48 protein-coding genes, 1 pseudogene and 3 riboswitches (2 of these 52 cut by a window edge) are annotated in these 57,671 nt (G+C 46.8%); of the genes and pseudogenes, 9 read left to right on the top strand and 40 right to left on the bottom strand.

Annotated elements, in window-relative coordinates:
• The 6 genes from ACXAD6_RS02070 to ACXAD6_RS02045 form a co-directional block, all read right to left on the bottom strand.
• Positions 1 to 1,665 carry the 5' end (the start) of an SEC-C metal-binding domain-containing protein gene (locus ACXAD6_RS02070; protein WP_474967423.1) on the bottom strand. It extends 1,992 nt beyond the left edge of the window, so the window shows 1,665 of its 3,657 coding nt (coding positions 1–1,665); it begins with the start codon at positions 1,663 to 1,665; the stop codon falls past the left edge of the window.
• A 331-nt stretch (positions 1,666 to 1,996) separates the two neighbouring features.
• Positions 1,997 to 2,371 carry a hypothetical protein gene (locus ACXAD6_RS02065; protein WP_474967422.1) on the bottom strand — a complete coding sequence of 125 codons (375 nt, stop codon included), beginning with the start codon at positions 2,369 to 2,371 and terminating at the stop codon, positions 1,997 to 1,999.
• A 172-nt stretch (positions 2,372 to 2,543) separates the two neighbouring features.
• A complete protein-coding gene (locus tag ACXAD6_RS02060) occupies positions 2,544 to 3,935 on the bottom strand; it encodes a nucleotide-binding domain-containing protein (RefSeq protein ID WP_474967421.1) in 1,392 nt (463 codons plus the stop codon).
• A gap of 1 nt (position 3,936) precedes the next feature.
• Positions 3,937 to 5,055 carry an SAVED domain-containing protein gene (locus tag ACXAD6_RS02055; protein ID WP_474970343.1) on the bottom strand — a complete coding sequence of 373 codons (1,119 nt, stop codon included), beginning with the start codon at positions 5,053 to 5,055 and terminating at the stop codon, positions 3,937 to 3,939.
• A 366-nt stretch (positions 5,056 to 5,421) separates the two neighbouring features.
• On the bottom strand, positions 5,422 to 6,516 hold the full coding sequence (locus ACXAD6_RS02050) for a DNA sulfur modification protein DndB (protein WP_474967420.1): 1,095 nt from the start codon (positions 6,514 to 6,516) through the stop codon (positions 5,422 to 5,424).
• Positions 6,516 to 7,589 (bottom strand): DNA sulfur modification protein DndB, encoded by a 1,074-nt coding sequence (locus ACXAD6_RS02045; protein WP_474967419.1) that lies wholly within the window; start codon positions 7,587 to 7,589, stop codon positions 6,516 to 6,518. Before ACXAD6_RS02045 ends, ACXAD6_RS02050 begins: the two co-directional genes overlap by 1 nt.
• An 838-nt stretch (positions 7,590 to 8,427) precedes the next feature.
• On the opposite strand from ACXAD6_RS02045, the gene ACXAD6_RS02040 reads away from it, so the two are divergent.
• From ACXAD6_RS02040 to ACXAD6_RS02020, 5 genes are all read left to right on the top strand, one after another.
• Positions 8,428 to 9,852, top strand: coding sequence for a recombinase family protein (locus ACXAD6_RS02040; protein ID WP_474967418.1), 1,425 nt, complete (start codon positions 8,428 to 8,430; stop codon positions 9,850 to 9,852).
• A complete protein-coding gene (locus ACXAD6_RS02035; protein ID WP_474967417.1) occupies positions 9,843 to 11,327 on the top strand; it encodes a recombinase family protein in 1,485 nt (494 codons plus the stop codon). Before ACXAD6_RS02040 ends, ACXAD6_RS02035 begins: the two co-directional genes overlap by 10 nt.
• Positions 11,328 to 11,545: 218 nt before the next feature.
• A complete protein-coding gene (locus tag ACXAD6_RS02030) occupies positions 11,546 to 11,707 on the top strand; it encodes a hypothetical protein (RefSeq protein WP_474967416.1) in 162 nt (53 codons plus the stop codon).
• A complete protein-coding gene (locus ACXAD6_RS02025; protein ID WP_474967415.1) occupies positions 11,704 to 12,864 on the top strand; it encodes a recombinase family protein in 1,161 nt (386 codons plus the stop codon). The genes ACXAD6_RS02030 and ACXAD6_RS02025 overlap by 4 nt, the downstream gene beginning before the upstream one ends.
• Complete coding sequence (locus ACXAD6_RS02020; protein WP_474967414.1) at positions 12,864 to 13,187, top strand: hypothetical protein; 324 nt, start codon at positions 12,864 to 12,866, stop codon at positions 13,185 to 13,187. The genes ACXAD6_RS02025 and ACXAD6_RS02020 overlap by 1 nt, the downstream gene beginning before the upstream one ends.
• Positions 13,188 to 13,208: 21 nt before the next feature.
• On the opposite strand, the gene rlmD is transcribed toward ACXAD6_RS02020, so the two are convergent.
• The 7 genes from rlmD to pruA form a co-directional block, all read right to left on the bottom strand.
• Positions 13,209 to 14,594 carry a 23S rRNA (uracil(1939)-C(5))-methyltransferase RlmD gene (rlmD, locus tag ACXAD6_RS02015; RefSeq protein ID WP_474967413.1) on the bottom strand — a complete coding sequence of 462 codons (1,386 nt, stop codon included), beginning with the start codon at positions 14,592 to 14,594 and terminating at the stop codon, positions 13,209 to 13,211.
• 372 nt (positions 14,595 to 14,966) lie between these two features.
• Complete coding sequence (locus ACXAD6_RS02010; RefSeq protein WP_474967412.1) at positions 14,967 to 15,872, bottom strand: diacylglycerol kinase; 906 nt, start codon at positions 15,870 to 15,872, stop codon at positions 14,967 to 14,969.
• A 162-nt stretch (positions 15,873 to 16,034) separates the two neighbouring features.
• Positions 16,035 to 17,465 (bottom strand): Asp-tRNA(Asn)/Glu-tRNA(Gln) amidotransferase subunit GatB, encoded by a 1,431-nt coding sequence (gene gatB, locus ACXAD6_RS02005; protein ID WP_027955740.1) that lies wholly within the window; start codon positions 17,463 to 17,465, stop codon positions 16,035 to 16,037.
• Positions 17,462 to 18,934, bottom strand: a complete 1,473-nt coding sequence (gene gatA / locus ACXAD6_RS02000) for an Asp-tRNA(Asn)/Glu-tRNA(Gln) amidotransferase subunit GatA (RefSeq protein WP_474967411.1) — start codon at positions 18,932 to 18,934, stop codon at positions 17,462 to 17,464. The genes gatB and gatA overlap by 4 nt, the downstream gene beginning before the upstream one ends.
• A gap of 12 nt (positions 18,935 to 18,946) precedes the next feature.
• On the bottom strand, positions 18,947 to 19,237 hold the full coding sequence (gene gatC, locus ACXAD6_RS01995; protein WP_160839217.1) for an Asp-tRNA(Asn)/Glu-tRNA(Gln) amidotransferase subunit GatC: 291 nt from the start codon (positions 19,235 to 19,237) through the stop codon (positions 18,947 to 18,949).
• Positions 19,238 to 19,486: 249 nt separating this feature from the next.
• On the bottom strand, positions 19,487 to 20,998 hold the full coding sequence (gene putP, locus ACXAD6_RS01990; protein WP_474967410.1) for a sodium/proline symporter PutP: 1,512 nt from the start codon (positions 20,996 to 20,998) through the stop codon (positions 19,487 to 19,489).
• A gap of 496 nt (positions 20,999 to 21,494) precedes the next feature.
• Positions 21,495 to 23,045: an L-glutamate gamma-semialdehyde dehydrogenase gene (gene pruA, locus ACXAD6_RS01985; RefSeq protein ID WP_474967409.1), complete on the bottom strand. Its 1,551-nt coding sequence runs from the start codon at positions 23,043 to 23,045 to the stop codon at positions 21,495 to 21,497.
• Positions 23,046 to 23,533: 488 nt separating this feature from the next.
• Between pruA and ACXAD6_RS01980 the strand changes: the two are divergent.
• Positions 23,534 to 23,698 (top strand): annotated as a pseudogene (locus ACXAD6_RS01980) (IS5/IS1182 family transposase); the annotation flags it as partial.
• Positions 23,699 to 23,964: 266 nt separating this feature from the next.
• Here the strand turns inward: ACXAD6_RS01980 and ACXAD6_RS01975 are convergent.
• The 9 genes from ACXAD6_RS01975 to ACXAD6_RS01935 all read right to left on the bottom strand — a co-directional run bounded on the left by ACXAD6_RS01975 (position 23,965) and on the right by ACXAD6_RS01935 (position 36,537).
• Positions 23,965 to 25,539, bottom strand: coding sequence for a glycoside hydrolase family 32 protein (locus tag ACXAD6_RS01975; RefSeq protein WP_474967408.1), 1,575 nt, complete (start codon positions 25,537 to 25,539; stop codon positions 23,965 to 23,967).
• A 449-nt stretch (positions 25,540 to 25,988) separates the two neighbouring features.
• On the bottom strand, positions 25,989 to 27,137 hold the full coding sequence (locus ACXAD6_RS01970; RefSeq protein ID WP_474967407.1) for a CamS family sex pheromone protein: 1,149 nt from the start codon (positions 27,135 to 27,137) through the stop codon (positions 25,989 to 25,991).
• A gap of 12 nt (positions 27,138 to 27,149) precedes the next feature.
• The gene (ligA, locus tag ACXAD6_RS01965) at positions 27,150 to 29,153 is read right to left on the bottom strand and encodes an NAD-dependent DNA ligase LigA (protein WP_474967406.1); all 2,004 of its coding nucleotides are present in this window, start codon (positions 29,151 to 29,153) and stop codon (positions 27,150 to 27,152) included.
• A gap of 14 nt (positions 29,154 to 29,167) precedes the next feature.
• Positions 29,168 to 31,402, bottom strand: a complete 2,235-nt coding sequence (gene pcrA, locus ACXAD6_RS01960) for a DNA helicase PcrA (RefSeq protein WP_474967405.1) — start codon at positions 31,400 to 31,402, stop codon at positions 29,168 to 29,170.
• Positions 31,399 to 32,109 carry a heptaprenylglyceryl phosphate synthase gene (gene pcrB / locus ACXAD6_RS01955; protein WP_474967404.1) on the bottom strand — a complete coding sequence of 237 codons (711 nt, stop codon included), beginning with the start codon at positions 32,107 to 32,109 and terminating at the stop codon, positions 31,399 to 31,401. Before pcrB ends, pcrA begins: the two co-directional genes overlap by 4 nt.
• Positions 32,110 to 32,275: 166 nt before the next feature.
• Positions 32,276 to 32,866: a YitT family protein gene (locus ACXAD6_RS01950; RefSeq protein WP_474970342.1), complete on the bottom strand. Its 591-nt coding sequence runs from the start codon at positions 32,864 to 32,866 to the stop codon at positions 32,276 to 32,278.
• Between the two features lie 595 nt (positions 32,867 to 33,461).
• Positions 33,462 to 33,764 (bottom strand): YerC/YecD family TrpR-related protein, encoded by a 303-nt coding sequence (locus tag ACXAD6_RS01945; RefSeq protein ID WP_027955730.1) that lies wholly within the window; start codon positions 33,762 to 33,764, stop codon positions 33,462 to 33,464.
• A 12-nt stretch (positions 33,765 to 33,776) separates the two neighbouring features.
• Positions 33,777 to 34,757 carry a DUF3048 domain-containing protein gene (locus ACXAD6_RS01940; RefSeq protein WP_474967403.1) on the bottom strand — a complete coding sequence of 327 codons (981 nt, stop codon included), beginning with the start codon at positions 34,755 to 34,757 and terminating at the stop codon, positions 33,777 to 33,779.
• Between the two features lie 34 nt (positions 34,758 to 34,791).
• Entirely contained in the window at positions 34,792 to 36,537 is a 1,746-nt protein-coding gene (locus ACXAD6_RS01935; protein ID WP_474967402.1) for an adenine deaminase C-terminal domain-containing protein, read from the bottom strand.
• A gap of 74 nt (positions 36,538 to 36,611) precedes the next feature.
• On the opposite strand from ACXAD6_RS01935, the gene ACXAD6_RS01930 reads away from it, so the two are divergent.
• Positions 36,612 to 36,866, top strand: a complete 255-nt coding sequence (locus ACXAD6_RS01930) for a YgaP family membrane protein (RefSeq protein WP_474967401.1) — start codon at positions 36,612 to 36,614, stop codon at positions 36,864 to 36,866.
• A 142-nt stretch (positions 36,867 to 37,008) separates the two neighbouring features.
• A complete protein-coding gene (locus ACXAD6_RS01925) occupies positions 37,009 to 37,125 on the top strand; it encodes an EYxxD motif small membrane protein (protein WP_156896492.1) in 117 nt (38 codons plus the stop codon).
• On the opposite strand, the gene purD is transcribed toward ACXAD6_RS01925, so the two are convergent.
• The 14 genes from purD to ACXAD6_RS01855 form a co-directional block, all read right to left on the bottom strand.
• Complete coding sequence (gene purD / locus ACXAD6_RS01920) at positions 37,084 to 38,367, bottom strand: phosphoribosylamine--glycine ligase (protein WP_474967400.1); 1,284 nt, start codon at positions 38,365 to 38,367, stop codon at positions 37,084 to 37,086. The two genes, ACXAD6_RS01925 and purD, sit on opposite strands and share 42 nt — an antisense overlap.
• 21 nt (positions 38,368 to 38,388) lie before the next feature.
• Positions 38,389 to 39,921: a bifunctional phosphoribosylaminoimidazolecarboxamide formyltransferase/IMP cyclohydrolase gene (gene purH / locus ACXAD6_RS01915; protein WP_474967399.1), complete on the bottom strand. Its 1,533-nt coding sequence runs from the start codon at positions 39,919 to 39,921 to the stop codon at positions 38,389 to 38,391.
• Positions 39,918 to 40,496 (bottom strand): phosphoribosylglycinamide formyltransferase, encoded by a 579-nt coding sequence (gene purN, locus ACXAD6_RS01910; protein WP_474967398.1) that lies wholly within the window; start codon positions 40,494 to 40,496, stop codon positions 39,918 to 39,920. The genes purH and purN overlap by 4 nt, the downstream gene beginning before the upstream one ends.
• Positions 40,493 to 41,497, bottom strand: a complete 1,005-nt coding sequence (purM, locus tag ACXAD6_RS01905; RefSeq protein ID WP_474967397.1) for a phosphoribosylformylglycinamidine cyclo-ligase — start codon at positions 41,495 to 41,497, stop codon at positions 40,493 to 40,495. Before purM ends, purN begins: the two co-directional genes overlap by 4 nt.
• A 12-nt stretch (positions 41,498 to 41,509) precedes the next feature.
• On the bottom strand, positions 41,510 to 42,922 hold the full coding sequence (gene purF / locus ACXAD6_RS01900; protein ID WP_474967396.1) for an amidophosphoribosyltransferase: 1,413 nt from the start codon (positions 42,920 to 42,922) through the stop codon (positions 41,510 to 41,512).
• Positions 42,898 to 45,123 carry a phosphoribosylformylglycinamidine synthase subunit PurL gene (gene purL / locus ACXAD6_RS01895; RefSeq protein ID WP_474967395.1) on the bottom strand — a complete coding sequence of 742 codons (2,226 nt, stop codon included), beginning with the start codon at positions 45,121 to 45,123 and terminating at the stop codon, positions 42,898 to 42,900. The genes purF and purL overlap by 25 nt, the downstream gene beginning before the upstream one ends.
• On the bottom strand, positions 45,107 to 45,790 hold the full coding sequence (gene purQ, locus ACXAD6_RS01890) for a phosphoribosylformylglycinamidine synthase subunit PurQ (RefSeq protein ID WP_474967394.1): 684 nt from the start codon (positions 45,788 to 45,790) through the stop codon (positions 45,107 to 45,109). The genes purL and purQ overlap by 17 nt, the downstream gene beginning before the upstream one ends.
• A 1-nt stretch (position 45,791) precedes the next feature.
• Complete coding sequence (gene purS, locus ACXAD6_RS01885; RefSeq protein WP_027955719.1) at positions 45,792 to 46,037, bottom strand: phosphoribosylformylglycinamidine synthase subunit PurS; 246 nt, start codon at positions 46,035 to 46,037, stop codon at positions 45,792 to 45,794.
• Complete coding sequence (purC, locus tag ACXAD6_RS01880; protein WP_474967393.1) at positions 46,025 to 46,744, bottom strand: phosphoribosylaminoimidazolesuccinocarboxamide synthase; 720 nt, start codon at positions 46,742 to 46,744, stop codon at positions 46,025 to 46,027. The genes purS and purC overlap by 13 nt, the downstream gene beginning before the upstream one ends.
• 59 nt (positions 46,745 to 46,803) lie before the next feature.
• On the bottom strand, positions 46,804 to 48,096 hold the full coding sequence (purB, locus tag ACXAD6_RS01875; protein ID WP_474967392.1) for an adenylosuccinate lyase: 1,293 nt from the start codon (positions 48,094 to 48,096) through the stop codon (positions 46,804 to 46,806).
• Positions 48,097 to 48,106: 10 nt separating this feature from the next.
• Positions 48,107 to 49,234 (bottom strand): 5-(carboxyamino)imidazole ribonucleotide synthase, encoded by a 1,128-nt coding sequence (gene purK, locus ACXAD6_RS01870; protein ID WP_474967391.1) that lies wholly within the window; start codon positions 49,232 to 49,234, stop codon positions 48,107 to 48,109.
• Positions 49,224 to 49,715, bottom strand: a complete 492-nt coding sequence (gene purE / locus ACXAD6_RS01865; protein WP_474967390.1) for a 5-(carboxyamino)imidazole ribonucleotide mutase — start codon at positions 49,713 to 49,715, stop codon at positions 49,224 to 49,226. The genes purK and purE overlap by 11 nt, the downstream gene beginning before the upstream one ends.
• Before the next feature lie 107 nt (positions 49,716 to 49,822).
• A riboswitch (purine riboswitch) is annotated at positions 49,823 to 49,923 on the bottom strand.
• Positions 49,924 to 50,004: 81 nt separating this feature from the next.
• Positions 50,005 to 50,214 carry an NETI motif-containing protein gene (locus tag ACXAD6_RS01860; protein WP_474967389.1) on the bottom strand — a complete coding sequence of 70 codons (210 nt, stop codon included), beginning with the start codon at positions 50,212 to 50,214 and terminating at the stop codon, positions 50,005 to 50,007.
• Positions 50,174 to 50,752, bottom strand: a complete 579-nt coding sequence (locus tag ACXAD6_RS01855; protein ID WP_027955713.1) for a DUF2179 domain-containing protein — start codon at positions 50,750 to 50,752, stop codon at positions 50,174 to 50,176. The genes ACXAD6_RS01860 and ACXAD6_RS01855 overlap by 41 nt, the downstream gene beginning before the upstream one ends.
• 141 nt (positions 50,753 to 50,893) lie before the next feature.
• Between ACXAD6_RS01855 and ACXAD6_RS01850 the strand changes: the two genes are divergently transcribed.
• Positions 50,894 to 51,319 carry an Hsp20/alpha crystallin family protein gene (locus ACXAD6_RS01850; protein WP_027955712.1) on the top strand — a complete coding sequence of 142 codons (426 nt, stop codon included), beginning with the start codon at positions 50,894 to 50,896 and terminating at the stop codon, positions 51,317 to 51,319.
• Positions 51,320 to 51,406: 87 nt separating this feature from the next.
• On the opposite strand, the gene ACXAD6_RS01845 is transcribed toward ACXAD6_RS01850, so the two are convergent.
• The 4 genes from ACXAD6_RS01845 to ACXAD6_RS01830 all read right to left on the bottom strand — a co-directional run.
• On the bottom strand, positions 51,407 to 52,741 hold the full coding sequence (locus ACXAD6_RS01845; RefSeq protein WP_027955711.1) for an NCS2 family permease: 1,335 nt from the start codon (positions 52,739 to 52,741) through the stop codon (positions 51,407 to 51,409).
• 155 nt (positions 52,742 to 52,896) lie between these two features.
• Positions 52,897 to 52,999: riboswitch (purine riboswitch) on the bottom strand.
• A gap of 79 nt (positions 53,000 to 53,078) precedes the next feature.
• Complete coding sequence (gene guaA / locus ACXAD6_RS01840; RefSeq protein WP_474970341.1) at positions 53,079 to 54,617, bottom strand: glutamine-hydrolyzing GMP synthase; 1,539 nt, start codon at positions 54,615 to 54,617, stop codon at positions 53,079 to 53,081.
• A 129-nt stretch (positions 54,618 to 54,746) separates the two neighbouring features.
• Positions 54,747 to 54,848: riboswitch (purine riboswitch) on the bottom strand.
• 35 nt (positions 54,849 to 54,883) lie between these two features.
• Positions 54,884 to 57,079 carry a DUF4129 domain-containing transglutaminase family protein gene (locus tag ACXAD6_RS01835; RefSeq protein WP_474967388.1) on the bottom strand — a complete coding sequence of 732 codons (2,196 nt, stop codon included), beginning with the start codon at positions 57,077 to 57,079 and terminating at the stop codon, positions 54,884 to 54,886.
• A protein-coding gene (locus ACXAD6_RS01830) for a DUF58 domain-containing protein (protein ID WP_474967387.1) crosses the window boundary here: on the bottom strand, positions 57,079 to 57,671 show its end. It continues 673 nt past the right edge of the window; 593 of the gene's 1,266 nt are visible here — the last part of the coding sequence; the start codon falls outside the window, past its right edge; its stop codon occupies positions 57,079 to 57,081. Before ACXAD6_RS01830 ends, ACXAD6_RS01835 begins: the two co-directional genes overlap by 1 nt.

The following is a 57,671-nucleotide window of genomic DNA, read 5'->3' as shown; positions in this document are numbered from 1 at the left end:
CTCTATAACATAAATTGGTTCAACTTTAACCTTTCCGTCTGAGTCTTGTAAATAGTCACAAATAGAATTCGCTAAAAGATTTGTTTTCTCAAATTCTTCATTTTCAAACAATATATTGCCAATTTCATAGATATTTCGCTCATTAAAAAAGCTTAGATTTATGTTTTGATTCACTTGCTCATTTAATAGTAAAAGCCCAGCTTCAGTATTAATTCTCGCTTCAAAATCTGAGATTCTAGAAAGCAATACTATATATATTGGATAACTTTTACTTTTCATTTTTTTGATAAACTCATTTAAAAATCTTAAGGAGAATTGATCTACCCATTGAATATCATCAATAAACCAAACAATTGACTTTTTTTTACTGAAGTTTTGCGAAAATACCTTGTCTAAATTACTTAGTAGATCATTAATAACTTCTTCAATTTTATTATTTTTCTTCTCACGAAAAACAGTCATTGGTTGATTGAATTGTTTTGTTCCAAGATAATCTTTGATGGTTAAAACTGAATCTTGGTAGTCAATAATTAAATCATATATATCTTTCACCTTTCCAACACCTAAATTTCCTAAAAAACTACTGAAATTATCAGAGAGTAACTGATCAGAAGTTTCTTCATTAGAAAACATTGAACTGATTTCACCAGCTTTACTCTTTATTGATTTTGTTGATTTCATTAAAACTTTTTTTATTTTATCATTAATGTTGGGATCCATTTTCATTTGTACTTCATCAGTGAAAGTTTTAATTTCATACAGCATGTTGGTATATGATGCAATCTCATTTCTAAATGTAGTTTCAATTATAAACTGTTCTTTTAAAAGATGATGTTTACTAAAATACTTCATCAATTCAGTTTTACCCATGCCAGCATTGCCTGATATTTTACGTATAAATGGACTACCACTATAATGTACATGCTTAGCTTCATTTGACAAAATTTCAATAGTTTCAATACGTCCAACAAGTTTATCGTTTATTTTTATAGGTTTAATCAGCTGTTCTTCCAAAAAATATAAGAAATCATAGCGTAAAAGATATATATGTGCTTCTTTTAAGAATTCTTTATTCTCTAATTCTAGAGTAGTACTGAAAAATGTTAATTGGAAATTTTCTTTTTGGTTCAAACAGGCTTTAATAAAAGCCATATTTTCATTAGAAATATTTTTTGTTTCTTTAATTTCTATAAGTATAGGAAATTCTTCAGTTAATTTGTAGAGTAAAGATAGAGCTAGCTCAAAGAGGAATTTTTCCTTTTTATTTTTATCTTTAGTGTCTTGACTTAACTCATGTGCAACTTTCCTAAATGCTGATAAATATCCCTTCGCTTTTGACTCCCGTTCAGTATATTCAATTTCTAACTGATTAAACAAATCGTGTACATCTTGAATGTGATTAATCAAGTGACTATCAAACATCGCTATAGTATTAAGTGTAGTTCTTGTTAAAGTAATTGACATATGACCAAAAACTTTTAACATTCCAGGTGAATCTACTTTAAAATAGTCATATAATGATTCTAATAGTGTTGCGAGTAATAGACCATCCTCCTTTGCTGAATAATTAATATGGATTAATTCCTGTTTTTTCTCTGTATCCTCAAGAGAATTTTCCAGCAACTCTCTGGATCCAATTGCCCATTTACGGTATAATTCCTTCACTTTCCTTACCCTCCTATTATTATTTCAATCCAAAGTATTCTCTTTCTTATCTCTTATAAATCACTTTTAAAATAAAAATCATAATTAATTCTAAAATCCTCCTCTAATTGGAGAATTATTGAATGGAAACATCCCAATTTTTTTGATTCCATAACATTTATCTAATTTACCAACTAATTCCACATGTCCGGAGTGTATGTGGCAATACATGAGATGTTGGTAAAGTTTACACTCAAAAAAAGACAGTTGATTCAGACCAACTGCTTCGAATTTGATTTTTTTGTTTATTAAATTAATTTACTACCAAACCTCTACAAGTAATATATGACATTTATTTAATTATATTTTCTTCCCTTGCCTTAAGAAACAACTCATCTAACTGTGAAGGGGTAACATCTAGAGGTCTAAGAATTAATCTCAATTTCTCATTTGGTTCTTGTTTATAATAAGCAAACCTAACCTCATCCCGACTTAATTCCTTAACCGTAATTAATTCAATAGCTGCTATTCTATCTTCTTCTATATTAATGGTTGCTCGCTTCCATATTTTACAATAATCAGTTTCATGTATAGGCTTTGATTTAGTTTTAATATCGTAGTTTTTTTTCTCTGCCTTTTCTCTAAGTTTTCTGTCAGCCTCCTTTCTTTTACTTACAATTGCTTTAGTTTGTGGATCTTTATTGTGCATACTATAATTGTATCCCATTTCTTCACTCCTTTTCCCGAATACTTAATAATTCGCCAAAAGGAAAAAAACACCTTTATTAAAGTATAAAACCTAAGCACTTTTGCTTAGGTTGAAGAGGGCCTATTAGATTCCTTTTTCATCTAGCATGACCACTTCCACTCTCCCCCCCGTTCACCTTACTTTAAATACGTTAAGTTGTAATCGGAACCTCTATCCTACCAATACCTACGCATATTCCTTTTTGAACGATATAACATTCTACGTAATGTTCTCCTCGGAAATTTGTCTTCTCTGTTTTGGTATTAGAATCTATTTTTTGAATTTGCCCTCTAATTTGGTCTCTTTTTTTTGAAATTAGACCTTTGTTTTTTACCTTCCAGTAGATATCATAAGGATGAGGAGTATCAGTACGCATCGTAAACTTTAAATCTTTATTAGGCATAAGTCGGTTAGAGGGGTCAGATAAAAAAGACTTCAAATAAAATGGTCTCCACCCCTTTTGAGTCACTTTGCAATCTAAATGTACAATGTATTTAATATCAACAGGAAACATGTACTCAATAAATTCTTCTGTTTCCTTATATTCATAATCATAATCATTTTCTCTATTTTCCATCTCATGTACATGTGATCTTGCAGTATAGCTTTTGGATAGTTTTTCTGTTTCGGCATGCCAATACGGATGATTAAAAAATTCCCCCCAAGCTTTCAAAGCCATCTTTTCATCACAGTCATCTTGAAACAGCACAGATAATTTTTTAATGTACTTATTTAAACGGGAGTGAAGATTGGTCATTCTAGTGCTGTCGTTTTTAGTAAGTTTTAAATCTTGCCCTTCATCTGCTGGGTTATAAACCTCTTCATTCCAAGTAAGTCGATCTTTGATAGCGCAAATGGTGTAATAGAACATTTCATCAACCCGAGTATGGTCTTGAAATTGCTCATTTGCCAATACACTTTGTATTAGCCCTCCAGGCATGGACCAATCATCTCTTGATTTGCAGAACATTTTCAAAAGACGTACTACGTTTCGCAACCTATAATTTTTATTTATGTTTTCTTGGTTAAACCAAGAAGTTATAGCTCTTGGGTCTCTTGCTCTCCACTCACTTCCACAATGCTCATATTTATAATTTCCGAACTCATCTAAATACCTTCTATAGATAGCAAAATCAATATGATATCCATCTGCATATACAATTCGAGCGCAATTGGTTTTTGCTGTGGGCTCCTCCTTGAACCCTGTACATTTTCGTTTTAAAGCGTTTACAACAATATTTTTTACAGCTATGTTCCCCTCAGGTATGTTGCCCTTATCAAAAATAATGGCTACATCAATGTCGTAATCCTTCTCTTCATTTTGAGTAACTGTTCCCATTGCCACACTACCTTGAACTACAGTATCTACTATATTATAACTTGTTCCATTTTCTTTGTTATAATCAGTCAATCCTTCTTTTAATCTTTCTATGTTTAGATTTTTCTTTGAAAAAAGCCTATTTCTATCTTCTCTTGAAAGGACTACATGTTTCTTATAAAACGTATTAAATTTTTTGCTTATATCATATATTTGATTACTCATATTATTCCCCCTCTACATAGCTTCCGGCTTTATTACCATTTAAAGCTATGCCCCATGGATATTTTTTACCTTCATGTGCATTAAATTGATAAATAATAATGGGTGGCATGCGGTAGTCTTCCATGCTTCTGCCAATCTCTAATGCCAAACAACTCTGACTTGAACACACAATATGGATTTTTGTTACGTTTGGCATTTGGGATCTAACCTCAAATATTGTGGAAACAATTTTGTCCCGATATTCGATTAATTGATCTCGGTATTGAATAGCATTATCTATAGGTTTATCTATTGCTAACTTTACTATTTCAGCTTGGTTAAATTGCAATAAATCACTATCGGGAATTTCGGTAGTAATTGAAATTGAAATCACCGCTTCTTTTTTACTTGTATTCATTTGATGCTCACTGTTAACTAACTTTAAAGGTTGATAATAAGGGGGAGTTCTAAATATTTTTGACCACCCGCTTTTTCTTGGAGGTTTAAGAACATAGTAAGATTCAGTTATTTTTTTATCAAATTCATAAAATGAATCTATTTTTGATCTTTTGAGGTGTGTACCAGCTAATGCAATAAAAGGTATAGGAGCTATACCTGTATATCCTCTATTTACTCCCTTACTTTCTTCTTTAAAGGACTTAATTTTATCTTCAATTAAAAAACTAATATCTTTTACTAACGTCTCATCAACTGGTTTTCCGCGGAATAAACTCACAAAATCAATTTCTCTTTCTTTAAATTCAAATGTGCTTAATCCTAAATCCTCATGATGGCTTTCAATCCTAGTATCAAAGTATCCATTAATATTGATGATAAATAGTTTATTTGAGATATATTTTCTATAGTAAAGTCCGACTAAGAACAAAACAAACCCAACCACAACAGAAGGATAGTTTACCTTTGAGAATTCACTGTAGATTTCTAATGAATCATTCACATTATTACTTTGGAAGACTAACACTAAAAATTGATAGGCTTTATTAAAAAAGGATCCAAATCCCGCTAAAATAAGGCTTATTCCAGTAGTAAATAGTACATCTGAAATACTCTTTTCTTTTTGCCTATTTTTAATATTTTTAATAAAGAAAAATACTCCTAATCCTAAAACTACTATTATCACACAAGCCAATATAGATACTCCTCTTCTTTGTATTTGCACGTTTGATAAATCAAATTAATAATACGTCATTAAAAATCCTGAGCCTATAATTACTTTTCACCGAATATAATGAATAATTATACCTATAATGTGAATCATACAATATAAGGCACCATAATAACACTGCGCTTTACCTGAACAAAGCAAAGTCTGTGTTAATCACCAAAGATAATTTATTAGGTTCTATGCTTATAAAGTAATCCACTACCAACGAAAGGTAGTGGGTTACTTTTATGCTGCTTATATAAAGCTGCTGTTCTTTATTATAGTTAGCCTCTCCTAAACTATCATCTCTTTCAAAAAAACCATCCTTAATGGTATTCTTATCTAATTACTTCTATTAACTTTGTGATCTATTATTTCTTTTAAAGCGACCGTATCTGAATGCACGTTATTAAACGCAAGGTATTCAAAAGGTGTGCCTTTTCTACTAACAGTCATATAAGGCTTCCAAGCTCTATTCTTTACCGACCAATTTAGAATTTGCAGTTGTTCTACATCATCTTCCCAGCTATCTAACCATTCAAGATCAGTAGAATAATTAGTAATAACAGCATCATGAAGATACAGGGCGATAGCATTTTGTATAGGTTCATGTCCTAGCACATACTCTTTAACATTTCCTGGATCTTGTGGGAGGTTTTCACCTAGAACAAAAAAGAATTTATTTAAAAAACTAAAAATCTTATCGTAGTTTTCTCTCACCAATTGGTCCTCTTTTTTATTTAGCACTGGCGGGCGTCCACTCAAAACATTTTCGCCAAAGAGTAGAATTTTTATAAACCTTTTTAAGCGTACGCTAGTAGTGAAAGTAGTTATATTAGGACGTACAATTCGAGCTTTTTCAAATTCTATTGTTAAACTTGTTTTTAAAGTTTTAGATGAATTATAGAGTTCTCTAGTTAATACGTTTAAAATGTCTCTATTATCAAATTTAGTTATTAAAGATCTTGATACTCTTTTAGCATTTGTATTAATATCCGTAAACAACTTTCGCTCCTCTTCAAAAGACAATCCAAAATATATTTGTGCAGTTAAATAACTATCTAATATACGCCTCTTTTTATCATCATTCACCTTATCTTTTTCTAAATATCGTTCTAACCCTTTAATTCTATGTTGTCCGTCTAGCACTGTAAGCTTGGAATCTTTTGGCAGTGATAATATACTCTCTCCATCCCAATAAGGATTTGGGTCACCACGGAATGAAAAAACCAATGCAGGTAAGAAAATTCCTGACTCTGCATCCATACTATCAAAATAACTAACTAGTTTCGGCATACGGTGGTAACCGAGATCCCTATTCACAGATTTATCTATTTCAGAAAATTGCAGAATATCTTTTATTTGAATCTGTGTGGTCATAATGGCTTTTACGTTATCGGGGGATGCTATACTCCCTTGAATTATTAAATTTTCCATTAGATCTCACCCCGTTGCTTATTATATTTCCCTTGAAGGAATTCTGAAAATTCCTTTATTGTCTTCAAAGAAGAATTAAAATTATACTTCTTAGTTTTCTTGTTATACACACCACTTTTTAGCTTCTCAAACTCGCTGTTCTTGTGACTCCAATCTACTTTAGTAATAACTATTTGGAAAAGTTCTTCCATAGAAATTGATGGGTGTTTAGACTCTGTCGCATAAATAAAATAAGCAATTGCCATAATGATATTTGGCGTCATAATAATGTACTTATTACGATTTTCCCCATCAATTGGGGCATATTTTCTTAACAAGGTTATGAATTTTTCTGCTTTTTCCTTACATGCCGAATAATTATTTTTATTAATGGGGGTTTTTTGTTTCGCGCTTAACACTCCATGATTTAAGATTCTTGCGGATTTATAAAAGGTTGAGGCTGTCATAAGTTTAGTGGTAGTAGTTTTTGATCTTGTTTCTATTACATCAAGGGGCAAATTTTCTATTATATCCTGTACTAATCGAGCATATAGATCGTTTTTATTGTACATGATTAAAAGGGAGGAGTTTACCAACGATGCTTTAGTATTAATGTCGGTAAATAGCTGCTTTTCTTGATTTATAGTTAAATCTAGAAATATTTGAACAGTTATAGGGAAATTGATCACGTATTCATACGTGTAACCTAACTCTCCGATAGATTCTAAACGGTTCTTTATTAACTCGAAAGCTTTAATTCTATGCTGTCCATCTAGAATAGCCATAGTTTCGTTCATGCTCAAATTAAATTCATTCTTATTTTCGTTAAAGGTACCTCTTCCTCTAGATGAAAAAATTAAAGGGGCAAAAAATATATTGTTACCATCAGATCCATAAGTTATATATTGACCTATGCTAGCTACTTTTGTTTCATCTAATTCTCGTTGTACTTCGCGATCAATTTCTAAGAATTTAAGTACATCATTAACTTTACATTGAACTGTCACAACTCTGTGACCGAATTGATCCCCCTTAAACCCCTTTAAAGAAATGTAATTTGTATCATTTCTAGAAACTAGATTAGTCAAATCCATTTTGTCGCCCTCCTATTTTTATGGCAAAAAAAAAGATGTATTTAGTTGTTAATTACACTTACTTCACTTATTAAAGTTACTTACTCCCTGTTTATATACCAATTATTACTAGTTAATCTAACATTTTTTATCATTATACCACATTTATCTCCTAAAAAAGGAAATTTCTGTTGTGTCATTCCTACATACTTATTCAATACTGTAGTCTCTGCATATATGAATCATTCATTTATATTTATTTCAAAAAATATTATGCCCCTTTTCATCTATTACTCTTGACATATCCCATGTAATGGTTATGTTCCTTCTGCTGGTGGATGAACTACCGAACAAACCATACAAGGAGGAAAAAACACCATGAATACTTCTCAATCCCTATTGATACAAAAGCTTAAAAAACCACTACAGAAAGGTACTCTATCACTATTTTTACTTAATAGCTTCATAGAATATCAGAAACAAAGGAAGAACAACCATGTCCACGCTAAAAGATAATCAACCCTTTCCAGGGCAAGAAAGAGGAATAATTCGAATCTTGATTAAAAGAGGGCAAGAAGAAGCGTCAGTCCAATTGCGCCTAGATTTATTCGACGAAGAGGTACCTAAAGAAGAATAGCAGTATAAATAACACCTCCATCGGTTAATGATAATTAGATGGAGGTGAAAATATGAGAAGACGAGTTCAACTACGTTCAGTATCAGAAGATAACAACACTACAAGTGTTTGGATTCAGCATTTAACAGCGCGTTTAATCATTGAACAGCTGCAACTGCCACATCGATTACAAGCCAAACTGCTTCACGAGACATTACACAAAATAAAAAAAAAGGTGCAATAATGGAAACAAATAAAATCCATGTCTTCTTTAGACGGGTCAGTACTAAAGGACAAGATATAGCCATTCAAGAAGCCGCAGACCGCCATTACAGAGAAAGGCTTCAATCAGAAAACATTATGATCATTAACGAAAATGCAATTTCAGCCAACAAAAAATCTATCAATGAAAGACCTGAAATGCGGAAGCTGATTTCCTTAATAAAAAAAAATAAAGTTGCTGCCTTATATGCTTTCGACCGAAGCCGTTTATTTCGTGACCATTATGAAGGTATGGAATTCAATGACTTACGTTTGGCTCATAACGTTGAACTCATTTATACATCTGTAGGTAATGGACACATTCAAGCAAGTGATGACATATTCGTCGAAGGTTTATTAAGTATGTTCAGTGATATTGAAGGCAAGAACATAGCCCGCCGAACGGAAGAAACTCGGAGACGATATCCCCCTCAAATCCTCGGCTATAAGAAAGATAAAGATACAAAAACATACAGGAAGGACCCTGCTAAGAAAGATATTATCACTCAATATTTCCATGTATTAAGTGATGTAAATACTACTCAGGAATTGAGATCAGTGATAAAAGAATATCAAAAGAAACTTAATTGCGGGTCAGAGTTAAGTTTAATTAAAATGGCAGTCAACCCATTCTATGCTGCCTATGATCTTGAAAAAGGAGCAAACAGACTGATTCATGTAGACCCTTATATTAATTTAGAAGCTTTTACGCAGCTTCAGGAAACCAAAGGCGAATTATTCAAAACTTACCTAAAACAAGCGGAACAACAAAAGTTGCAGGTAGCTATGTATGCGCCTAAATGCGGGTATTGCAAGAAACCATTGAATTACCGACATAATAAAGAAAGTAATGGTGGAGTTTTCGCTTGTTCTAGAAAAGAGCACCCGAGAAACAAAGTTAAAATTCCATTTTCTGAGTTAGAAAAGATAATCGACCTTGCGCTACAAAAGATGATCACTAAGATGGACTATAAGCTGCTCTCTCTTCATTCAGTACAGAGCTTTAAAAAAATAAAAGAACAGACAGAAGCAAAAATCTCAGCCATACATTCCAAAGTCAAAGAATTAACTGAGGAAATCGTATTATCAAACAACCAATACTCGGAGGAATGGAAGAATGATCATCGCTACAAGAAAGTGAACCGTTTAAAGGCGGAACAGCAAGAATTACTAGAGGAAATAACAATAAAAGAGGAATTCCTTCAAAGTAATAAAAAGTTATCGGGAATTGTTCAGAGTTATCTGAACGACAGAACAAAGGTCAGTTCATCACTTCTCTATTCATTGTTTATCAAGCAAGTCTTTATGTATGAGGATGAAGTAGAAATTGAGGTTTTCAAATTCAAATATTTGCGGGACCTTCAAACAGAAATGATTTATGCAGGAGATGAAACAGCATGGAGTTAGCATTCGGCTATATTAGGCGTTCCTCTTATAAACAGCAAGAAAATAATAGTGTTGAAATACAGAAAGCGCATATACAAGAGTTTGCCCGCAGGAAAAACTTCACCGTCCCTGAGGATTTCATTTATATCGAGGATGTGACCAGCGCTTATTCTAAACGAGCCAGTCAGCGGAAGGAACTTATGAGACTCAAAAATATGATGATAGAAACCAATATTCCCCGTGTAATCTTCTTTGAAGAATCTCGTATGGACCGCACTGGATATACTTTTGTGTTGGATTTTTACCGTCCACTTCAAGAAGCACTTCCTAACCTCGACTTATACACAACGAACTCAGACATACCCTTTAATCCAGATAATCCACAAAACACAGTGGCTCTCCTTCTCTATCGCCAAGAATCAGAAATCAAATCAGAACGTGCACTTGCAAGTTTAACTGCGGATCTTGAGAATAAAGACATAATTCGGCCGGGCGCAAAAGTTCCATATGGCTACAATCAGGTCGACAAGAAACTAATCCAAAATGAAAAAGCAGAGATTGTTTCTTTTATCTATTACCTGCAAAGCTGGGGTACTTCCATGGGAAAAATCGCCGAAATCTTAAATGAAGCTGAAATCCCGTCACCTAATGGTGGCGTCTGGAGGTCAAGTTCAATAGAAACTATCCTTAAAAATCCGGTATACACAGGTGATTTAACTTGGAATATCCGGAAACACAATAAACAGAAAGCCTATGAATTTAAGGGGATACATGAACCGATCGTCGATTCTTTCCTGATCCATTTAAATGAGAATAATGTAAAGATACAAAATGAATATGGAAGGCTCGATACCCCTTTCCTCTTTTTAAACAAAATCTATTGCAGTGAATGTTCAGCGGCCTTGAAAACCCAAAATGCCTCCACTACCAGAAAAGGTAAAAAATATTCCTACCAATACTATGTCTGCCGAACTTGTAATTATAAGTTAGCTGTCAACAATGCCCATGAGACTCTTTTGCCAACCGTCCTAAAGCATGTTCAATCTTTTGCCTCGAATGAAACAATGAAAGCTTCTACAATTCAATTCCTAAAAGAAGTTAAAAACACAACTACAAAAAAGATACAAAAATTAAGAAAAGATATTGACAAAGTACAATCAAATGGTTGTATTGCTAAAGAACACGAGGACAAGGAACTTGAAATGTTCATTAACTCTTTACTAGAAGAGTACGAATCAGATATAGAATGTCTTACAAGATCCCTGAAAATCCAAGACGAAATACTCGAAGCCGTTCATTCAGATTTGTTTTTCCCACGATTTAATCAAGTTATTGAAAGGCAGCTTAATCAACAAGAGAAACGTCTGATTATCCTTTACTTCGTAAACAAAGTCCTCGTTTCACCAGATCAGATCCCTCAAATAATTTTCCAGAAAAATGCATTCGAAAGCTTTCACCCTATTTTAGCTGGACAAAGTACAGAAACAAATCAATGAATGACTGGATGGATAACCGAACACTTCTACTTCATTTATAGAAGAAGGAAACCAGCTACTCTCAAGCCCTTTGCCACAAGGGCTTTTATCAAGGGGTTGTTCGGTAATCTATCCATAATGGTATACCAATATAGATGAATAACCGAAATATACTTCTATTATTGGATAAACAACAGAAAATTATACCCACCAAAAGAACAACATAGGAGAGAAACCAGATGAAAGTCAACCGCATATATGCTTCCCCTGAGAGCGCAGTGGATGTAAAGAGATTAGTCCATCAGCTTGTCACAATAGAATTAGAAAAAATGGTCAATAATAATTCTGTAAACTCACCGGCATCTCATGAAAAAATTACTTTAGGTGGTGATTGCGCATGAGATGTGCAGTATACGCTCGTGTTTCAACAGAATTAGATTCACAAAGGACATCAATTGATAATCAGGTAGACATTTTTAGAAACTTTGCTAACCAGAAGGATTGGGAAATCGTCAAGATTTATACAGATAAAAAATCTGGAACCAAAGAAAACCGCCCTGGATTAAAGTCTTTAATTGAGGATGGAAAAGCAGGAATGTATGATGTGATTTTGGTGAAAGAGCTCTCCCGTCTCGCAAGAAACGGAAGACTTTCATACGAGTTGAAAGATACTTGTATGTTCAATAACATTCATATCATCTGCTTAGATAACTCCATTAACACGCTGGAAGGGAATGAACAAAATTTCGGCCTATTCGCTTGGCTTTATCAAACCGAATCAGAAAACAGCAGCAGGAGAAACAAGCAGGCCAAACGTGTAAAGGCACAACGCGGACTATTTGTAGGATCGATCCCTCCATATGGATATGTAGCAGAGAATGGTGTCTTGAAAATGAAAACAGATGGTACCCCTGATACAATTAGACATATTTTCGAAGAGTACCTTAATGGGATAGGTATGGACACGATAGCGAAGAATTTAACGACAAAGGGAGTCCCTACACCATCACAAGTGGCTAACAAAGCAAACGCTTCGAGACTGTGGCACGCTTCTAGTATTAAGATAATACTAAACAACCGTCACTACTGCGGGGACCTCGTACAAAACAGATCTGAAACCATCTCTGTAACTTCCATAAAAAGACGGGAAGTTACTGAAGAAAACCAAGTCATTACTGAAGATACGCATGAACCGATCATCCAGAAGGAAACATTTAGTGCTGTGCAGACGATGATGAAAACACGCACCAGGTCATCTACAGCTCCAAAGAAGCATACTTTCACGAATATCCTTTATTGCGAAGAGTGCCAAAAAGGTATGTGGTTTAAAGCCAATCAAAAAGGTTACCGCTGTGGCGGAAACATTAAGCACGGCACTTCATACTGCCTCAACAGAGCGGCTTTTCGAGAAAAGGAATTAACACAAGTCATTTTAGACGACCTGCAGGTGCTGTTTGATACGCTGAAGGATGACAGTTTTATGTCTACATTAATGAAAAAGTTAAATACAAAAAACATCTCCTTCAAAAAGATATCGAAAACGCCAAAGACGAGTTAATGAATTTAAAAAATAAAAAGCTCGAATACGTAAACCTGTACACTGACAATGTAATATCTAAAGAAGAACTGTCAGAATATCGAGAGTTAACGGATAACAAAATAAAGACGATTCAACTCAATCAAGCTCAACTTGAGGAAAAATTGAAGGAATGCGAAAGTGAAAACTACGCTGTTCATATCGGTAAAAAACTGAAAGATGTTTTAACATTGAAAGAACTGACACCTAAAATCCTTCATTCCCTCGTTGAGAAAATAACCTGCAGCCAAGATGGCAGTGTTAATATCCAATATTGTTTTGTTAATCCGCTCCAAGAAACATAAAAAAGGCAACACCCCAGAGGGTTAGTTGCCTTTTCTTCTAATGAGTTGCGAGACGCACTCCACGTGGCTCGTCTGCGGGAACATATCTACCGGCTGGACCTCTTTCGTCTCATAGCCGCCATCTTCCAGCACTTTAAGATCTCGTGCAAGCGTGGATGGATTACAGGACACATACACAATGCGCTCCGGTTCCATATCAAGCATCGCTTTCAACAGCTCTTCGTCACAGCCTTTACGCGGAGGGTCGACAACGATCACATCTGGACGTAGCCCTTGGTTACGCCACCATGGCATCAGTTTTTCTGCTTCACCGACGAAGAAGTCGGCATTGTCCATCTTGTTAAGACGCGCATTCTTTTTCGCATCAGTGACGGCTTCCGGTACGATTTCAACGCCATACACTTTTTTCGCTTTCTGAGCTAAGAAAAGAGAGATGGTTCCGATGCCGCAGTAAGCGTCAATGACGGTTTCGCCGCCTCGTAGATCCGCATATTCCAACGCTTTATCATACAACGTTTTCGTCTGAGTCGGATTGACCTGATAGAACGATTTTGGTGAGATCATGAATTTGATGTCACCGATCGTATCGTAAATGTACTCATCGCCCCAAAGGACGTTCGTTTCTTTTCCTAAAATGACATTCGTTCTCGCGCTGTTCACGTTATGAACGATGGACTTCACAGTTGGAAATGCATCGCGGATCTCACTGATCATTTCATCTTTATGAGGCAGTTTTTTCGTTTTCGTTACGATGACGATCATAATGTCATTCGTATTCTGCCCTGTGCGGACCATGATGTGACGGAGCACACCTCGGTGGGTCTGTTCGTCATAGGCATCCAGGCCGTGCTTGGATGCGATACGGCGGACGGTTTCCACCATGCGGTCGTTCACTTCGTCCTGGATTAGACACGTATCCATATCAATGATGTTGTGGCTGCGCTTTTGATAGAATCCGGTCATCAATTCACCGTCTTCCTTCTGTCCGACCGGGATCTGTACTTTATTGCGGTAGCGCCACGGATCTTCCATCCCCATCGTCGGGTGGACAGGCACGTGTTCCAGATGCCCGATTTTCTTCATGTTGTCTTTGACCTGCTTCTGCTTCATATCGAGCTGCATCTGGTAGCTCATATGCTGAAGCTGGCAGCCTCCGCATTGATAGAATACGTCACACGGCGGCTCGACACGGTGTTCACTTTCCTCGCTCACCTTCAAGAGTTTACCGAAGCCGAAGTTCTTTTTCACTTTCACGACCTTCACATCAGCCGTCTCGCCGGGAAGGCCATACGGTACGAAAAGCGGATAGCCATCAACTTTCCCTACCCCATTGCCTTCATGCGTCAAATCCTCAAACGTCACTTGTATCGTCTCATTCTTCTGTACAGGCGGCTTCACCTTCGCCATCATTCATCCGTCCTTTATCTATATACTCTAACCGTAGTTTATCATATCCCTAAGTGCGAAGTCGCCCTGATAGCTGCGACAAGCATAAGAACGCCGATTATGAAAAGTGATCTTCCTTTTCACAATCGGTGGACTTATGACCTCGAGCAGCTGGGCGACGCAGCCGGATATCTTTATGTGCGGAGTCGCCCCGACAGCTGCGACAAGCATAAGAACAGCGGAACTGAAAAGCGTTCTTCCTTTTCAGAGCCGGTGGACTTATGACCTCGAGCAGCTTGTGGAGGCCTGCGGACTTCTACCTCAAACAATTCCCTCACGAGCACTTACAAACAAAAGAAAAGAACGCCACTGTTCCAACAGCAGCGCTCCCCCTTATTCTTCTTCCTTGAACTTATCTTCCGGTACAAAAAACTCCAGATGCCTGTATAAATTGACAAATTCCCCGGGCAATAATCCACCGAATTCCCCGTCAATATTCAGCTGCATCTTTTCATCCGTCTTCACTTTCACACGGCTGGCCGTGGTGTGGATGAACTTCGGATGGTTCAGGTGATTTCCCTGAATCGCGAGCGTGGCCAGACGGGCAAACTCGGCGACGTTCATTTTTTCGATGATCATCAGATCGAACAGGCCGTCATCCATACGTGCGGACGGAGCCAGTTTCTCAAGTCCGCCGACGGAGTTCGTGTTACTGACGAGAAACAGCATGATTTCTCCTTCATACCATTTGCCGTCATACTCGATTTCTACACGGGTCGGACGGATGGATGGCAGCATTTCGATGCCTTTCAAGTAATAGGCAAGCTGACCGATCATCGTCTTCAGTTTACTTGGTACTTCATAGGAAACTTCGGTGATCTTTCCCCCACCGGATATGTTCATGAAGTACTGATCATTCACGCGTCCGATATCAAGAGGGTGGGTATAATCCTCAAGGATGATATCGACGGCTTTATGGATGTTTCTTGGGATGTGCAAGGCACGGGCAAAATCGTTGGTAGTCCCGACTGGAATGACGCCGAGCTTCGGTTTATGGTCCTGTTCGGCAAGTCCGTTGATCACTTCATTAATGGTTCCGTCGCCTCCTGCGGCTACAACGACGTCGAACTCCTGCTCGACGGCATAACGGGCGGCCTCAGCGGCATCGCCGGCACACGTTGTGGCATGCGCGGAGGTTTCATAGCCGGACTGTTCGAATCTCTGTAATATGTCCGGGAGAACCTTGCGAATGAGTTCTCGTCCAGAGGTCGGGTTATATATAATTCGGGCACGTTTCATCATATGACCCCCTTTATCCAAGCTTGTTCCATCATACATCATATCTTTTTTTCCTGTTTTTGCAAACTTTATATAGTATATGACCGTTCGTCCTAAACCATACGAAAGCACGCACCCGGGAGTGCGTGCTTCGTCCCTCTATGATTCAGTCCAGGCTTCGTTTCAGCGCTTATCCATTTCTGCCAGAATGATTTTGTTTACCATCGGCGGGTTGGCCTGGCCTTTGGTTTCCTTCATTACCTGGCCGACGAGGAATCCGAGGGCGCGGTCTTTACCATTTTTGTAGTCTTCGATGGACTGCGGGTTGTTGTCCATGATTTTCACGATGATTTCCGTAAGCTGGCCTTCATCGGAAATTTGAACAAGTCCTTTATCCTTAACGATTTTCTCTGGATCGCCGCCGTTTTCCACAAGCTCTGTGAAGACTTTCTTGGCGATTTTAGAAGAAATCGTACCGTCTTCGATCAGCTGAATCATTTTAGCAAGAGATTCAGGTGTCAAAGCAAGGTCGGACAATTCTTTATAGTGCTTGTTCATGTAGGCGGATACTTCACCCATCATCCAGTTGGACGCCTGTTTCACATCAGCACCCTGACCAATCGCTTCTTCGAAGAAATCGGAAAGCTCTTTGCTGTTGGTGAGAACCATTGCGTCATAAGCGGGCAGCTCAAGCTCCTCGATGTAACGCTTCTTACGGGCATCCGGAAGCTCAGGGATTTCCGCACGGATGCGCTCTTTCCACGCCTCATCGATGTAAAGCGGGACAAGGTCCGGCTCTGGGAAGTAACGGTAGTCATCCGAACCTTCCTTCACACGCATCAGGATCGTTTCCTTCGTCTGCTCGTCATAACGACGGGTTTCCTGAAGGATTTCGCCGCCTTTCAGCAGCTCCTGTTCCTGACGCTTCTCTTCGAATTCCAACCCTTTTTGAACGAAGGAGAAGGAGTTCAAGTTTTTGAGCTCGGTTTTCGTACCGAATTCTTCCTGACCGATCGGACGGATGGAAAGGTTGGCGTCACAACGCAGGGAACCTTCTTCCATCTTACAGTCGGAAACGCCTGTGTACTGGATGATGTTTTTCAATGCTTCCAGGTAGGCGTATGCTTCTTTCGGAGAACGGATATCCGGCTCGGATACGATCTCAACAAGCGGGGTACCCTGACGGTTGTAGTCGACAAGGGAGTAGCCGTCGTCGCTGTGCGTCAGTTTACCCGCGTCTTCTTCCATGTGAAGACGGGTAATACCGATGCGCTTTTTCTTTCCATCGACTTCGATGTCGATGTAGCCGTTCTCTCCGATCGGCTTATCAAACTGGGAGATCTGATAAGCTTTCGGGTTGTCCGGATAGAAATAGTTCTTACGGTCGAACTTCGTATCTTCCGCAATGTCACAGTTCAGGGCCATGGCCGCTTTCATAGCGAAGTTCACCGCTTCTTCGTTCAGCACAGGAAGAACGCCCGGATACCCAAGGTCGATCGGGTTGACGTTCGTATTCGGATCATCTCCGAACATGTTCGGAGACGGGCTGAAGATTTTGGATTCGGTTTTCAGTTCTACGTGGACTTCAAGTCCAATGATCGTTTCAAAGTTCATGAGCGCGCACCTCCAAGGGACGGGCGTTGGGTATGGTAATCGGTAGCCTGCTCGAAGGCGTGAGCGGCACGGTAGACAGTACCTTCGTCAAAGTGTTTTCCGATGATCTGCAGTCCGATCGGCAGTCCTTCACTGGAGAAGCCGCAAGGAATGGAGATGCCCGGAACACCGGCAAGGTTGACGGGAATCGTCAAGATGTCATTGGCATACATCGTCATTGGATCGTCCACTTTGTCGCCGACTTTAAAGGCTGGTGTCGGTGTTGTCGGTCCAACGATGACATCGTAGTCTTCGAAAACTTTTTCGAAATCGTTCTTAATAAGGGTACGTACCTGCTGGGCTTTCTTATAATACGCATCGTAGTAACCGGAGCTCAGCGCGAATGTTCCAAGCATGATCCGTCGTTTCACTTCGTCACCGAAGCCTTCTGCGCGGGAACGCTTGAACATATCCAGCATAGACTCCGCATCTTCCGCACGCTTGCCGTAGCGGACACCGTCAAAACGGGCCAGGTTGGCAGACGCTTCTGAAGAAGAAAGCAGGTAGTACGTGGAAAGCGCATATTTGGAGTGCGGCAGGGAAACTTCTTCCCATGTCGCGCCCATTTTTTCGTATTCTTTCAGGGCAGCCTGAACCGCTTCTTTCACCTCAGGAGCGACACCTTCGGCAAGGTATTCCTTCGGTACAGCGATTTTCAAGCCTTTCACATCACCTGTCAGAGCCTCTGTATAGTTTGGCACTTCTACATTGGCAGATGTCGAATCCATTTTGTCATGACCGGCAATCGTTTCCAGAAGGAACGCGTTATCTTCGACATTGCGTGTGATTGGTCCGATCTGATCAAGAGAGGATGCGAAAGCAATCAATCCGAAACGGGAGACACGGCCGTATGTCGGCTTCAATCCGACCACACCACAGTAAGCGGCCGGCTGACGGATGGAACCACCGGTATCGGAACCAAGAGAATAAGGGACTTCGCCTGCAGCAACAGCCGCCGCAGAACCACCACTGGAGCCACCTGGGACATAATCCGTGTTCCACGGGTTACGCACAGCAGCGTAGCTGGAGTTCTCGTTGGAAGAACCCATTGCGAATTCGTCCATATTCAATTTACCAATCGTGACGGACTTCGCGTCGTTCAGCTTGTTCACAACGGTTGCGTCATACAATGGATCGTTCAGGTTGGACAAAATCTGGCTTCCAGCTGTCGTACGAAGCCCTTTCGTTACGATGTTGTCCTTCACGCCGATGGGCAGACCGAACAGCTTCTCCGCTGCCGTTCCGCGCTCAGCATCCAGTTCTGCTGCTTTCGTCATGGCGGCTTCTTTATTCAGTGTGATGAAAGCCTGGATCTCTTCATCCACTTCGTCAATGCGCTTGTAGGATTCCTCTACAAGGTCCGTCACTGAGATTTCTTTATTATGTAGCTTCTCCTGAAGCTCTTTTAACGTGTACTCAAATAAAGACATCGTTGAACCTCCTTATTCCAAAATGGATGGGACTTTGAATTGTCCGTCCTGTTTGTCTGGTGCATTTTTCAGTGCATCATCCTGGGTGATCCACTTCTTCGGCTCGTCCTTACGCATGACGTTTTTAAGGTCAAGGACGTGGGTTGTCGGCTCAACGCCTGTTGTATCGAGCTCATTCAGCTGTTCAGCATAGGTAATAATGTCATCCAGCTGTTTTGTGAATGTTGCTGCTTCTTCATCCGTGATCGCAAGACGCGCAAGATTCGCGACGTGCTTCACTTCATCTTTACTGATTCTGGACATAATGCGACCTCCATTTCGATCTCACATAATATATGATCATACCAAATTTAAGAATCCATTTTCAACGTACGTAACACACCTTTTCTATCTTAACATATCCACCGCCCCCTGTCTTTTTCCGTACGGATGGAAATTGACCACCGTTTCTGACAGAAAATTGAACACCAGGATGGAAGGCAGCCCCTCTTTTTTAAACCTGCTCAAACATAAAAAATCCCCGGTCCAGCGACCGGGGATGATACTAGAAACTCAGCGTCTAGCTGCTTCATTGAATTCTTCAATGATTTCTTTCGGCGGTGTACCCATCAGACTGACAATCACCGTAGCAAGGGTGCTCAACAGGAATCCTGGTACGATTTCATAAAGATCGAAGATACCGCCGCTCAGGAAGTCACCCCAGATGACAACAGTGACGGCACCGACGATAATACCGGCGAGCGCCCCGTTACGGGTGATGCCTTTCCAGAACAAGGACAGGATGATGATCGGACCGAAAGCGGCACCGAAACCAGCCCATGCATAGGATACAAGTCCAAGAACGGTGCTGTCCGGGTTACCGGCAAGAAGCACGGCAATGAGAGCAATACCGGCTACGGCAACACGTCCGACCCATACCAATTCTTTTTCTGTAGCGTTTTTACGGAACAACGCCTTGTAGAAGTCCTCTGCCAGTGCAGAAGAAGATACAAGAAGCTGGGAGTCAATCGTACTCATGATCGCAGACAAGATGGCTGCCAACAGGATACCCGCAATGATCGGGTGGAACAGGATCTGAGAGAACGTGATGAAGATCTTCTCAGAGTCGGCAAGCATCTGGATGCCGCCTTCTGTAATGACTTCAGCATTAAACGTGGACAAGTCCGCTACATCAGCTGTGTTGATGTAGGCAAGTCCGAATAAACCGGTGAAAATGGCACCGTACAGGCCGAGAACCATCCAGCCGATACCAATCAGACGGGCTTTCGGTACATCCTTAGGTGAACGAAGCGCCATAAAACGAACAAGAATGTGTGGCTGACCGAAGTAACCAAGTCCCCAGGCAAGGGAGGAAATGATAGCCAGAGCACCGACACCCTGTACCATGTTCAAGTGGGATGGATCAATCTGGGCAACAGCGTCTGTCGCTGCGCTCCATCCACCAAGCTCAGATACAGCCACAATCGGCACAGCGATAAGAGCAAGGAACATCAGAATTCCCTGGACGAAGTCTGTCCAGCTTACAGCAAGGAAGCCTCCAAGGAACGTATAAGAAATAGTTACGATCGCGCCGAGCCATAAAGCCTGTGTATAGCTTAAGGCAAATGAAGCTTCAAACAGCTTCGCACCGGCGACCATACCGGAGGAAGTATAGAAGGTGAAAAATAATAGAATGACAAATGCAGATATAACACGCAGAACGTGGGAGTTGTCACGGAAGCGGTTCTCAAGATAGTCAGGAACTGTAATCGAGTCATTCGCAACCTCTGTAAATACACGAAGACGACGCGCGACAAACTGCCAGTTTAAGTAGGCACCGATCGCAAGACCGACACCGATCCACGCTTCAGACAATCCGGAAGCATAAATCGCACCCGGCAGGCCTAACAGCAGCCAGCCACTCATATCAGAGGCACCGGCGGATAGTGCGGCTACTCCTGGTCCTAAACGACGACCGCCTAAAACATAATCGGATAAATCAGATGTTAGACGATATGCGGCAAATCCGATACCCAGCATACCGATTAAATAAATGATAAACGTTATTAACGTTGCAGTACTCATGGTTTGTTATTCGCTCCTCTCAGTAAATAGGGAAATAAGTGATAGAATAATTAGTATTGGCATTGGGACGAACAACCAGAACCAGGTCGCCCCGGCGATGGATGCTGATGCTGCAGTCGCGAGCTCAAACAAGTGGTTCACCTCCTTCAAGACTTATGATATACAATGTTATGCATTTGTACCGACTTATGGTTCTTGAGTCACAAAGACTCAGGGAAACCAAACACGGATACAACTATATCATATAACTTTTGACTGAACATTGCAAAAATTTACATATTTTTACCTATTCGAATAAATATCCGTTAATCATGCATAATAATGCGTATATACGATGTTTTAATGATATTCATTCACAAAATTTCTTCAAAAAAATTTCACCACTTTGGTTAAAATAGGGAATTATCCCCTTTTCTCTGCCTCTTTAGTATGTACTTCTGCCTTATAAAAAAACCCCTCCTCTTATGTTGGATAAAAGAAGGGTGCGCCCTTTGCTTTACAGCATCTCAGACGATGTTTTGCCCTGCATGTGCTGCAGCAGGTAGTCCGGTCCTCCTGCTTTGGAGTCGGTTCCGGACATATTGAATCCGCCAAACGGATGATACCCTACAATAGCTGCTGTGCACCCGCGGTTGAAATACAGGTTCCCAACATGGAAGTCTTCCCGTGCTTTTTCAATGTGGTCACGGTTGTTCGTAATGACCGCCCCCGTCAGGCCGTAGTCTGTATTGTTCGCGAATTGAACAGCTTCCTCAAAGTCCTTGGCCTTCGTAAAACCGACGACAGGACCGAAGATTTCCTCCTGCATGACTCGTGCATCCGGAGCAAGATCGGCAAAAACCGTCGGCGCGACAAACCAACCTGTACCGTCATTCCCTTTTCCGCCGCACATTAAACTCCCTTCTTCTTTCCCAATGTCGATATAGCTTAAAATCTTGTCGTACGCTCCCTGGTCGATGACCGGCCCCATATAATGGCTGTTATCAGATGGATCTCCATAACTCACGCCCTTCTTCGTCTTCTGGACGACACGGTCGAGAAGGTCGTCGTAAATGGCCTCATGTGCAACGACACGGGAACAGGCCGAGCATTTCTGACCGGAGAAACCGAAAGCAGAATACGTGATCGCATCCGCAGCCAGTTCAAGATCGGCATCTTCATCTACGATAATGGTATCTTTTCCGCCCATCTCAATGATCGTCCGCTTCAGCCATTTCTGTCCCTCATGGACTTTCGCTGCCCGCTCGAACAAGCGGGTACCGACTTCACGAGAGCCTGTGAAGCTGATAAAGCGTGTGCGTGGATGATCGACAAGGTAATCCCCGACTTCCTTCCCGCTTCCTGGAATGTAATTGATGACGCCTGCAGGAAGACCGGCTTCCTCAAGCACCTCCATCATTTTATAGGCGATGATCGGGGTGGCACTGGCCGGTTTCAATAGGACGGTGTTACCGGACACCATGGCGGCGACTGTTGTCCCGCACATGATGGCAAACAGGAAGTTCCAAGGTGAAATGACGACACCGACGCCGAGTGGTATGTAGTGGAACCGGTTGTTTTCAATCGGACGTGAGTTCACGTCGACTCCTTTATCTATTTCAAGCATTTGACGCCCATAATACTCCAGGAAATCAATCGCCTCGGCTGTATCTGCATCGGCTTCCTTCCACGGCTTACCGGCTTCCTTGACGAGATGGGCGGTGAATTCGTGCTTTCGGCGGCGAATGATGGCCGCAGCCCGGAAAAGAATATCCGCGCGGTACGACGCCTTCGTCTTCCGCCACCAGTCAAATGTCTCATCAGCCACCTGATGGGCTTTTTCAGCCAGGTCCTGATTCGCTTTCGACACTCGGCCGATCACTTCTTTTTTATTGGCCGGATTGACGACTTCGATCTTCTCGTCAGTCATGATCCGCTCCCCGCCGATGATTAACGGATACTCTTTTCCAAGGTCTGCCTCCACCTGCTTCAATGCAGCCTGCATGGCTTTTCGATTTTCTTCCAGCGCGAAATCTGTGAATGGTTCATGTTTGTAAGGGACCACCATAAAAAAACGCCTCCTTGAAAGTAGTTGGGTATACGCCTTGTAATTTTAAGAAAATTACAATAATTAATGTTTCCACAATTATTCTACCGCACCCGTGTTCCTTATTCAAACGGAATATCCCGTTCTATTCCCCTCTAAAGCCCGGGCCGGTGAAACATTTTCAAATTCCCAGAGCATCGTACTTCCTGCTTCCGTTCCCTCTTAAATCTTTCTAAATTCCTTCCGTTATACAGCATAAAAAAACAGCCTTTATCAAGACTGTTGGGCTGTAGAAAAAGCCTGTGTTAACCAGTTAGAGTGGTCCATTTGCAGGGTCACTTTCCGCTTATCGGTGGATGAATGCCGCGGGCACGGCCTCAGCTAACTTGGTCAGGAAGATCGCCTGCCCAAGTGGATCTTCGGCCCGTGCTGTTCCCGCAGGCATCACCACCGAACGCTCCTCGTGCCGACGTTAGCATATATAGAAGAGAACATGTGCCCTATGCAGGTTCGCAGATTCAAAAGAACGGCATGAGCGGCGCTGTTGCCGCCTGCATGGAAAAGAAAAAGGGAAAGAACAGGCGCTGATGACAGCTGCCTGCCGGAATATGAAAAAGACTGCCCGCCATCAAACAAGGGTGAGCTGGGTGAAGGGGAGTCTTTTTCGATTTTAAAGAACTAACAAGGAGCGGTGCCCCTTCCACTCCTGCGGAAGAACGAGTGGGCCGAGATCACCGAGCGTGGGTGTTGCGAGGAAGCTCGGGCGCTCGTCCGCGGAAAGGGAAGGGGCTTTCGCTCCTGGCGGAAAAAAAGAAAAAAGCTTGTAAAGAAACAGGAGTTTCTCTACAAGCTTTTTTCTTTGTTGTCAGGTCATGCTTTCCCTGTACCGTTCACCAGGACCGGTTGGGCAGGGAAGCATTGATAAGCCGCACGCCACCGGTTACCACGCTGAAGGTCGATCGTAAATTTGGAGCGATTTGATATTCACATCCCCTTCTTTGCTGTAGATTTCAAGTCCACTGCTTTCAGGGAATGGGAAAATCCGCGTCGTTAAGACCTGCTGTCCACCATTCGCAAACACCTCCACAGAGGACCGGTCTACGAAGATGTGCAGCTTAACGGTGCCATCCTCTAATCGGGAAGGTGCCCGGTAGACACCAGCAAACGATTCGTGGAAATCGGTTTTTCCTGAGTTCAGACGATCGGTGAATACGACGTCGTTTTTCGTATCATATCCAACAATGGTTTCTTCCTGCATATCGGAGGAATATCGAACACGGAATCCGAATTCCCCAGAGGAGCCAGGTTCCATTTCCGCTGTAATCTCATAGGTTTCTTCTTCAAAACCATCAATCGTCTCTGAACCCTCCAGCTCGATACCAGCGGCTTCATATATGAGATCTCCGCGATGGTCTTTCAGTTCATCGGCCGGCTGCTGAATCAGCTGTACTTCCCCGTTTTTGTCTTTTTGAAGCGTGACTTCCCTTGGAAGCGACATCGCTCCGCGCCACGGATCGGTTGGAAGGCTGGAGGCATACGTCCAGTTACTCATCCAGGCCATCCATATGACACGGTCCTTCATGTTGTTAAAGGCCTGGGCTGCATAAAAGTCCGTCCCATAATCCACCCAGTTGATGTCATTGGACTTCTCCTGTCTTGTAAATTCAGCACCGTCAAAATCTCCGAGAAAATACTGGCCGCCTGAACCGCCGGCGATACTGCCCGGGTTCATATCCACCTGCAGCACCCAGAGTGTATCTCCCTCCTCTCCATCTACTGGGAGTTCAAACAATTCCGGCGTTTCCCAGATACCTCCCTGGGCTCCTGTATGACCGAACTCACTTAAGTATTCCCAATCCACCAGATTCTCTGATCCATAGAACATCACCTTTTTTCCTGCAGCCAGCAGCATGATGTATGTTTCAGACTCGTCATGCCAGATGACCTTAGGATCGCGGAAGTCCTCAATCCCGGGGTTCGGTACGACAGGGTTCCCATCGTATTTCTCCCACGTCCTTCCTTTGTCGGTGCTATAAGCGATCCGTTGATCCTGAACATCACCGGCACTCGTATAAAAGGCAACAAGACCACCTTCTTCATCTGGGAAGAGTCCACTTTTATTTTCTTCATCGGCAATGATACTCCCTGAGAAAATCATGCCATGCTCATCAGGTGTCAGCGCAACATCCTGTTCCTCCCAGTGTACGAGATCCTCACTGACTGCATGCCCCCAGCTCATATTTCCGAACTGATCCCCATCCGGATTGTATTGATAGAACAAATGGTATTCGCCTTCGTAATACACCATTCCGTTAGGATCGTTCATCCAGTTTTCCGCTGGAGTAAAATGATATTGAGGACGGAGCGACTGGTCATAGGAAATCTCCTCCCGTTCAGCCGCTTCCTCCTTTTCATTGATCTGCTCGGCAGGCGACACCGTCAGCATGTAAATGATCAGGAACAGGATGAGTACGACCACTCCTGTCAAAGCTGTAATTCGTTGGCGTGTAGACATAAACTTCAAACCTCTCTCTTTAAATATCCGAGATTATCTTATAGGGAGAGAAGCTTTCTTTCAACTATTAACCGGAGGGAGTGCTTTAGACCCTCCGCACGCTTCACAACAAAGATGAAATCCTTTTCCTTAGGTGTGTAAGCGGGTTCATCCCTCAAGGAAAAATGACTAAAGAACCAGAAAAAAACGACCAAGGTCATTAAAAAAAACATACCTCCATTTACAGGGTACGGTTTCAGTTTGTTGAAAACCCTGGTATTTTTCCAGAATCGCAGACCATTCTCTTTCCGTGCACAAACGTTTTCAGGATCTCACATCTCCATGCGGCTGGGACACAAGGAGCTTATCGGTGGTGACGCCCGCGCCAAGCATTCGATAAGCGGAACGTGGCCGTCATCACTTCACAGGTAAAAAAAGCCGTACCCTGAAAATCAGAGTACGGCTTTCTTTTATTTATAGACATGTACAAAGGGTTCTTCTTCCCCTGCGTTTTTAACGATCAGGCTTTCCGGGTCGTCCATGCTGTGAATGTTCACCTGAACACCATAATGGTCCGGGAACATTTCAACAACAAGACTGTACACATACTGGGTAAACCCGACAACCTCGGACTGCGACTGGAATTCGATCGGAATTTCAATCGTAACCTCCCGCAGGTCGTTGTTCACGTAAAAACCGTTGCCGATCATACCGACAAAGTTCGGGAAATAGTCGGACACTTCTTTTCTGAAGTCCGAAAATACCTGGGAATCATCGAAGTGATCGGTTTCCGCTTCACTGGATGGGAAAAGGACATGCTTCTCATCAATGGTGTCCCAGCCACCGATGGACGCGGATGAACCTTTCACATACGCCTTGCTCAGGAAGCTGCCCGGTACTTTGGAGCTCGCCTCTTCTTCTTCATACAAAGCAAATACGACAGGCACGTCCTTCAGTTCCTCATCTTCGCGGATACGTTCCAGGATTTCCCCGGCGTACTGCTTCCCTTTAGTCAAAAGCTCCTCGGTCGAATGGTTTTCAGAGTAATTCTTTCCGTCCGGTGTCTGGAAATTGTACACCGTACGCAGGGAGATTCCGATCGTGATCCCTTTCAGTTCCACGACGTTTTCTTCCTTCTTCACTAAGTAATCCTGTTCAACGATATTGGAAATGTATTTCGGACTGTCACGGAACTCTTCTTCCGATGCTTCATCTTCGTCGAGTTCAGGGTTCAGCCCTACTTCATTTGTCTCGCTTTCACGGGAAAGCCAGCTGATCAGCGTATCGTCCGTCAAATACTGACCCGACTGGAAAAAGTAATCCTCGGGGTCATAGTATTCCTTGGAGTGCCGGCGCAGGCCGCTTTCAAATTCATCGATATCCAGCCGGTTGCCCATCTGGTTCGTCGTGACGCCGCGGGCGGAAGACACTGTCGGACTGCTTTCGGTCAGGATCATCCGGTAATCTTCTTCAGACATCGTATAGTTGGGAACAATCGCCGACTGGTTATTGTTCTCATCGGTCGTTTCCTGTATGACTTCTTCTCTATTATCAAAAACGGGCGTACACGCGCTCACGAAAAGCACCGAACTAAGTAACAGTGCGTGCATCTTCCTCATGCTTTCCACTCCCTAATCGTTTAAAGCTTCTCTAAACTGCTCTTCATCCCAGATTTCAACGCCGAGATCTGCTGCCTTCGTATATTTCGAACCGGCATCCTCCCCGGCGATGAGAAGGTCGGTTTTGGCACTGACACTCCCCGTCACTTTGCCTCCGAGTCCTTCAACGATTTTCTTCGCTTCCGAACGACTGAAATGTTCCATCTTTCCGGTCAGGACAATCGTTTTATCCTTGAACGGAGAATCTTCCGGCTGGTCGCTTTTCTTCGCGCCGAGGTATTCCATATTCAAGCCGAGCGACTGGAGTTCGTCCAACAGCTCGATGACCTGCGGCTTGTCAAAATAGCTGGCGATCGAATCCGCCATCTTGCTGCCGATTTCGGGAACCGCCTCCAGCGTTTCCGTGTCTGCTGCCTTCAGAGCCTCCATATACTCAAAGTGCTGGGCGAGCGTACTGGCGGCCTTGGAGCCGACGTAACGGACGCCAAGACCAAAAAGCAGGCGTTCCAGAGAGTTTTCCTTGGAGGCTTCTATCGCATGCAGCAGGTTTTCGACCGACTTTTCCCCCATGCGGTCCAGCTGCAGCAGCTCTTCACGGTCCAGCTTGTACAAGTCGGCAATGTTATGGATCAGGTTTTCCTGGAATAGCTGGGCGATGACTTTTTCACCGAGCCCTTCGATATCCATGGCATTTCTGGATACGAAGTGGATCAATCCTTCCCGCAGCTGGGCCGGACAGTTCGGGTTGATGCACCGCAGTGCGACTTCTTCTTCAATCCGGACAAGCTCACTTCCGCATTCCGGACACGTTTCCGGCATGTAGTACGGCTCTTCGTCCCCTGTCCGATGATCCGTAAGTACACGTACCACCTCAGGAATGATGTCACCGGCTTTTTTAATGACGACCGTATCTCCGATGCGGATGTCCTTTTCACGGATCAAATCTTCATTGTGAAGAGAAGCCCGCTGCACGGTCGTTCCCGCGACTTTGACCGGTTCCAGAATGGCGGTCGGGGTTACGGCCCCTGTCCGGCCGACGCTTAACTCGATATCCGTAAGCGTAGTGACCGCTTCTTCAGCCGGGAATTTGTAAGCGGTCGCCCAACGTGGACTTTTAGCCGTAAAGCCGAGCGTTTCCTGTTGATCCAGACGATCTACTTTAATGACGATCCCGTCTATTTCATAGTCGAGATCCGGGCGCCGTTCGACCCAGCTGTTCACATAGTCGATCACTTCATCGATGTTGTTACACCTTTTCCATTCCGGGTTCGTTTTCAGTCCCAGTTTCTTCATCCGCTCCAGCCGTTCACTGTGGGCGTCTGTCGGATCGTCCTCCCAGACACCGATGCCGTAAAGGAAAATATCAAGGTTCCGTTTGGCGGCGATTTTCGGGTCCAGCTGACGCAGCGATCCAGCTGCGGCGTTCCGAGGATTGGCAAACGGCTCTTCTCCATTCGCTTCCTTCGCTTCGTTCAAACCGACAAACGAGCGCTTCGGCATATACGCCTCTCCGCGCACCTCAAGGGTGGCAGGTTCTTTCAAACGGAGCGGGATGTTGCGGATGGTCCGGAGGTTTTTCGTAATGTCTTCGCCTGTCGTTCCGTCTCCCCGTGTCGCTCCCCGGACAAACACCCCATCCTCATATTTCAATGAGACGGCGAGCCCGTCGATTTTCAGTTCGCACACGTAGCTGACTTCTTCGTCTGTGCCGTTCTTGACACGGCGGTCGAAATCACGGAGCTCTTCCTCGTTAAAAGCGTTGCCGAGGCTGAGCATCGGAATATCATGCTGCACCTTCACAAAAGCATCGAGAGGCTTTCCACCGACACGCTGGGAAGGGGAATCCGGTGTCTGCAGCTCCGGAAATTCCTCCTCCAGGTTGATCAGCTCCTGCATTTTTTTATCATATTCATAGTCAGAGACCGACGGATCATCGAGCGTATGATATTGATAGCTGTACTGCTCGAGTTCCTGTCGCAGCGCCTCGATCCTCTGCTGCGCTTCACTTGCGTTCATACTCATTCACTTCCTTACGCTTTCGTAATCGGAGCAAAACGGGCAAGCAGCCGCTTAATGCCTGTCGGTGCCGGGAACGCGATGTCGAGCTCAAGCGCATCTCCCTCACCCTGCACTTTGACGACGGTGCCGGTTCCCCATTTTTTGTGTGTCGCTTTATCACCAGGCTGCCAGCCGATCTTCTCTCCGCCGGTCGATTCCGTCTTCTTCGGTTTCTTGGCAGAACGCTTCGGCGGCTCCTGGGTCTGTCTCCCAAACGGGCTCGTTTCACGCTTCTTATTGAAAAACGGCAGCTCTTCCTTCTGCTCGCGTCCGTCGACGAGCTCTTCCGGAATTTCATGGATGAACCGGCTGATCGGGTTCATGTTCGTCCGTCCATACAACGTACGCATTTTCGCATGGGTCAAAAACAGCTGCTTCTCAGCACGGGTAATCCCTACATAAGCGAGGCGGCGTTCCTCTTCCATCTCTTCCTCATCCATCAATGCACGGCTGTGCGGGAAGACATTCTCCTCCATCCCGATGAGAAAGACGACAGGAAACTCAAGACCCTTCGCGGAGTGAAGCGTCATAAGTGTGACCGTGTCATCACTACTAGGGTCCTCATTCATGGAATCGATATCCGCAATCAGCGCAAGATCCGTCAAGAACGCCACCAAGGTTTTATCTTCAGCATTTTCTTCAAAGTTCTTCGTTACGGATTTGAATTCTTCAATGTTTTCCAGACGGCTCTGGGCTTCGATGCTTTTTTCGTTCATGAGCATCTCTTCATAGCCGGTTTTATCGATCACCTGCTGCACCATATCGGTCGCTGACAGGAACTCCTGCTGCTCGCTCCAGTTCTGGACCATTTTGCGGAAGCTCATAATCGCCTTGGCTGCTTTGGCGCTGACCCCGACGAAATCGACTTCCGCCGCTGCTTCATACAGCGAAATATCGTGATCGGCCGCATAGGCCATCATTTTATCCATACTCGTTTTTCCAACCCCGCGCTTCGGTTCGTTGATCACACGCTGGAAGCTCAGATCATCGTTCGGGTTGGCAATGAGACGCAGGTAGGCAAGAAGATCCTTGATTTCCTTACGATCGTAGAACTTCGTACCGCCGATCATCTGGTACGGGATGCCCGCTTTGACGAATGTCTCCTCAATCGTACGCGACTGGGCGTTCGTCCGGTACAGGATCGCCGTATCCTGATAGCGGAACTTTCCCTGTCTTACGAGGTCGCCGATTTTATCGGTGACGAAAAGGGCTTCCTCACGCTCTGTGCCAGCCTGATGATAGTGAATCTTTTCGCCGCCTTTATTATCGGTCCAGAGGCGCTTCGGCTTGCGGCCGGAGTTTTTATCAATCACGTTGTTGGCCGCATCGAGAATCAATTCTGTGGAACGGTAATTCTGCTCCAGCAGGATGGTCCGTGCTTTCGGGTAGTCACTTTCAAAGTTGAGGATGTTTTGAATATCCGCTCCGCGCCACGCATAAATCGACTGGTCGGAATCCCCGACAACACACAGATTCTGATACCGGCTCGCCAGATGCTTGACGAGCTGGTACTGCGCGTGGTTCGTATCCTGGTACTCATCGACATGGATATACTGGAAGCGGCGCTGATACGTTTCCAGCACTTCCGGCACTTCATCAAACAAACGGAGCGTCTGCATGATCAGGTCGTCGAAATCGAGCGACTGGTTTTTACGCAGCTTTTTCTGATAGCCTTTGTACACTTCAGCCACCTGTTCCTCATGGGTACTGCCGGCCTGGTTGGCATAATCTTCAGCCGTCATCAGTTCGTTTTTCGAATTACTGATCGCCCCGAGCATCGCCCGTGGGTCCCACTTCTTCGGATCCAGGTTCAGTTCCTTCAGCACCTGCTTGATGACAGAAAGCTGGTCACTGGAATCCAGAATCGAGAAGTTGCGGTCATAGCCGATCCGGTCGATGTCCCGTCGTAAGATCCGGACACACATCGAGTGGAACGTCGACATCCATATTTTTTCGCCGTCTTTCCCGACAAGGGATTCTACACGCTCTTTCATCTCGCGCGCGGCCTTGTTTGTAAACGTAATCGCCAGAATGTTGCGCGGCGCTACATCTTTTTCACTGAGTAAGTAGGCAATCCGATGGGTCAGCACCCTTGTCTTACCACTTCCGGCACCTGCCATAATGAGCAGCGGGCCTTCTGTATGGATTACCGCATTGCGCTGTTCTGTATTCAAACCTTGAATCAAAGCATTCAACGCCTGAGTCATGAACGTCCACCATCCTTCTTCTTTGTTGATTTGACTGCTTCCACCGTTTGAAGCGCCACTTGTATATCTTCATAGATGACATTCCCAATGACGACGACGTCTGCCTGGGCTGCCATTTCTGCTGCCTGCTGCATCGTCCGGATACCGCCGCCGTATACGAGCGTCGTCCCCTCCAGCACATCCGCCACTTCTTTTACGAGAGCCGGATCACCATAGGTCCCGCTGTATTCCATATAAAAAACCGGGAGGCGGAAAAGATGCTCGGCCATCCGGGCATATGCCAGCACGTCCGCTTGATCCGGCAGAGAACAGGACGTTTTTTGAAAAACTTTCGCTTCGGGATTCAGGACACAGTAGCCTTCCGTCAGCATAGCCGTCCAGTTGATCATATCGCTGTATTCTTTGACTGCTTGATGCTGCACATCAAGCATCCACTTTTTATCTTCGCTGTTCAGCACCATCGGAATGAAATAAGCGTCAAAATCCGGAGCAACGGCTTCCACATCGGACACTTCCAACACACAGGTGACGTTGTACGCCTCCACCCGCTCCTGCAGATCGGTAACATTTTCAAACGTTACCCCATCGGTACCGCCGATCATCACCGCGTCCGTACCGGATGTGCAGATGTCCTTCAAGTCTTTTTCCGAAATCGTTTTATTTGGATCCAGTTTGAACACATGATCCCACTTGCTTATATTGTACATTTCCGGCCTCCAAAACAACAGTTATCCATTAGTCGATTATAACAAAATTTCGGCACCGGGTTGAGGGTTTCCCTCAGAGTGTAAATATTCTGTGAAAGAACGACCGGGAAAATCCGGCTGCCAAACCAAAAAAGCGGCCGAGAATGTTCTCGGCCGCCTTACTAAATTAAGAGGCAGGATGTTCAGGAAGGAGACGGGAAGAGGTGAACGTCATCGTAACAAGACCGACACTCAAAATCGTAATGGCGGAAAGAAGCAGCGTTTCCATCGAAAACAGCAGCCCTCCCGCCCCGATGATGACCGCATCGATGGCCAGAATAACGAATCCGACATTTACCTTCATCCAGTCAGCGATCATCTGAGCAAGAAGATCCGTCCCGCCGGTGCTCGTATGGTGCCGGAGCATCAAACCGATCCCCCCGCCGACAAGGGCCCCGCCGATGATCGAGCTGATGGCAGGGTCGAGCGGCAGATGATAAGCACGCAGTCCCTGAAGCACATCAATGGAAAACGAGGAAACCAACAGGCCGTGCAGACTGTTGTAAAAGTACATGCGGAAATAAAACCAGGCAAGAGTGAAAATCGGGATGCTGAAGCAGATGATCGTCAGCCCCACCTTCATCCCCCATATGTAATTGGCAATCATACCGATGCCGATGATCCCACCGTCGAGGACATGGTCGGGAATAAGAAAAAAGTTGATGCCGAGCGAAAGAATCAAGCTTCCGGCTACGATCATGATCCCTTTCTTCACCATCTCTTTCACAGGCCCGTCCCCCCTCACCCCATTCTATGCGGGTCGAGTGTTTTTAGAAGACGAAAAAAAGACCGCCGTCACGGAAAAGCGTTCGGTGGTGAAGACTAAGGGAACAGCACGAGCCGAAAATCTACTTGGACAGACGGTTTTCCTGACCAAGTCAGCTGAGGCCGGGCCCTCGGCAAGCATCCACCGACAAGCGGAACGTGACCAGACACCAGCCATTCTTTCAGCAGATGAACTTCTCAGGAAAACCACGGTATGAAAATCCATATGTCTATTTCTTCCTAATTAACACACTTATAATATTGATGTCTGCCTACTCCTTCTTTTTGAATTCAGTGGGGATGGTATCGGGATTTTCATCCTATGGCCCTAAGGTTCATCCCTCTTTCACGCTCATTATTTGACTGTCACGAGGAGCGTTCGGTGGTGACGCCTGCGGGAACAGCACGAGCCGAAGATCCACTTGGACAGGCGGTTTTCCTGACCAAGTTAGCTGAGGCAGGGCCCGCGGCAAGCATCCACCGATAAGCGGAACGTGACCAGACACACACATAAAAAAATAAAGACTGCCGTTATGGCAGTCTTTTCTCTATTCTGTACGCTTTTCGTGGACACGGTCGAGCGCTTTGGTATAGGCGTCGTTGCCGTAGTTCAAACAGCGCTTCACACGGGAAATCGTCGCTGTCGAAGCTCCGGTTTCCGTTTCAATTTTATGATAGGTGTACCCGTCTCTCAGCATGCGGGCGACCTCCAGACGCTGAGCCAGCGACTGCACCTCGTTCATCGTTGCCAGATCATCAAAAAATTCATAGCACTCTTCAATATCCTGTAGTGAAAGAATCGCTTCAAAAAGCTGATCCAGCGTTTTTCCGCGCAATTTATCGATTTGCATTCGGATTCCTCCTCAAAATTGAACCGTTGCGGATTCTGGTATAATGTTAATCCATGTATTTCCCGGGACGAACGGCACCTGCTCTTCCCCTTCATAAGGAAGCAGCCGTCCATCTGTATTCCGCCACTCCACTTCTTTCATCGTCCCTTTCTGCAAAAGAAAACCGCGTCCGCCTGAGGTCAAATCAACCTCCCTGCGGCCGGCCTCATCGATGATTTCGTGGCGGGCCTCTATCATCCATACATTATCGGCAGAAATCTGTTCCATCGTCGAACGATCCACAGACGGTTCTCCGTCGTCGAATCGAAGAAACCCATGATCGGAATACTGCCACCGGACTTGTGTCCTGCTGCCATAGGTGATTTCCACCTCATCAACCGGACGACCGTTTGGACTTTCATCTGTAAAATACAAAGCCTCCGGCGGGGCGTCCTCGGTTAAGCCTTTTTCACCGACCACACGATCCAGTCCTTCTGTCCAAAGGTAGGAATTGTGCGGTGCAGGACGGTCACCGGAACGGCGGAAAAGCCAGCCATTGTTGTCATAAACAGCACCATCGACAGCGTCCATGCTGGTGCCGGCAAGCTGCTGATATATGGAATGGGAAGCTCCGTGATAAGTGTAAAGAGCGTCATATCCATAGGCCAGCTCAAAATAATAGGGACGGGCGCTGCGTACCGGCCCGATTGTATCAGGAATATCACTGTGGAACAAAGCGAGAAAACGGGTGATCTGCCCTTCAGCAAGGACTTCATAGACGAGGTCTGCCTGACTGAGCCCGGACTGCGGCCGTGCTTTCGGATGGTTGTTGACCATCACACCGAGGACACGCCCGGATTTATCCCCTGCACCGGGTTCTCCCGTTAATGGAAAAACATCACCGGCAGGGACAGGATCAGGGGGTTCTGCTGCTTTTTCTCCAGGAGTCTCTCCTGTTGATTGGCAGCCAATAAGACCGGCGGTAAGCAGACCGATGAGCAGCAGCTTTTTCATACATGCACGTCCTTTAGATCATCCCACTTATATTTTAACGCATTATTGAAGGAAAGAGTACCTCTTTCTTTTTCACATCGATGATTCCAAGTGGTGTGATCCGGATAAATGGAAGATGCGTCGAAGACAGGAATAAAAGCGTATAAACAGGATCGGAGAAGGCGAATCCATAGGCTTTCAAATGGTTCTTCAACGTTTCTTCTTCTTCCATCAGTGTATTCATCGGCTTGTCGGACATGACTCCTCCGAGCGGAAGAGCCAGCTCAAAGATGACTTCCCCTTTGTTGACGAGTACGATGCCTCCCCCGATTTTTTTCATCCGGGCAAATGCCGTCCTCATATCCGCTTTCGATTTTCCGGTCAGAACAAGATCGCCTGTACTGCTGTATGAACTGACAAGGGCACCGAGTGAGGTTGTGAACCCTTTGATCAACGTGTTGACCTTCCATTCACCTTCACGGTCCATCAACATGAGAAATCCTTCGGAGTGATCCTCCGGCAGACGTTCCACACCTGTATCCGTATCCACTGCATAAGGTTTCATGATGACGTCATTGATCATTTCAAGACCGACCGGCATGGAAAACTGCAGATCCTGTTCGGTGAGATCCCAGTCCAGGTTCAGCTTATCGATTCCGTTTTTCTTCCATTCTACAGGAGATGGCGTTTCTACAGCTTGTCCATCCTTTTTCACCCATTCACCTTTAGCAAGAACAGAATGGGGCGTCGGATTATCCGGGCTTGATAAGAAGTTCAAATGAGCGACGCGTCCGGCGTTCAGGCTGCCGACACGGTTTTCGATCGTAAAGTGACGGGCGGAATTGTATGTCGCCATCATATAGGCATCAATTTCCGGAACACCGGCATCGAGAGCAATCTGAATACACTGATTGATCAGTCCTTCACGATAAAAACCGGGGGTAGATCCGTCGGTCGTATACATCATGTGGTCGAACTGCTGATGTCCTTTTTCCATAAGTCCCTGCAGAATATCCGGCAGATCCGGACGGATGGAAGAATAGCGCAGTCCTGTCTGGAAACCGATGGCGAGGCGGTTCAGCACATCATCAGCCGTCATCGACTCGTGCTCGGAATCCATGCCGAGCAGCCGCATCTTCACCAGTGTTTTCTCTGATGCGCCGGGCAGGTGGGCTTCAAGCGGCTTGCGGGCCCGCTTCGTTTCCTGCATCCAGTGGAGGATCTGCTCGTCCCCGTTATACAAAACATCCGGCCAGGCCGTCAGCTCTCCGCCCTGAATGACGGCGTCATGCTCAATCCACGATTCGATCTGCTCATCAAACGCTTCTCTGTCCTCATCCTTTAATACGGACTGAGGATCAAAGCGCGCCCACCAGTACATCGAAGCAGGCAGATTCATAAATTCTTCGAGCAGAGAAAACGCTTTCTCTTTGTCCGTTAAAAAAAGCCACATCAAGTTGTCATTAATGAGCGTTGTCGTTCCCGTGGCGGCTGCATATTCTCCAAGGCTCTGGGGATTATATAACTGGAATGGATGGGCATGCGGTTCAATGTAACCCGGGACGATCCAGCTGTCCCTGCCATCAATCATTTCCGTTCCTTCTGTATGGGCAGGAAGCTCCTGTCCCGTATATATGATACGGTCTTCGTAAATCCAGATGTGACCGGTCATCCACTGTTTCAAATACACGTTCAAGTATGTTGTATGGGTAATCAGTTTCGTCGGCGCCACTTTCCCGTCCATGACAGCTGCATGTTCCCGCAGCTGACGGTTGCGCCAGCGAAAGCGTGTTTCGTTCATGGAGCGTACCTCCCTGATTTCATTATGTTCTATCGTAACACAGGATATTCCAATCTGCTAAGGAGGAACCTGTTATGAAACCGAATATCGGCCTGATCAACAGCATGATCCGGATCACAGCAGGCTTCAGCATGCTGACGTACTTGACGATCCGCGGAGCGCGCAAGGAAGGATCTTCCTCCCATCCGCTGCTGATCATAATGGCTTCCTTGAAGATCGCGGAAGGCATCGTACGTTTCTGTCCTCTCACTGCTTTATACGAATCAGCAGCCGTAGAGACAGACGGAAAAGAAGAACCCTGGGCACAGAACCTGCCGGATGACGCTTGAAAAGGTGGGAATGATCGATGATGTTTCTGCCACTCCTCTATCTTTTCAGCCGTTATAAAAAGAAGAAGGACGAACAGAAAGAGGAACCTGCAGGATAATAAAAAGAGCGGGGACATGCCCCGCTCTTACTTATAAAGGATGAATGAACGTGTACTTTTTAGAATATGTGACCGATGTCGGCTTCGTCATTCTCACGATCATCGGGACGATTGCCGCTTTAGGTGCGGTGTTTCTCCGTTCCCGAAGAAAAAAGAGTTGACCTTCCGATATCCCGGCGGTAGAAAAAGTCATCAAACGTGTCGAATACTTGAAGAGAGCGGTAGGCCTTGTCCAGCGCTTCTTCGGTATTCCCGCCGAGACTGCCGGCAAGGAGAACACGGCCGCCGTTTGATACATATCCTTTTTCATCGAGGGCGGTTCCGGCATGGACAAAAAACACGGACTTGTCTGTTTTCAGCTCTGGAAGGAGACGTCCCTTATCATAGGATCCCGGATAGCCTTTGGAAGCAACCACCACACCGGCACAGAACTGCTTTTTCCAGGTAAGTCCCGGATCCTTTCCGTCAAGAACGTCAAGAAGGACCTGGACGAGGTCGTTTTCCAACAGAGGCAGGACCACTTGTGTTTCCGGGTCACCGAACCGGGCATTGAATTCGATGACCTTCGGGCCTTCCTTCGTTTCAATCAATCCGGCATAGAGAATCCCTGTAAAGGATCGATCTTCCTCGACCATCGCTTCGGCGGCTGGGCGGACAATCGTTTCAAGCGCTGTCTCATAGGATGCCCTGGACAGTGCCGGAACGGGAGCATATGCGCCCATCCCGCCGGTATTTGGGCCTTGGTCCCCTTCAAAGGCACGCTTATGATCTCTTGCCGGAACCATAGGATAAACGTTTCCTCCACGAACGAAGGCCATTAAGGAAAATTCATCTCCAGCCAGGAACTCTTCAATAACCACTTCCCGGCCTGCTTCCCCGAAGCGGCCGTCTCCGAGCATTTCTTCAACGGCCTGCTCAGCTTCTTGGACGGATTCTGCTACAACGACCCCTTTGCCGGCGGCCAGGCCGTCCGCTTTGACGACGATTGGCGCGCCTTTTTCAGCGATATAGGCTTTCGCCTTATCCGCATCGGTGAACGCTTCATAATCCGCTGTCGGAATGTTGTATTTTTTCATAAGCTGCTTGGCAAAATGCTTGCTTCCTTCAATGAGGGCCGCACGGCCGCTCGGGGCAAACACAGGAAGACCGGCCTTTGTGAACGCATCAGCCAGACCGGCGGCAAGCGGATCTTCCGGGCCGATAATCGTCAGGCGAATATCCTTTTCCTTCGCAAACGCCACGAGCGCTTCCTGATTTCCTTCATCAATGGTGATGCACTCGGCCTGTTCGGTCATGCCCGCGTTTCCGGGAGCCGCATATAACCGCTCCACCCGGTCACTTTCCGCAAGTTTCTGGATCAGACTGTGCTCCCGGCCGCCGCGTCCAATTACTAAAACGTTCATCGTCCTTCATCCTTTCTGTATTTAATGCTTAAAGTGACGCATTTTCGTAAAGACCATGGCGATGCCGTGCTTGTTGCAGGCATCAATGGAATCCTGGTCGCGTTTCGATCCACCCGGCTGGATGATGGCTGTGACACCGGCCGCTGCCGCCGTTTCCACTGTATCCGGCATCGGGAAAAAGGCGTCGGAGGCAAGAATGCTTCCCTCTGCTTTTTCACCCGCCTGCTCAAGAGCGATCTTCGCAGCACCTACCCGGTTCATCTGACCGGCCCCGACGCCAAGCGTGCGGTCGCCTTTGGCTACGATGATGGCGTTGGATTTGACGTGCTTCACGACTTTCCAGCCAAGCTTCAAGTCTTCCATTTCCTGCTGGGACGGCGCACGATCTGTTGCCACTTCCAACTCCACCTGATCCAGCGACCCCTCATCCGTATCCTGGACAAGCAGACCGCCGTTCACGCTCGTCAGCTTATGGGACGGGCGGTCGGATTTCTTCATATCCACCTTGAGTAAACGCAGGTTCTTTTTCTTTGTGAGAATGTCGAGCGCTTCCTGGCTGAAGGATGGAGCGATGATGATTTCAAGGAAAATCTCCTTCAGCTTGGCGGCTGTCTCTCCATCGACTTCCCTGTTCAGCGCGACGATTCCTCCGAAGATGGAAACGGGATCTCCTTCATACGCTTTCCCATAGGCCTCATACAGATTTTCACCGACACCGACGCCGCACGGGTTCATGTGCTTCACAGCGACAGCTGCAGGCTCATTGAATTCAAGGACGACTTCAAGGGCCGCATTGGCATCCTGGATATTATTATAGGAAAGCTCCTTGCCGTTCAGCTGCTCCGCTTCTGCGAGGGATGTTCCCTCCACGGCTGCCTTCTTATAAAAAGCAGCACTCTGGTGCGGATTTTCTCCGTAACGGAGGGACTGGACTTTTTCATATGTAACGGTATACGTTTCCGGATAAGCCTCTTCCGTCAAATCAGAGAAATACTTAGCAATCATGCTGTCATAATTCGCGGTATGACGGAACACCTTGGCTGCCAGACGGCGGCGTTCTTCATAAGAAAGTTCTCCCTGATTAAGGCCTTCGACGACCGTTTCATAATCAGATGGATCGACGACCACCGCGACATCTTCAAAGCTTTTCGCCGCTGCCCGCAGCATTGTCGGACCGCCGATATCGACGTTTTCAACCGCTTCGGCTTCGGTCACACCTTCTTTGGCGATTGTTTCTTTGAATGGATACAGGTTTACAGCCACAAGATCAATGGTCTGGATGTTCAGTTCATCCAGCTGCTCCATATGCTCTTTGTTGGAACGCTTAGCCAGAAGGCCACCGTGGACAGACGGATGCAGCGTTTTGACACGGCCATCCATAATTTCCGGAAAATCGGTCACTTCAGAAATCGAAAGCACCGGAATGCCCGCTTCTTCTATCGTGCGTTTTGTCCCACCTGTGGAAACGAGCTCATAACCAAGCTCATTCAGACGGCGGGCGAAGTCTGTTAATCCCTGTTTATTGGATACGCTTAAAAGGGCGCGTTTTTTCATTTGTATTCCTCCTTGGGTAGTAAAGACTGGATGACTTCTGGATAAAGGCGGTGCTCTACGGTCTGGATGCGGCGCTGAACGTCTTCCCTGCTGTCATCATCATAGATAGGGACAGGCTCCTGGGCAATGATCGGGCCGGTGTCCATGCCGTCGTCGACAAAATGAACCGTCACGCCTGTCACTTTCACCTGTTTGTCGAGCGCCTGTCCGATCGCATCTTTTCCTGGAAAGGCCGGAAGAAGGGACGGATGTATGTTCATTATCCTTCCTTCGTAAGGGGCCAGCAGCGTCGGTCCGATCAGGCGCATATAACCGGCAAGGACAATCCATTCCACCTGCCTTGAGCGCAAATCATGCAGAATCGCTTCTTCGTAGGCGGCTTTATCCGGAAACATCTTCGGTGTATACACGACGGTATCGATTTCATGACGCTGGGCTTTTTCAATCACCGCTGCCCCGACCCGGTCACACACAAGCAGAGCGACGCGGGCATCAAGCTTCCCTTCTTCAATGGCTTTCACGATGGCATCAAAGTTGGAGCCGGTACCAGAAGCAAAAATCGCCAGCTGCTTCATATCAGCTCCACCCCCCGGCCTTTAGTCACGCGGCCAATGACCTTGGCTTCAGGACAGGCCGATAATGCTTGTTCCACCTCTTCTTCCCTGATGACCGCTGCCATACCAATGCCCATATTGAAGACACCATACATCTCTTCTTCCGCGATGGAACCCTGCTCCTGTAAAAAACGGAACACAGGCGGGACGTCCCAGCTGCCCTGCTCAACAACAGCTCCGAAACCTTCCGGAAGCATGCGGGGTAGATTTTCATAAAAGCCGCCGCCGGTGACGTGGGCCAGTCCTTTCACATCGACTGCTGCGCGAAGTTTTTTGACCGGATCGACGTAAATGACAGTCGGAGTCAACAGCACTTCCCCGAGCGGCAGGGCCATCCCCGGATACACCTGCTCCAAATCAAGCTCTTCCACGAGTTTTCTCACAAGCGAGAAGCCGTTGGAGTGGATGCCTGAGGAAGGCAGGCCGATGATGACGTCCCCTTCCTGAACGGACGCCCCTGTAATCAGCTTGTCCTTATCAGCCATACCGACGACAAAGCCGGCCAGGTCGTATTCATCCGCGTCGTACATGCCCGGCATTTCCGCCGTTTCTCCACCTACAAGCGCAGCACCTGATTGCTCACAGCCGTCTGCAATGCCTTTGACGATTTGTTCGATACGGGCGGGGTCATTTTTGCCACAGGCAATATAATCGAGAAAGAGCAGCGGATCCGCTCCCTGCGCCGCAATATCATTGACGCACATCGCTACGACATCCACCCCTATCGTATCATGACGATCGAGTTGGAAGGCGAGTTTGAGCTTCGTCCCCACCCCATCCGTTCCTGTGACAAGCACCGGATGATTGTAGGACATCCCGCTGATATCAAATAACCCGGCGAAGGCTCCGAGTCCGCCGATGACTTCCTTGCGCATCGTCCGGCTGACATGCTTTTTCATCCGCTCCACCGCTTCATAACCGGCTTCAACATCGACACCGGCCTGTTTATAGGATTGACTCATCTGTATACCTCCCTACGCTTTCTCATATGGATGCATCGTGTTCGGATAGATTTCGGTCGGGTAGTTCCCGGTAAAGCAGGCCATGCAGCCGCCGTGCCTCAAGGATTCCTCTCCCTGGTAGATGCTCTCATTCAAGCCTTCCGTCGATAAAAAGGCGAGGCTGTCCGCACCGATCTGTTCTTCCATCTCCTGAAGAGAATGGTTCGCGGCGATCAGTTCTCCGCTGTTGGATGTGTCGATTCCGTAATAGCACGGATTCTTGATCGGAGGGGAGGCAATTCTGACGTGGACTTCTGCGGCCCCTGCTTCTTTCAGCATCTTCACAATCCGCCGGCTGGTCGTTCCACGCACAATGGAATCATCGACCATGACGACCTTTTTCCCTTCAACGATCCCCCGGACAGCGGAAAGCTTCATCTTCACACCCTGCTCTCTCAGCTCCTGGGACGGCTGGATAAATGTCCGGCCGACGTAACGGTTTTTGATGAGCCCGAGCTCATAAGGAATTCCTGAAGCCTCGGCATATCCGATTGCGGCGGAAATACTGGAATCCGGTACGCCTGTTACGACATCCGCATCCACAGGCGCTTCTTCAGCCAGTGTTTTGCCCATCCGTTTACGGGAGGCGTGGACATTCTTTCCATCCACATTGCTGTCAGGACGGGAAAAATACACATATTCCATCGAACAGAGCGTCCGCTGGATCGGTGCTGAAAATCGAATGGAATCAATGCCCTCATCAGAAATGACGAGCATTTCACCAGGATCGATTTCCCTTTCATACGTCGCACCGACGATATCGAAGGCGCACGTTTCTGAAGAAACCACCCAGCTTCCCCCTAAATGGCCGAGGCTGAGGGGACGGAGGCCGCGTGGATCGTTAGCCACAAACATCCGGTCTTCGGTCATTAACAAAAAGGCATACGCTCCCTTGATCATGGAAAGGGCTTCTGTAATGGCCTGCTCCAACGGCAGATGACGTGCCCGCTTGATCAGGTGGGCGACGACTTCTGTATCCGACGTCGTCTGGAGGATGCTGCCCTGTCCTTCGAGCTGGTTTTTCAATGCCTGGGCATTCACAAGGTTGCCGTTGTGGGCAAGGGCAAGTCCGCCGGTCTGCGAACGGAACAGGAGCGGCTGAATATTTTCATAGCCCCCATCTCCCGCTGTCGCATAGCGCACGTGACCGATGGACGCATGCCCCTGCAGATCTTCCAGCTGGTTTTCAGAGAATACTTCATTGATCAGCCCGTGTCCCTTGGCAAGCTTCAACTGCCCGCCATCCGTCGTTACAATGCCCGCGCCTTCCTGGCCGCGATGCTGCAGAGCGTGGAGACCATAGTACGTCAGCTGGGCAGAATCCGGATGACCCCAGACACCAAAAATCCCACATTCTTCATTTAAGCCTTTGATTTCACCAAGCATGAAAGAGCTCCTTTCCAAGCTGTTTTCAGCACAGATGTCTTTTCCTCCATCACAACGTCTTCCTGCTTCACTGTATACATGCCATTATCCGTCACTGTACCAATCTGCTGCGCTCCAGGTGCGGCCTTCTCAAACGCGTCTTTGTTTTCCGGATGGATGGTCACAAGGAAACGGGACTGGGTTTCTGAGAAAAGGGCTGTCGTGATATCCCCTTCGATCGTGACATCACATCCAAACTCCTGATCGAATAACGTTTCCGCAAGAGCTACAGCCAGACCACCTTCGGACAGGTCATGAGCAGATTCGACAAGACCAGAGCGGATCGCTGTCAGCAGCTGGTTCTGACGCTGCGCTTCGACTTCTAAATCCAATTCCGGTGCTTTTCCGAAATGCCGGCCTTCCAACAACCCCTGCAGCTCGCTTCCTCCGAATTCCGGTTTCGTTTCCCCGATCACATAAATGAGGTCGCCGGCGGCTTTCGCGTGGGAACGTGTGATATGGCGGACATCTTCAATTAAACCGACCATGCCGACAACCGGCGTCGGATAGATGGCCTGTCCGCCGAACGATTCGTTGTAAAGACTGACGTTCCCGCTGATGACCGGGGTGCCGAGGGTGCGGCAGGCTTCACTCATTCCATCAACGCTTTTTTCCATCTGCCAGAAAATTTCCGGGTTTTCCGGAGATCCGTAGTTCAGACCGTCCGTAATTCCAAGCGGACGGCCGCCGGAGCAGACAATATTACGTGCCGCTTCCGCCACGGCAATCTGGCCGCCCACTTCCGGGTCGAGGTAAATGTAGCGGGAATTACAATCCGTCGTCATGGCCAGCGCCTTGTCCGTTCCACGCACACGAAGTACCGCGGCATCAGAACCCGGTGAGACCACTGTGTTCGTCTGGACCATGTAGTCGTACTGGTCATACACCCACTCTTTACTTGCAATCGTCGGCTGCTGCAGAAGGGCAAGCAGGGTTTTCGTATATTCCGTCACGGCCGGCTTGTAATCTTCCATACGTTGAAACTCTTCATAATACTCCGGTACTTTGGACGGCTGGTGATAGACCGGGGCATCCTCTGCAAGGGAATCCACCGGAACATCCGCAGCCACTTCCCCGTGATGTTCAAGGCGGAAGCGCTTCGTATCGGTCACTTCACCGACCGCAACGGCTTCAAGATCATACTTCCGGAAGACAGCAGCAATTTCCTCTTCCCGGCCTTTCTCAACCACTAAAAGCATCCGCTCCTGTGATTCCGACAGCATCATCTCATAAGCCGTCATGTTCTCCTCACGCTGGGGAATGTGATCAAGATTCATCGTCATGCCGGTTCCCGCTTTACTCGCCATCTCACTGGCGGAGGAAGTTAGACCAGCGGCGCCCATATCCTGAATGCCGACAAGGGCATCATGATGAATGACCTCCAGACAGGCTTCGATCAGCAGCTTTTCCATAAATGGATCGCCGACCTGGACCGATGGACGCTTCTCTTCAGACTCTTCCGATAATTCTTCAGAAGCGAAGGTCGCTCCGTGGATCCCGTCCCGGCCGGTTTTAGCCCCGACATACATGACCGTATTTCCGATACCGGCTGCAATCCCTTTTTGGATATCCTTATGATCAATCAACCCGACACACATCGCATTGACGAGCGGATTGCCGTTGTAGGCATCATCAAACTGGACTTCCCCGCCCACTGTCGGCACACCGACACAGTTGCCGTAGCCGGCGATGCCGCGTACGACTTCTTCAAACAAATATTTCACCCGTGGACGCTCAAGCGATCCAAACCGGAGAGAATTCAGTAACGCTACAGGACGGGCGCCCATGGAAAATACATCACGCAGAATACCACCGACCCCTGTCGCTGCCCCCTGATACGGTTCAACAGCAGACGGGTGGTTGTGGCTTTCGATCTTGAATACCACCGCCTGGTCATCTCCGATATCGATGATTCCGGCTCCTTCCCCGGGGCCTTGAAGGACATGGGAACCTTCTGTCGGAAACTTCTTCAGCAGTGGCTTTGAGTTTTTGTAGCTGCAGTGCTCCGACCACATGACCGAAAACAAGCCGATTTCTGTATAGTTCGGACGGCGGCCGAGAATGTTCACCACTGAGGTGTATTCGTCATCCGTCAGACCCATGTCTGCATATAAACGGTTCTGTTCAATCATTTCCGGACTGATCTCAAGCGTTGATGGCATAATGTTCCCTCCAATAGGTCAAAATCGATTGAAAAAGCCGAAGGCCGTCATCAGTGCCGAGCAGGGCATCGACCGCCCGCTCCGGGTGCGGCATCATACCGAGGACATTGCCTCTCTCATTGACGATACCGGCAATATCACCGGCTGATCCGTTCGGGTTCGTCTGATAAGTGAAAACCACCTGCTTGTTCTTACGAAGACGCTCAAGCGTTGACTGGTCACAAAAGTAATTGCCGTCTCCATGGGCAATGGGAATCTGGATTTCTTCCTTCTCTTTATACGACTGCGTAAACGGTGTATCAGCATTCTCTACGATCAGCGTTTCGGTATGACACATGAACTTCAGTTTTTCGTTCGGCAGCATCGCCCCCGGCAGCAGGCCGGTTTCCAATAAAATTTGAAACCCGTTGCATACGCCAAGCACCGGTTTCCCGGCTTCTGCGGCAGCACGGATCTGCTCAACGATGGGAGAAGTCGCTGCAATCGCTCCTGAACGCAGGTAATCTCCGTAAGAAAAGCCACCCGGCAGAAACACAGCATCATAGTCTGCTAGATTCGCTTCCTGATACCAGACAAGATCTGCGTCTGCACCAAGTTCATCTTTGACGGCATGGTACATATCACGGTCACAGTTCGATCCTGGAAAGACGACGACGGCACATTTCACGTCAGCCAGCCTCCTCTATCGTATACGTATAGTTTTCAATGACCGGATTGGCGAGAAGCTGATCACACATCTTGTCGATTTCGGCTTCCAAATCTTCCTTGTCATCAACGAGAACCTCCATGTATTTCCCGACACGGACGTCGTGAACGTTATTGTATTCCAGTGATTTCAAGGAATGCTGAACGGCCTTGCCCTGCGGATCCAGGACCCCTTCTTTCAACGTAATGTGAATCTTTACTTTGCGCATACGCTCTCCTCCAGTCGTTGTAAAATCCGTTCATACGTATCTGTCAAACTGCCAATCCCTTCACGAAAAACGTCCTTATCCATTTTTGTACCTGTTTCCAAGTCCCAGAGCCTGCACGTATCCGGGGATATTTCATCAGAGAGGACGAGGCGGCCATCAGAGAGGAAACCGAATTCCAGTTTAAAATCGATCAGCTCAAGACCGGCTTTCTGAAAAATGCTGCTCAGATGCTCATTGATGAGAAGCGCCTGTTCCTTGATCAAGGTGAGGTCCTGTTCACGGATCCCCGTCAAATGATAGGCGTGGACATCATTGATCAGCGGATCATCCAGTTCATCATTTTTGTAAAAGAGTTCAAGAATGGGTGGTTGAAAGAGTGTCTGTTCAGAGATACCGAGGCGGCGGGTGATGCTGCCTGCGGCTTTATTGCGGACAACGACTTCGAGCGGAACGATATCTGTCTTGTAGACGAGCTGCTCGGTTTCGTTTAAAGCTTGAATGAAGTGGGTCTTGATGTGTTGTTGATGTAAGGATTGAAAGACTTTTGAGGTAATCAGGTTGTTCAGACGGCCTTTGCCGGGGAACGACTCCTTTTTCTTTCCATTAAAGGCGGTCGCATCATCTTTATAGGATAAAATCAACTGTTCAGGATCGTCGGTATGGTACACACGCTTCGCTTTTCCTTCATATAAAAGGGAACCTTTCATAAAAGCAGCACCTCACTTGTTTTGTTAGGGAAGGACCTGCATCCGCAGGTCCTTGATGATTACAAACCAATACGATCGAAAATACGGTCCACCTGTTTGAGGTGGTGCTTATAGTCAAAGCAGGCATCCAGCTGCTCTGAGGAAAGCGTCGACGTGATCTTCTCATCTGCTTCGATCAGCTCACGGAACGGAATGCCCTCTTCCCAGGCTTCCATCGCCTTCGGCTGCACAAGATCGTATGCCTCCTCACGCACCATGCCTTCGTCAATAAGGGTAAGCAGCACACGCTGGGAGAAAATCAACCCGTAGGTTTTCTCCATATTCTCCTGCATACGCTCTGGGAAGACCGTCAAGTTTTTCACGAGCCTGCCAAAACGGTTCAGCATATAATTCAGGGCAATGGTCGCATCCGGAAGAATGATCCGTTCGGCAGAAGAGTGGGAGATATCCCGTTCATGCCAGAGCGGCACATTTTCAAACGCGGTCATCATTTCTCCACGCAGCACGCGGGCCATCCCTGTCATGTTTTCCGAACCGATCGGGTTCCGTTTGTGGGGCATCGCAGAGGAACCTTTCTGTCCTTTCGCGAAATACTCTTCCACTTCACGCGTTTCCGTCTTCTGAAGGCTGCGGATTTCTACAGCGATTTTTTCCATGGATGTCGCAATCAAAGCCAGGGTGGACACGTAATGGGCGTGGCGGTCCCGCTGCAGTGTCTGCGTGGAGACAGGAGCAGCAGCCAGTCCAAGCTTCTCACAGACGTACGCTTCGACAAAAGGATCGATGTTGGCATACGTACCGACCGCACCGGAGAGCTTTCCGACTTCGATCTGTTTGATTGCCAGGTCGAGACGCTCAAGGTTACGCTTCATTTCTTCATAATAAAGCGCCATCTTCAAGCCGAATGTCGTCGGCTCTGCATGGACTCCGTGTGTACGGCCCATCATGACGGTGTGTTTATGTTCCTGTGCTTTTTCACCAAGAATATCAATGAAGTTGACCAAGTCGCGGCGGATGATTTCGTTCGCCTGCTTCAGTTGATAGGACAAGGCGGTGTCGACAACGTCCGTAGAGGTCAGTCCGTAATGGACCCATTTGCGTTCTTCTCCGACCGTTTCGGAAACGGCACGCGTAAAGGCTACAACATCATGCCGCGTTTCCTGTTCGATTTCATGTATGCGGTCGATGGAGAAGGATGCTTTTTCACGCAGCTTTTCGACATCTCCCTTGGGAATGATGCCAAGCTCACTCCATGCTTCACAAGCCAGCAGTTCAACTTCAAGCCAGGCCTGATAACGATTTTCTTCCGTCCAGATGGCTCCCATTTCCGGGCGTGTATAACGTTCAATCATAGTCTTCCTCCTACCAATAATGGATCTGATTTTGTTCGATGCGTTCATCGATCTCTTCGAGTGTGTCACCGATGAAGGTCAGGTGCCCCATCTTGCGTGTGGTCCGGGCTTCTTTTTTCCCGTAGTCATGAAGATGGCCGCCTGTATAGTATTCAATCCGGTCATTGAGGATGCCGCGGTGTTTTCCGAGGACATTGATCATCACGGCTGCGCCGAAGGTATGTACCGGCAGCAGCGGCAGTCCACAGATGGCACGGATATGCTGTTCGAATTGCGAGACACTGCACGCTTCAATCGTGTAGTGTCCGGAGTTATGCGGACGCGGCGCCATTTCGTTGATGTAGATATCATCGCCGCTGACGAACATTTCCACAGCAAACGTCCCGACAACGCCGATACGTTCGGCCAGGGCCTCAACGGCGGCTTTCGCCTTATCAAGGACAACGTCCGACACCTGGGCCGGAACCCGGGTTTCATGAAGAATCTGCTGTCTATGGATATTTTCCGCAAGAGGGAAATAAACGATACTTCCATCCTGTCCACGGGTGAAAACCTGGGAGATTTCAAGATCGAAAGGAATCCACTGTTCCACGATATACGTGCCGCCTTCTTTCAGAAAAGAAGGGAGATTCTCAAGATCTGACTCCTGTTCGAGTTTCAGCTGACCTCTGCCGTCATAGCCGCCGCTGATCGTTTTCATAACTGCCGGATATCCAATCTCTTTGACGGCCTGACCGGCTTCTTCCGACGTATGGACGATACGGTAATCCGGTACAGCAAGGCCGGCGTCTACAGCAAAGGCCTTCTCTTTCTCACGATTCTGTGTCACCTCGAGGGCAAGCGTGCCCTGGGGAAGCTTGTCTGCTTCAGCAAAAAAACGGGAAACACCGGCGTCCACATTTTCAAATTCGTAGGTGACCACCTGGCTGATTGTATTCAACCGCTCTGCAGCTTCAAAGTCATCATAGGCAGCTACAATATGATGGTCGGCCACCGGTGCACAGGGGCAGTCTTCGGATGGATCCAGCACAGCAATCCGGTACCCCATATGCCTGGCAGCGAGCGCCATCATTTTTCCAAGCTGGCCGCCGCCGAGGATGCCGATGGTCTGGCCTGGACGGATGACATTAATATTCATCGAGCTCCCTCCTCATATTTCCGACTTTCTCTTTCATCCGGCTGCGGTACTCCTCCAGCCGTCCAGCTGTTTCTTTATCAAAAGCCCCCAGCATTTCTGCTGCGAGAAGCCCGGCGTTCTTAGCCCCGGCTTTTCCAATCGATACGGTGGCTACAGGAACGCCGCCGGGCATCTGGACAATGGAAAGAAGGGAATCCATGCCTTGAAGCGATTTTGATTCAACCGGTACCCCGATGACGGGGAGTGTCGTCTTAGAAGCGACCATTCCAGGCAGGTGGGCGGCTCCCCCTGCGCCGGCAATGATGACCTTCAGCCCTTTCTGGCGGGCGGTTTCACTGTATTCAAACATATCTTCCGGTGTCCGGTGGGCGGATATGATTTCTTTTTCGTAATCGACGGCCAGTTCATCCAGGACGATGCAGGCTTCCTGCATCGTATCCCAGTCCGAAATACTTCCCATAATGATCCCAACTTCAGCCATGCGCTCTCCCTCGTTTCTTTGTGAAGTAACATAAAAAAAGCCTGCCCGACCGCTCAATCAATGAGAGGAGTCGAACAGGCATACGTCGGCCAAGGCCGGCCGGGCGCCGCTGACATAACTCCCCTCATAGTCCGGGACTTTACGGTTCCCAGGTAGAGACGTGCGGGCCATATCCCCGCCTTATATGAGGTCGTCTATGCAATTCTGTCTTTATCATATCAAGAATCTCTTTTGGCTGTCAACGCCATTGTCGAACAATGACATTTTACAATTGACAAATTGTTCGGTTTTACTGTTTAACGGCTTGAAATACGATCGTTTTTCCTACAGGCTCCATGACTTTTTCCCCGTTTCGGATTTCTTCACGGAAGACCGGCTCTTCCATGCGGCGGATGGGCATATAGCCTTGACTCTTCATGCGGTCGAGACAATCATCGATCGTTTCATTTTCCTGCACTTCAAAACGCATTCTGCTGTTCCTGCTGTTCTTTTTGGGCATCGCGGATCTTTCCTCTCTTTACAGACTTCACCCAGAAGCCTCCATGGATCTGCTTTGGTTCATACGCAACGATAAAGGCTTTTGGGTCAATCGTACGGATGGTTTCATATAAACTGAGTTCATACTTTCGAGGAGTCAGGATCTGCATCGCCAGCCGGTCTCCCTCCATGCCGTACGCGTACCAGCTCGTCACCCCGTACCCTTTATCCCGGAGCTGACGGGTGAATTCGATATCCGGGTTCGAGGAGATGACGTTAACTGTAATATACCCGAGGGCGAGCTTCTCTTCAATCTTCATACCGACAATCACCCCTGTACCGTAACCGACAGCATAGGCAATAACGTTTTCAATCTGGTCCAGACGGTCAAGAACGATGCCCAGTCCGTAAATGTACGTGACGATTTCAAACATTCCGATAAACGCTGCGAAATACCGCTGTCCTTTTAATGTGAAAATCATACGAAGGGTAAAAAAGGATACATAAACGATGTTCACCGCTAATATGATGGCGATGAGTACAAGTGGGTTTTCAAACAATACAGACAGCCTCCTTTGCCCGGGATAAAGTGAAAATCTATCACCCGGACCGCTTCTCTTGCATACACTATAAACCATGAGAATAAAGGGGCACAACCGCTTTTCACCGCAATTACAGACAAATCTTGGAGGTGCAGGCTGATGGATCAGTTCAAGGATTGGAAAGGAAACTTCGACCGTTTCTTCGGCCAGGAATTCTGGGGCGGCTTTGAAGGGATGATGAAGCCCGCCATACCGGCTGTCAACATCTATCAATACGATAATGAGCTGCTCTGTTTCGTCAACATTCCCGGCATGGACCACCCGAAAAATGTCGATGTTCTCGTCGACCACGCTACGTTAACATTGAAAGGGAAAATCGAAATCAACAACCGCGGTGGTCATCAGATCAAAGCAGAAATTGCCGACGGTACATTTGAACGTTCCATCGACCTCCCCTACCCTGTCCGGCATGACAAAATAGAAGCCACCTACAGGCACGGACTGCTGGTCGTCCAGCTTCACCGCTACATCCCTGATTCATCAAGACAGAAACCGATCACCATCCGCCACCTGGAGGATGAATAAAACCGGCGCCTGACAGAAGGCCGCCGGTTTTTTTATACCTTGACGGGGAAGTCATCCAAGAGTGCACCACTCTTTTCATAGACATCCTTATGCAAGGAAAATGAAATATAAGACGAAAATGACAAAAAGGAAATACATGATCGGATGAATTTCTTTGGATCGTCCTTTCAAGATCATTGTAATCGGATAGAAGATAAAGCCGATCGCAATTCCGGTGGCAATGCTGTACGTCAACGGCATCGCAGCAATCGTAAAGAAGGCAGGGACGGCAATTTCAAACTCATCCCAGTCAATGCTCTTCAAGGTGGACGCCATCAGCACTCCGACAATGATCAAAGCAGGTGCGGTAACTTCAGCAGTTACAACAGCGAGAAGTGGAGAGAAGAACAGGGCAAGCAGGAAAAATCCTGCCGTCACGACAGAAGCAAAGCCTGTTCGTCCACCTGCTCCGACACCCGCGGTGGATTCAATGTAGGACGTCGTCGTCGAAGTTCCAACGACGGCCCCGACGACCGTAGCGGCGGAATCGGAGAACAGCGCACGGTTGGCCCGCGGCAGTTTGTTATCCTTCATAAACCCGGCCTGGGTGGCTACAGCCACAAGTGTACCGGCCGTATCAAAGAAATCGACGAAAAGGAACGTCAGGATGACTACGAGCATCTGGATCGTGAAAATATCCCCAAAGTGTGTCAACGCTGCACCGAACGTCGGTGCCACACTCGGCGCCGGACTGACAATGCCGCCAAGGCCAGATGGTGGATCAATCAAGCCCGTGAGAATTCCCATCAATGACGTCAGCACCATTCCGTAGAAAATGCCGCCCTTCAATCCGACAGCAAGCAGAATGACACTGACAATGATCCCGAAAACAGCGAGAAGCGTCGGTCCGGCGGTCAAATCACCAAGCTGCACCAGTGTCGCGTCACTGTTCTGTACGATCCCGGCGTTTTGAAAGCCGATAAACGCGATGAACAGCCCGATCCCCGCTCCGACAGCCAGCTTAAGGTTTCCAGGGATAGCATCAATGATCATCGTCCGCAGGCCGGTTACCGTTAACACAATAAAAATAAGTCCAGAAGCAAGTACGCCGGCAAGCGCTGTTTCCCACGGAATACCAAACCCGAGCACAACCGTATACGCAAAGAATGCGTTCAGTCCCATACCGGGAGCAAGAGCGATCGGATACTTCGCAAACAATCCCATAATCAATGTACCCACTGCGGCTGCTACGGCTGTAGCGGTGAATACGGCTCCCTTATCAATACGAGTGACCCCTTCAGGCAGAGCCTCAATGCCGTCCAGTGCGAGCGTGGACGGGTTGACGAACAAAATGTAGGCCATCGCGAGAAACGTTGTGAGCCCCGCCATGAATTCAATCCGATAGCTCGTTCCCATTTCCTTAAACTTAAAAAACTTACTCATTTGTAAATCCTCCCCTTTTTGTTTTCCGTCGCCTTTCTTATCGGGTCTCTTTATTTTTATGTTGACCCATCTCCCACAAAAAAAGACACCCCTGGATAAAATCCAGGAGTGTCTGTAGATACGAGGATAAACGGACGTCTGCACATGCGTACAGGCAGTCGTCCATTCACCAGCGTAGTCAGACCAATTTACGGCGGTCTGGTAGAAACTCATGGGCCTTATCCCCAAAATTATACGAAGGTGATGCGTTATTGAATTGTCTTCAGCTTACATCGTTCGACAAGAACTGTCAATACTATTTCCGAACATTATTGAATAAAAACCCTTTAATGTTCGATTATTCCCATTCAATCGTTGCAGGCGGCTTACTCGTCACGTCATACACGACGCGGTTGATGTGATCGACCTCATTCACGATACGCGTCGATATTTTCTCCAGCACGTCCCATGGAATGCGGGCCCAGTCTGAAGTCATACCATCAATGGAGGTAACCGCACGGATCCCGATCGTATAGTCGTAGGTACGCTCATCTCCCATGACTCCGACCGATCGGATATCAGGAAGCACAGTGAAATACTGCCAGATGTCACGATCCAGCCCGGCCTTTTTAATTTCATCGCGAAGGACGAAGTCAGATTCACGAACGATTTCCAGTTTCTCCTCTGTCACTTCTCCTAGAACACGGATGGCAAGACCTGGACCGGGGAACGGCTGACGCCAGACGATGTGTTCTGGTACACCAAGCTCCGTACCCAGCGCACGTACTTCATCCTTGAACAGCGTATTCAAAGGTTCGATCAATTGGAATTCCATATCCTCCGGGAGACCGCCGACATTATGGTGGGATTTGATCGTCTGAGCGGTTTCTGTTCCACTTTCGATAATGTCGGTATACAGTGTACCTTGGGCAAGGAAGTCAATGTCCTTCAGCTTTTCTGCTTCATCATCAAACACATAAATGAACTCATTGCCGATGATCTTCCGCTTTCTTTCCGGATCGGATACACCGTCAAGTTTGCTCATGAACCGCTCCTTGGCATCTATTTTAATAATGTTCATATTGAAGCCGTCACCCAGCGTACGCATGACGTCATCGGCTTCGTTTTTACGCAGCAGCCCGTGGTCGACGAAAATACACGTCAACTGATCGCCGATCGCCTTATGAATCAATGCTGCTACAACAGAGGAATCCACACCGCCGCTCAACGCACACAGCACTTTACGACCGCCCACCTGCTCACGGATTTTTTCCACTTCCATTTCTACCACGTGTTCCATCGTCCAGTCGTCCTTCGCTTCACAGACATCGAAAACGAAGCTGCGAAGAAGATCATTCCCATATTCTGAATGGCGGACCTCCGGGTGGAACTGGACGCCGTACATCTTTGCATCCTCGTGGCTGATGGCAGCTACAGGACAGGAATGGCTCGTCGCATCCACACGGAAACCTTCAGGAGCTTCGATTACTTTGTCACTGTGACTCATCCATACGGCCTGTTCTTTTGGTGTCTTGCGGAACAGGACCGGGTCTTCTGTAATGTGAATGTCGGCTTTGCCGTATTCGCGTTCCTTGGCCCGTTCTACTTTTCCATTAAAATGGTGGGTCATCAACTGCATGCCGTAACAGATGCCGAGCACCGGAATACCCAGTTCAAAAATCTGCTCATCACAACGGAAGCTGTTTTCTCCATATACGCTGTTCGGCCCACCAGAAAGGATAATGCCGCTCGGATTCAGCTCCTTGATTTTCTCTATGCTCATCTTGTGTGAATGCAGCTCACTGTACACGCCAAATTCGCGGATTCTTCGTGTGATCAACTGGTTGTACTGACTTCCAAAGTCGAGTACGAGAATCATTCCTTGTACGTTTTCCATATACGTTCCACTCCCTGTACCAAAATTGGTCCTGCCTGTTTCTTTCACTTCCCGTGCCATAAAAAAATGGACTCCTGCCTCTTGTATGCTGCATACAACGAAGGCAGAAATCCATCCATGTCAAGACACGTCTGTGACTCCCACCTTCATAGTCAGGGCATTTACGGTGCCCCGGTAGAGACTTTCGGGCCTTATTCCCGAGGATATACGAAGGAAGAATTCTATCTGATAATTTTCACTTATTCTATCAACCGTCTTCCAAGGAATCAAGACAATGTCTTTTTAATTAAATTTTCCCATAATTCCGTTACTTTCTGCCACTGGTCCTTCTCGGATTCATTTCCATAGATCACACGCTCATAATTATTCGTCAACCGCTGCATTTCATTGGATTGAAAATGCTGGTCCACTTTCAAGGCGTAATCACGGAGTGTTTGATCAGGCTTCCGTTTCAACCCTTTATGATTCAGCACTTTCAAAAGGAAGTGGTAAGCCTTCTCATACGTCTCTTCGTCTTCACTACGGCGGTAGCGGCGGATCAGAAGCGCGGCCATCCAGCGGTAGCGGGTGACATAAAGCAAAATACCAGCCGCCAAAAGGACGGTACCTGTGAGGACTGCCGTAAAGGTCGTCGATCCAGAAGAAGAGGCTGCATCCGCATTTCCGGAGGCTTCATCTTCCTCCTCCACCTGCTGAGGATTCCCCATCGTTTCATCCTGCGTATCGTCTTCAGCACCTGCTGCCGGATCTTCTTCGGTCTCTTCCACATCGACATCGGTGTAAAAATCAGCATTGTTACTGAAGCCCTGTGTCGGTTCAAAAGGAACCCAGCCAACGTCAGGAAAATACACTTCCACCCAGGAGTGCGCATTTCCACTCGTGACTTCGTACACGTTCTGGACGCCGTCTCCTTCTTCATTTTCCACAGAATCGATCCGCTCACCGCCTGTAAAGCCTTTGACCCAGCGCGCCGGGATCCCTTCTGAGCGGAGAAGGACAACCATGGATGTCGAGTAGTTGTCACAGTATCCAATCTGGGATTCAAACAAAAATTGATCGACATAGTCTTCGTCATCGCCCGGAACCGGAACATCCGTCGTTGAATATTCAAAGCCGTTGGCTGAAAAGTAACGCTCCACGGCCTTTGCCTGATCATACCGGTTGTCCTCTCCCTCGACAATCTGGGAAGCCAGATTGCGGACGCGCTCCGGCAGATTCTCCGGGAGCTGCAGGTATTGATCCCTGATTTCCTCTGGATCATTATTCCCGGATTCACGAAGCTGGCTGTATTCAAAAGAAGGAAACTCATACGTCAATTCAGCTGTACTGATTTTCGCAGGAGCATCCCCCTGGTACGTATCCATCTCCCCCGTGTTATTGTGAACGCGGAGGTTGTACTCCCCATCTAAATTCCCGACGGATGTAAGACCGTAGGGATAAACCAGTTTTCTAAACGAAGCGAACCTCGTCATTTCAATCTGCGCTGTCTGCGTTTCCGTTTCCACTTCTTCAGTGAACGTGGAGAATGGAATATCATAAGGGTCCGTCGTCATGACCGGCTGCTCCAGCGTATCTGTCCAGCCTTTTCCTGTATACGTATCCTTCGATTCAATCCGCCAGTAGCGGTCCCCATCCACGGTCGCTGTGAAGATCGGCGTATCATCCTGCACAAACGATCCGCCAAGCTGGCTGTCATCCTCGCCATACCCGACCTTCTGGATTGTCCGTCCTCCTCCGGCCCCTGTCCCTCCTGCGGCACTTTCCAAGTATGGAACCGGATCCGGCCACTGTGGAGCAAACTTGGGAGACGCATAAGCGGCTGCGGAAGAAAACAAAATGACTCCAATCAAGGGAAACAGCCAGACATTGGCTTTATGAAGCCCTTTGAATACAATGGACTCCTTATCCATTTCTTTCGCAAAACTCGACAGTCCGAGCGCCGCCATACCGATCATAAAGGTCCGGATAATCGCCCAGCTGCCATCATAAACCGTGAATGTATCAACAATGGCAACGAAAAGAATCGTCAAAAGCACGAAAAAGAACATGCGGCGCGCAACTACGAACCAGTAGTAAAGAAGGTAGCTCATAAGCCACAGTAAAATCAGGAACAGCAGGCTGCGGAAAAGCGGCGTCATCTGCCACCATTCCTGACTACTGATCATCTGAATATTGAAGGTGACCTGCTCGATAAGAACGGCGAACCACCCCGGGGAAAAAATCAGTTCCCCGATGTACAGTCCGTCCAGAATAAAGGCCACACCCAGTCCTTTTAACGGCATGGATAGATACCAGGGGACTTGTAAAAAGGAAACAAAAAAACAAAACGCCGCAAAAATAAAGAAAATCCGGACGTCATCCGTCTGGGAAATCATTTCAAGCGGCCGGAGCCATTCACAGAACAAAAGAAAACCGATGCCGTAGAGGATCATCCGGTAAATGGTTGAATGACGGTCCTGCATTACGTGTTCACCTCGAATTCCTTTTGTGTCATCTGCTCTTCGGATAAGAGATTGACCACCACACCACGGCTTTTCAGCTGCTTGATCAGCTGGTGGTCCTGAAAGGTCAGCCGTTCATGCGGGCGGACATAAAAAAAGACGAGCCGCTTGCTTTTCTTCGCCAATTTCGAAAGCGCCGCCTGAACATCCTGGTCCAGCTGATGGCTGACCACCATCAAGAGAACACCGCTCGGCACAGACGGGCGTTCGCGCTCAAGCTGACTGGCAAACGGCTGCCGCCCCACCGGCCTTACCCGGGCCAGATGCCCCTGGATCTGCTGCTGGCGGGCCGGGTCCTGGTGATAGGGGAAATACCGGCGGTCTTCCCCAAGCGTCATGAATGACAGCGGGGAAGACTGCTGGTGAAACTCCTTCACAAGCGACGCTGAAAATTCGACCGCTCCTTCAAAGCTCAAAATGTCCATATCCGAATGGGCGCCTGTATTTAAGATCATCAGCATTTCCACGCTTTTTTCCTGTTCGAATTCTTTTGTCATCATTTCGTTTTTCTTCGCCGTCGTTTTCCAATCCACCCAGGCAAAGCGGTCACCCG

The sequence above is a fragment of the Halobacillus sp. ABH2_015 genome, from assembly GCF_056158945.1.
Note: the sequence above shows the minus strand (reverse complement) of the source record. Positions and strands in the feature narration are given on the sequence as shown.

Excerpts from the sequence above, each read along its gene's own strand:
- purB (WP_474967392.1), bottom strand. The coding sequence starts at position 48,096 with ATGATTGAACGTTATACACGCCCGGAAATGGGAGCCATCTGGACGGAA.
- purN (WP_474967398.1), bottom strand. The coding sequence starts at position 40,496 with ATGAAGCAGCTGGCGATTTTTGCTTCTGGTACCGGCTCCAACTTTGAT.
- ACXAD6_RS01850 (WP_027955712.1), top strand. The coding sequence starts at position 50,894 with ATGGATCAGTTCAAGGATTGGAAAGGAAACTTCGACCGTTTCTTCGGC.
- purM (WP_474967397.1), bottom strand. The coding sequence starts at position 41,497 with ATGAGTCAATCCTATAAACAGGCCGGTGTCGATGTTGAAGCCGGTTAT.
- purH (WP_474967399.1), bottom strand. The coding sequence starts at position 39,921 with ATGAAAAAACGCGCCCTTTTAAGCGTATCCAATAAACAGGGATTAACA.
- ACXAD6_RS02030 (WP_474967416.1), top strand. The coding sequence starts at position 11,546 with ATGAAAGTCAACCGCATATATGCTTCCCCTGAGAGCGCAGTGGATGTA.
- ACXAD6_RS01925 (WP_156896492.1), top strand. The coding sequence starts at position 37,009 with ATGAACGTGTACTTTTTAGAATATGTGACCGATGTCGGCTTCGTCATT.
- gatA (WP_474967411.1), bottom strand. The coding sequence starts at position 18,934 with ATGTCTTTATTTGAGTACACGTTAAAAGAGCTTCAGGAGAAGCTACAT.
- ligA (WP_474967406.1), bottom strand. The coding sequence starts at position 29,153 with ATGAACGCAAGTGAAGCGCAGCAGAGGATCGAGGCGCTGCGACAGGAA.
- gatB (WP_027955740.1), bottom strand. The coding sequence starts at position 17,465 with ATGAACTTTGAAACGATCATTGGACTTGAAGTCCACGTAGAACTGAAA.
- putP (WP_474967410.1), bottom strand. The coding sequence starts at position 20,998 with ATGAGTACTGCAACGTTAATAACGTTTATCATTTATTTAATCGGTATG.
- ACXAD6_RS02025 (WP_474967415.1), top strand. The coding sequence starts at position 11,704 with ATGAGATGTGCAGTATACGCTCGTGTTTCAACAGAATTAGATTCACAA.
- ACXAD6_RS01930 (WP_474967401.1), top strand. The coding sequence starts at position 36,612 with ATGAAACCGAATATCGGCCTGATCAACAGCATGATCCGGATCACAGCA.
- purL (WP_474967395.1), bottom strand. The coding sequence starts at position 45,123 with ATGCCATCAACGCTTGAGATCAGTCCGGAAATGATTGAACAGAACCGT.
- gatC (WP_160839217.1), bottom strand. The coding sequence starts at position 19,237 with ATGTCCAGAATCAGTAAAGATGAAGTGAAGCACGTCGCGAATCTTGCG.
- ACXAD6_RS01940 (WP_474967403.1), bottom strand. The coding sequence starts at position 34,757 with ATGAAAAAGCTGCTGCTCATCGGTCTGCTTACCGCCGGTCTTATTGGC.
- purS (WP_027955719.1), bottom strand. The coding sequence starts at position 46,037 with ATGCGCAAAGTAAAGATTCACATTACGTTGAAAGAAGGGGTCCTGGAT.
- ACXAD6_RS02040 (WP_474967418.1), top strand. The coding sequence starts at position 8,428 with ATGGAAACAAATAAAATCCATGTCTTCTTTAGACGGGTCAGTACTAAA.
- ACXAD6_RS02060 (WP_474967421.1), bottom strand. The coding sequence starts at position 3,935 with ATGAGTAATCAAATATATGATATAAGCAAAAAATTTAATACGTTTTAT.
- ACXAD6_RS02020 (WP_474967414.1), top strand. The coding sequence starts at position 12,864 with ATGAATTTAAAAAATAAAAAGCTCGAATACGTAAACCTGTACACTGAC.
- purD (WP_474967400.1), bottom strand. The coding sequence starts at position 38,367 with ATGAACGTTTTAGTAATTGGACGCGGCGGCCGGGAGCACAGTCTGATC.
- purC (WP_474967393.1), bottom strand. The coding sequence starts at position 46,744 with ATGAAAGGTTCCCTTTTATATGAAGGAAAAGCGAAGCGTGTGTACCAT.
- rlmD (WP_474967413.1), bottom strand. The coding sequence starts at position 14,594 with ATGGCGAAGGTGAAGCCGCCTGTACAGAAGAATGAGACGATACAAGTG.
- purK (WP_474967391.1), bottom strand. The coding sequence starts at position 49,234 with ATGAATATTAATGTCATCCGTCCAGGCCAGACCATCGGCATCCTCGGC.
- ACXAD6_RS02010 (WP_474967412.1), bottom strand. The coding sequence starts at position 15,872 with ATGAAACGTGCCCGAATTATATATAACCCGACCTCTGGACGAGAACTC.
- ACXAD6_RS02035 (WP_474967417.1), top strand. The coding sequence starts at position 9,843 with ATGGAGTTAGCATTCGGCTATATTAGGCGTTCCTCTTATAAACAGCAA.
- ACXAD6_RS01845 (WP_027955711.1), bottom strand. The coding sequence starts at position 52,741 with ATGAGTAAGTTTTTTAAGTTTAAGGAAATGGGAACGAGCTATCGGATT.
- purF (WP_474967396.1), bottom strand. The coding sequence starts at position 42,922 with ATGCTTGGTGAAATCAAAGGCTTAAATGAAGAATGTGGGATTTTTGGT.
- ACXAD6_RS01945 (WP_027955730.1), bottom strand. The coding sequence starts at position 33,764 with ATGCAAATCGATAAATTGCGCGGAAAAACGCTGGATCAGCTTTTTGAA.
- ACXAD6_RS02050 (WP_474967420.1), bottom strand. The coding sequence starts at position 6,516 with ATGGAAAATTTAATAATTCAAGGGAGTATAGCATCCCCCGATAACGTA.
- ACXAD6_RS01975 (WP_474967408.1), bottom strand. The coding sequence starts at position 25,539 with ATGTCTACACGCCAACGAATTACAGCTTTGACAGGAGTGGTCGTACTC.
- pcrA (WP_474967405.1), bottom strand. The coding sequence starts at position 31,402 with ATGACTCAGGCGTTGAATGCTTTGATTCAAGGTTTGAATACAGAACAG.
- ACXAD6_RS01935 (WP_474967402.1), bottom strand. The coding sequence starts at position 36,537 with ATGAACGAAACACGCTTTCGCTGGCGCAACCGTCAGCTGCGGGAACAT.
- purE (WP_474967390.1), bottom strand. The coding sequence starts at position 49,715 with ATGGCTGAAGTTGGGATCATTATGGGAAGTATTTCGGACTGGGATACG.
- ACXAD6_RS01835 (WP_474967388.1), bottom strand. The coding sequence starts at position 57,079 with ATGCAGGACCGTCATTCAACCATTTACCGGATGATCCTCTACGGCATC.
- pruA (WP_474967409.1), bottom strand. The coding sequence starts at position 23,045 with ATGGTGGTCCCTTACAAACATGAACCATTCACAGATTTCGCGCTGGAA.
- pcrB (WP_474967404.1), bottom strand. The coding sequence starts at position 32,109 with ATGTACAATATAAGCAAGTGGGATCATGTGTTCAAACTGGATCCAAAT.
- ACXAD6_RS02045 (WP_474967419.1), bottom strand. The coding sequence starts at position 7,589 with ATGGATTTGACTAATCTAGTTTCTAGAAATGATACAAATTACATTTCT.
- guaA (WP_474970341.1), bottom strand. The coding sequence starts at position 54,617 with ATGGAAAACGTACAAGGAATGATTCTCGTACTCGACTTTGGAAGTCAG.
- ACXAD6_RS01950 (WP_474970342.1), bottom strand. The coding sequence starts at position 32,866 with ATGGTGAAGAAAGGGATCATGATCGTAGCCGGAAGCTTGATTCTTTCG.
- ACXAD6_RS01860 (WP_474967389.1), bottom strand. The coding sequence starts at position 50,214 with ATGCCCAAAAAGAACAGCAGGAACAGCAGAATGCGTTTTGAAGTGCAG.
- ACXAD6_RS02065 (WP_474967422.1), bottom strand. The coding sequence starts at position 2,371 with ATGGGATACAATTATAGTATGCACAATAAAGATCCACAAACTAAAGCA.
- ACXAD6_RS01970 (WP_474967407.1), bottom strand. The coding sequence starts at position 27,137 with ATGAGGAAGATGCACGCACTGTTACTTAGTTCGGTGCTTTTCGTGAGC.